Annotated in this window: 51 protein-coding genes and 1 pseudogene (1 of these 52 running past the window's edge); 25 read left to right on the top strand and 27 right to left on the bottom strand. The window is 65.0% G+C overall.

All coding sequences use genetic code 11. The annotated features are described in order from the left end of the window. Positions 1-175, bottom strand: partial view of a hypothetical protein gene (locus BGI01S_RS26655; RefSeq protein WP_042329339.1) — the start only. It extends 194 nt beyond the left edge of the window; the window shows 175 of its 369 coding nt (coding positions 1-175); it begins with the start codon at positions 173-175; its stop codon lies beyond the left edge, outside the window. 327 nt (positions 176-502) lie between these two features. Between BGI01S_RS26655 and BGI01S_RS26650 the strand changes: the two genes are divergently transcribed. Then, positions 503-1,150, top strand: a complete 648-nt coding sequence (locus BGI01S_RS26650; protein WP_042329338.1) for a 2-hydroxychromene-2-carboxylate isomerase — start codon at positions 503-505, stop codon at positions 1,148-1,150. A gap of 22 nt (positions 1,151-1,172) precedes the next feature. Here BGI01S_RS26650 and BGI01S_RS26645 read toward each other — a convergent pair whose 3' ends face one another. Continuing rightward, positions 1,173-1,430 carry a DUF2866 domain-containing protein gene (locus BGI01S_RS26645; RefSeq protein ID WP_042329337.1) on the bottom strand — a complete coding sequence of 86 codons (258 nt, stop codon included), beginning with the start codon at positions 1,428-1,430 and terminating at the stop codon, positions 1,173-1,175. A gap of 257 nt (positions 1,431-1,687) precedes the next feature. Here BGI01S_RS26645 and BGI01S_RS26640 point away from each other — a divergent pair, with 257 nt between their 5' ends. Continuing rightward, the gene (locus tag BGI01S_RS26640; RefSeq protein ID WP_042329336.1) at positions 1,688-2,845 is read left to right on the top strand and encodes a GGDEF domain-containing protein; all 1,158 of its coding nucleotides are present in this window, start codon (positions 1,688-1,690) and stop codon (positions 2,843-2,845) included. Positions 2,846-3,040: 195 nt separating this feature from the next. On the opposite strand, the gene BGI01S_RS26635 is transcribed toward BGI01S_RS26640, so the two are convergent. From BGI01S_RS26635 to BGI01S_RS26625, 3 genes are all read right to left on the bottom strand, one after another. Further along, on the bottom strand, positions 3,041-4,783 hold the full coding sequence (locus BGI01S_RS26635) for a peptidoglycan D,D-transpeptidase FtsI family protein (RefSeq protein ID WP_042329335.1): 1,743 nt from the start codon (positions 4,781-4,783) through the stop codon (positions 3,041-3,043). Between the two features lie 22 nt (positions 4,784-4,805). Continuing rightward, complete coding sequence (locus tag BGI01S_RS26630; RefSeq protein WP_042329416.1) at positions 4,806-5,423, bottom strand: trimeric intracellular cation channel family protein; 618 nt, start codon at positions 5,421-5,423, stop codon at positions 4,806-4,808. 468 nt (positions 5,424-5,891) lie between these two features. Next, the gene (locus tag BGI01S_RS26625) at positions 5,892-7,433 is read right to left on the bottom strand and encodes a methyl-accepting chemotaxis protein (protein WP_042329333.1); all 1,542 of its coding nucleotides are present in this window, start codon (positions 7,431-7,433) and stop codon (positions 5,892-5,894) included. 602 nt (positions 7,434-8,035) lie between these two features. On the opposite strand from BGI01S_RS26625, the gene aepX reads away from it, so the two are divergent. From aepX to BGI01S_RS26610, 3 genes are read left to right on the top strand one after another with little or no spacing between them, the layout of a single operon-like run. After that, complete coding sequence (gene aepX / locus BGI01S_RS26620) at positions 8,036-9,784, top strand: phosphoenolpyruvate mutase (RefSeq protein WP_042329332.1); 1,749 nt, start codon at positions 8,036-8,038, stop codon at positions 9,782-9,784. Further along, positions 9,781-10,944, top strand: coding sequence for a phosphonopyruvate decarboxylase (gene aepY, locus BGI01S_RS26615; protein ID WP_042329331.1), 1,164 nt, complete (start codon positions 9,781-9,783; stop codon positions 10,942-10,944). The genes aepX and aepY overlap by 4 nt, the downstream gene beginning before the upstream one ends. Positions 10,945-10,964: 20 nt before the next feature. Next, positions 10,965-12,032, top strand: a complete 1,068-nt coding sequence (locus tag BGI01S_RS26610) for a 2-aminoethylphosphonate aminotransferase (RefSeq protein WP_042329330.1) — start codon at positions 10,965-10,967, stop codon at positions 12,030-12,032. A gap of 67 nt (positions 12,033-12,099) precedes the next feature. Here BGI01S_RS26610 and BGI01S_RS30685 read toward each other — a convergent pair whose 3' ends face one another. The 8 genes from BGI01S_RS30685 to BGI01S_RS31220 form a co-directional block, all read right to left on the bottom strand. Continuing rightward, a complete protein-coding gene (locus BGI01S_RS30685; protein WP_167335679.1) occupies positions 12,100-12,240 on the bottom strand; it encodes a hypothetical protein in 141 nt (46 codons plus the stop codon). A gap of 123 nt (positions 12,241-12,363) precedes the next feature. Further along, on the bottom strand, positions 12,364-13,068 hold the full coding sequence (locus BGI01S_RS26605) for a PIG-L deacetylase family protein (protein WP_042329329.1): 705 nt from the start codon (positions 13,066-13,068) through the stop codon (positions 12,364-12,366). A gap of 477 nt (positions 13,069-13,545) precedes the next feature. Continuing rightward, positions 13,546-15,078 (bottom strand): UdgX family uracil-DNA binding protein, encoded by a 1,533-nt coding sequence (locus BGI01S_RS26600; protein WP_042329328.1) that lies wholly within the window; start codon positions 15,076-15,078, stop codon positions 13,546-13,548. A gap of 149 nt (positions 15,079-15,227) precedes the next feature. Then, positions 15,228-15,815, bottom strand: a complete 588-nt coding sequence (locus BGI01S_RS26595; protein WP_042329326.1) for a nucleotidyltransferase family protein — start codon at positions 15,813-15,815, stop codon at positions 15,228-15,230. 279 nt (positions 15,816-16,094) lie between these two features. Next, a complete protein-coding gene (locus BGI01S_RS26590) occupies positions 16,095-18,311 on the bottom strand; it encodes a xanthine dehydrogenase family protein molybdopterin-binding subunit (RefSeq protein ID WP_042329324.1) in 2,217 nt (738 codons plus the stop codon). After that, entirely contained in the window at positions 18,308-19,309 is a 1,002-nt protein-coding gene (locus tag BGI01S_RS26585) for an FAD binding domain-containing protein (RefSeq protein WP_042329322.1), read from the bottom strand. Before BGI01S_RS26585 ends, BGI01S_RS26590 begins: the two co-directional genes overlap by 4 nt. 13 nt (positions 19,310-19,322) lie before the next feature. Next, on the bottom strand, positions 19,323-20,063 hold the full coding sequence (locus BGI01S_RS26580) for a 2Fe-2S iron-sulfur cluster-binding protein (protein WP_042329321.1): 741 nt from the start codon (positions 20,061-20,063) through the stop codon (positions 19,323-19,325). Between the two features lie 118 nt (positions 20,064-20,181). Then, the gene (locus tag BGI01S_RS31220; protein WP_255219785.1) at positions 20,182-20,382 is read right to left on the bottom strand and encodes a hypothetical protein; all 201 of its coding nucleotides are present in this window, start codon (positions 20,380-20,382) and stop codon (positions 20,182-20,184) included. Here BGI01S_RS31220 and BGI01S_RS26575 point away from each other — a divergent pair. The 3 genes from BGI01S_RS26575 (at position 20,288) to BGI01S_RS26565 (ending at position 23,567) form a co-directional block, all read left to right on the top strand. Further along, positions 20,288-22,333, top strand: a complete 2,046-nt coding sequence (locus BGI01S_RS26575) for a D-(-)-3-hydroxybutyrate oligomer hydrolase (protein ID WP_255219784.1) — start codon at positions 20,288-20,290, stop codon at positions 22,331-22,333. The genes BGI01S_RS31220 and BGI01S_RS26575 overlap by 95 nt on opposite strands. Before the next feature lie 151 nt (positions 22,334-22,484). Further along, the gene (locus BGI01S_RS26570) at positions 22,485-22,712 is read left to right on the top strand and encodes a hypothetical protein (protein ID WP_042329318.1); all 228 of its coding nucleotides are present in this window, start codon (positions 22,485-22,487) and stop codon (positions 22,710-22,712) included. Positions 22,713-22,757: 45 nt separating this feature from the next. Next, positions 22,758-23,567, top strand: a complete 810-nt coding sequence (locus BGI01S_RS26565) for an exodeoxyribonuclease III (protein ID WP_042329317.1) — start codon at positions 22,758-22,760, stop codon at positions 23,565-23,567. A gap of 88 nt (positions 23,568-23,655) precedes the next feature. Here BGI01S_RS26565 and BGI01S_RS26560 read toward each other — a convergent pair whose 3' ends face one another. The 4 genes from BGI01S_RS26560 to motA all read right to left on the bottom strand — a co-directional run bounded on the left by BGI01S_RS26560 (position 23,656) and on the right by motA (position 26,707). Next, a complete protein-coding gene (locus tag BGI01S_RS26560; RefSeq protein ID WP_042329316.1) occupies positions 23,656-23,931 on the bottom strand; it encodes a CsbD family protein in 276 nt (91 codons plus the stop codon). A 168-nt stretch (positions 23,932-24,099) separates the two neighbouring features. Further along, positions 24,100-24,783: a Pr6Pr family membrane protein gene (locus tag BGI01S_RS26555; RefSeq protein WP_042329315.1), complete on the bottom strand. Its 684-nt coding sequence runs from the start codon at positions 24,781-24,783 to the stop codon at positions 24,100-24,102. A gap of 50 nt (positions 24,784-24,833) precedes the next feature. Continuing rightward, the gene (gene motB, locus BGI01S_RS26550; protein ID WP_042329415.1) at positions 24,834-25,823 is read right to left on the bottom strand and encodes a flagellar motor protein MotB; all 990 of its coding nucleotides are present in this window, start codon (positions 25,821-25,823) and stop codon (positions 24,834-24,836) included. A gap of 14 nt (positions 25,824-25,837) precedes the next feature. Then, positions 25,838-26,707 carry a flagellar motor stator protein MotA gene (gene motA, locus BGI01S_RS26545; RefSeq protein ID WP_042329314.1) on the bottom strand — a complete coding sequence of 290 codons (870 nt, stop codon included), beginning with the start codon at positions 26,705-26,707 and terminating at the stop codon, positions 25,838-25,840. 478 nt (positions 26,708-27,185) lie between these two features. On the opposite strand from motA, the gene BGI01S_RS26540 reads away from it, so the two are divergent. Beyond that, entirely contained in the window at positions 27,186-28,598 is a 1,413-nt protein-coding gene (locus tag BGI01S_RS26540; RefSeq protein ID WP_042329313.1) for a DUF2252 domain-containing protein, read from the top strand. A 47-nt stretch (positions 28,599-28,645) separates the two neighbouring features. Here the strand turns inward: BGI01S_RS26540 and BGI01S_RS26535 are convergent, their stop codons facing one another. Beyond that, positions 28,646-29,506 (bottom strand): polysaccharide deacetylase family protein, encoded by an 861-nt coding sequence (locus BGI01S_RS26535; protein WP_042329312.1) that lies wholly within the window; start codon positions 29,504-29,506, stop codon positions 28,646-28,648. A gap of 207 nt (positions 29,507-29,713) precedes the next feature. Here BGI01S_RS26535 and BGI01S_RS26530 point away from each other — a divergent pair, with 207 nt between their 5' ends. The 7 genes and pseudogenes from BGI01S_RS26530 (at position 29,714) to BGI01S_RS26500 (ending at position 35,334) form a co-directional block, all read left to right on the top strand. Continuing rightward, positions 29,714-30,478, top strand: a complete 765-nt coding sequence (locus tag BGI01S_RS26530) for an SDR family oxidoreductase (RefSeq protein ID WP_042329311.1) — start codon at positions 29,714-29,716, stop codon at positions 30,476-30,478. A gap of 18 nt (positions 30,479-30,496) precedes the next feature. Beyond that, entirely contained in the window at positions 30,497-30,781 is a 285-nt protein-coding gene (locus tag BGI01S_RS26525) for an oxidoreductase-like domain-containing protein (protein ID WP_084585507.1), read from the top strand. Positions 30,782-30,832: 51 nt separating this feature from the next. Next, the gene (locus BGI01S_RS26520; RefSeq protein WP_042329413.1) at positions 30,833-31,702 is read left to right on the top strand and encodes an NAD-dependent protein deacetylase; all 870 of its coding nucleotides are present in this window, start codon (positions 30,833-30,835) and stop codon (positions 31,700-31,702) included. A gap of 62 nt (positions 31,703-31,764) precedes the next feature. After that, positions 31,765-32,369: pseudogene (locus BGI01S_RS26515) on the top strand (pyridoxamine 5'-phosphate oxidase family protein). Between the two features lie 25 nt (positions 32,370-32,394). Then, complete coding sequence (locus tag BGI01S_RS26510; RefSeq protein WP_042329310.1) at positions 32,395-33,027, top strand: DUF938 domain-containing protein; 633 nt, start codon at positions 32,395-32,397, stop codon at positions 33,025-33,027. 305 nt (positions 33,028-33,332) lie between these two features. Next, complete coding sequence (gndA, locus tag BGI01S_RS26505; RefSeq protein WP_042329308.1) at positions 33,333-34,745, top strand: NADP-dependent phosphogluconate dehydrogenase; 1,413 nt, start codon at positions 33,333-33,335, stop codon at positions 34,743-34,745. A gap of 271 nt (positions 34,746-35,016) precedes the next feature. After that, positions 35,017-35,334 (top strand): DUF4148 domain-containing protein, encoded by a 318-nt coding sequence (locus BGI01S_RS26500; protein ID WP_042329306.1) that lies wholly within the window; start codon positions 35,017-35,019, stop codon positions 35,332-35,334. Positions 35,335-35,445: 111 nt separating this feature from the next. Here BGI01S_RS26500 and BGI01S_RS26495 read toward each other — a convergent pair whose 3' ends face one another. Further along, the gene (locus tag BGI01S_RS26495; RefSeq protein WP_042329304.1) at positions 35,446-35,766 is read right to left on the bottom strand and encodes a hypothetical protein; all 321 of its coding nucleotides are present in this window, start codon (positions 35,764-35,766) and stop codon (positions 35,446-35,448) included. A gap of 247 nt (positions 35,767-36,013) precedes the next feature. Between BGI01S_RS26495 and BGI01S_RS26490 the strand changes: the two genes are divergently transcribed. Beyond that, positions 36,014-36,325 carry a cupin domain-containing protein gene (locus tag BGI01S_RS26490; RefSeq protein WP_042329302.1) on the top strand — a complete coding sequence of 104 codons (312 nt, stop codon included), beginning with the start codon at positions 36,014-36,016 and terminating at the stop codon, positions 36,323-36,325. 159 nt (positions 36,326-36,484) lie between these two features. Beyond that, the gene (locus BGI01S_RS26485) at positions 36,485-37,267 is read left to right on the top strand and encodes a peptidoglycan DD-metalloendopeptidase family protein (RefSeq protein WP_042329412.1); all 783 of its coding nucleotides are present in this window, start codon (positions 36,485-36,487) and stop codon (positions 37,265-37,267) included. 147 nt (positions 37,268-37,414) lie between these two features. Here the strand turns inward: BGI01S_RS26485 and BGI01S_RS26480 are convergent, their stop codons facing one another. The 3 genes from BGI01S_RS26480 to BGI01S_RS26470 form a co-directional block, all read right to left on the bottom strand. Beyond that, complete coding sequence (locus BGI01S_RS26480) at positions 37,415-39,220, bottom strand: chloride channel protein (RefSeq protein WP_042329300.1); 1,806 nt, start codon at positions 39,218-39,220, stop codon at positions 37,415-37,417. 2 nt (positions 39,221-39,222) lie between these two features. Next, positions 39,223-39,639: a MarR family winged helix-turn-helix transcriptional regulator gene (locus BGI01S_RS26475; RefSeq protein WP_042329297.1), complete on the bottom strand. Its 417-nt coding sequence runs from the start codon at positions 39,637-39,639 to the stop codon at positions 39,223-39,225. Positions 39,640-39,702: 63 nt separating this feature from the next. After that, complete coding sequence (locus BGI01S_RS26470) at positions 39,703-40,860, bottom strand: HPP family protein (RefSeq protein WP_174447450.1); 1,158 nt, start codon at positions 40,858-40,860, stop codon at positions 39,703-39,705. 377 nt (positions 40,861-41,237) lie between these two features. On the opposite strand from BGI01S_RS26470, the gene BGI01S_RS26465 reads away from it, so the two are divergent. Both BGI01S_RS26465 and ltaE read left to right on the top strand, forming a co-directional pair. Next, positions 41,238-41,729: a universal stress protein gene (locus BGI01S_RS26465; protein WP_042329295.1), complete on the top strand. Its 492-nt coding sequence runs from the start codon at positions 41,238-41,240 to the stop codon at positions 41,727-41,729. A 258-nt stretch (positions 41,730-41,987) separates the two neighbouring features. After that, positions 41,988-42,995 carry a low-specificity L-threonine aldolase gene (ltaE, locus tag BGI01S_RS26460; RefSeq protein ID WP_042329293.1) on the top strand — a complete coding sequence of 336 codons (1,008 nt, stop codon included), beginning with the start codon at positions 41,988-41,990 and terminating at the stop codon, positions 42,993-42,995. A 69-nt stretch (positions 42,996-43,064) separates the two neighbouring features. Here ltaE and BGI01S_RS26455 read toward each other — a convergent pair whose 3' ends face one another. Then, complete coding sequence (locus BGI01S_RS26455; protein ID WP_174447449.1) at positions 43,065-44,432, bottom strand: MFS transporter; 1,368 nt, start codon at positions 44,430-44,432, stop codon at positions 43,065-43,067. Positions 44,433-45,162: 730 nt separating this feature from the next. Here BGI01S_RS26455 and BGI01S_RS26445 point away from each other — a divergent pair. Then, positions 45,163-47,616: a glycogen/starch/alpha-glucan phosphorylase gene (locus tag BGI01S_RS26445; RefSeq protein WP_042329288.1), complete on the top strand. Its 2,454-nt coding sequence runs from the start codon at positions 45,163-45,165 to the stop codon at positions 47,614-47,616. Between the two features lie 89 nt (positions 47,617-47,705). Here BGI01S_RS26445 and BGI01S_RS26440 read toward each other — a convergent pair whose 3' ends face one another. The 3 genes from BGI01S_RS26440 to BGI01S_RS26430 form a co-directional block, all read right to left on the bottom strand. Then, positions 47,706-48,824 (bottom strand): hypothetical protein, encoded by a 1,119-nt coding sequence (locus BGI01S_RS26440; protein ID WP_042329287.1) that lies wholly within the window; start codon positions 48,822-48,824, stop codon positions 47,706-47,708. A gap of 213 nt (positions 48,825-49,037) precedes the next feature. Next, positions 49,038-49,379, bottom strand: a complete 342-nt coding sequence (locus tag BGI01S_RS26435) for a hypothetical protein (protein WP_084585506.1) — start codon at positions 49,377-49,379, stop codon at positions 49,038-49,040. Positions 49,380-49,578: 199 nt separating this feature from the next. After that, positions 49,579-49,965, bottom strand: coding sequence for a DUF6232 family protein (locus tag BGI01S_RS26430; protein WP_042329285.1), 387 nt, complete (start codon positions 49,963-49,965; stop codon positions 49,579-49,581). 236 nt (positions 49,966-50,201) lie between these two features. Here BGI01S_RS26430 and gltS point away from each other — a divergent pair, with 236 nt between their 5' ends. From gltS to BGI01S_RS26410, 4 genes are all read left to right on the top strand, one after another. Beyond that, complete coding sequence (gene gltS / locus BGI01S_RS26425; RefSeq protein WP_042329284.1) at positions 50,202-51,404, top strand: sodium/glutamate symporter; 1,203 nt, start codon at positions 50,202-50,204, stop codon at positions 51,402-51,404. 41 nt (positions 51,405-51,445) lie between these two features. Continuing rightward, positions 51,446-53,167, top strand: coding sequence for a dihydroxy-acid dehydratase (locus BGI01S_RS26420; RefSeq protein ID WP_042329282.1), 1,722 nt, complete (start codon positions 51,446-51,448; stop codon positions 53,165-53,167). Positions 53,168-53,470: 303 nt separating this feature from the next. Continuing rightward, positions 53,471-55,204: an IlvD/Edd family dehydratase gene (locus tag BGI01S_RS26415; protein ID WP_042329281.1), complete on the top strand. Its 1,734-nt coding sequence runs from the start codon at positions 53,471-53,473 to the stop codon at positions 55,202-55,204. A gap of 283 nt (positions 55,205-55,487) precedes the next feature. Beyond that, positions 55,488-56,819, top strand: a complete 1,332-nt coding sequence (locus tag BGI01S_RS26410; protein WP_042329280.1) for an MFS transporter — start codon at positions 55,488-55,490, stop codon at positions 56,817-56,819. A 119-nt stretch (positions 56,820-56,938) separates the two neighbouring features. On the opposite strand, the gene BGI01S_RS30875 is transcribed toward BGI01S_RS26410, so the two are convergent. Continuing rightward, the coding region (locus tag BGI01S_RS30875; RefSeq protein ID WP_217997662.1) for a hypothetical protein at positions 56,939-57,137 on the bottom strand (199 nt) is incomplete at its 5' end.

Below are 57,137 nucleotides of genomic sequence, written 5' to 3'. Positions count from 1 at the left end.
GGTCCGCAGCGCGCGCCTGCTGGACGCCGCTATCGATCAGGTTACGCAATTCCAGCAGCGTGAGTCGCTGCCGCTGGATTTCGAGGATGAGCCGCTGAACGGCCTGTTCGTCGCGCGTGCGCCACCAGTAGCGCAACTCGGCCAGCGTGGGAGGTTCGAAAGGGGGAAGGCGCATTGCTCTGACGAAAAATACTGTATATATGTACAGTATAGCTCGTCTTTTTCATGCAGCCGCCTTGTGTGCGCGGGCCGGGTTTTTTCGCCGGCTGTGCGAGCGGTTTCAGTGAGGCCAGGACAACGTGAGCAGAATGGACGACGAAACGGTGATGATGAACAGACAGGCAGCGGTGAGCAGGTCGTATGGATAGTTCATGGCGGACCTTGAAGCGTGACGTGTAGGGACGGTCCATCATAGGGAGAACCGTTGCACGCGACTGTTAAGCATTGCAAGTCACCATACATCGACAGTGCGCGTTGACCGCGCACGATTCAGGAGGCAAGCATGAATGACGCCGCGTCTTCTCCGGCAAGTTCGTTCACACCGAAGATCGAGTTCTGGTTCGACTTCGGCAGTAACTACAGCTACCTCAGCGTCATGCGCATCGAAGCTCTGGCAGCGGCGCACGGCGTGCGGATCGGTTGGCGTCCGTTCTTGCTGGGCCCCGTGTTTCGCGACCTCGGTTTTGACAACTCGCCATTCGTGCTGCAGAAGGAGAAGGGCGCGTACGTATGGAAGGACATGGAACGGCAATGCCGCAAATACGGCATTGCGCTGACGCGTCCAACCACCTTTCCGCGTGCGGCGCTGCTGGCAATGCGCGTGGCGTTGCTAGGCGCGGATCGCCCATGGATCGCCGCCTACTGTCGCAAGATCATGCAACTGAATTTCGCCGACGATCGTGACATCGGTTCGATCGAAGTGGTGAGCGAAGCGCTCGATGAACTCGGCTTGCCGGCTCGGCAGATCATCGCCGACGCGCAAAGCGACGCCAACAAACTGCGTCTGCGTGAACAGACCGCGGCGGCCGCGGCTAAAGGGATCTTTGGCGCGCCGACGTTTTTCGTCGGCGAAGAAATGTTCTGGGGCAACGACCGGCTGGATGACGCGTTGGAGTACGGCGAATCGCAGCGCGCCGCGCGGCCTGCGTGATGAATGAACGAAGCGCGGCGGGTTATTCGTTGCCTTGCTGGCAGAAGCGGCGGCCGGGAACGTGTGAGACGACGGCCTGAGCGATTTCGAGCGGTGTGCTCTCGGCGGGCACGACGGCGCGGCTCGATTCGGGCGTGTGCTTCATGGTCCATTCGACAAGTCGATACGAACGTCCCCAAGGCGGCTGCAGCGGGTCGGAGACTTTGCAACTGTGGATCTGGCTGACCCAATCGTTGCCGGGCATGGCGCGCAAGTGCTCGAATACTGTCTTTTCAACCATGATTTGACTCCTTCCTTCTTCGCGGGCGGGCAGCCCGTTTTTGGCGCGTCGTCGACACCCTTAAAAAAAGGCCGCCGATAAACTGGCGGCTCAACAGGGGATGGTGGGCGCCATAGTTGCAGGGAAGAATTAAGCGAAACTTAAGAGGCGAGCAGGCCCGCGCCGTGATCCCGCCCTCAAGACCTCGCCGGATCGGCCGTTATTAGAGCGGTTGGGGCCGCCAACCCCGCTTCGCCTTCGCGCTCGCATCCTATAACGTGACGAATCTCGCCCAAACGCCGCTCTCCGACCGGCTTCGCTCGCTAGTCGACACCGTGCAACACAACGAGCGCACGTTGCGCCGCTTCCAGAACGTTGAGTTGCGTTTGATCGGCGCGCAGGATTTCGCGTCGTTTCTCGACACTTTGTTCCGTCATCTGCCGCAGGAGTTCTCGCTGGCGAGCGTGACGCTTTGGCTCGACGATCGCGCGCCGATGCTGCTCGAACTGCTCGAGCCGGTCGCGTTGCGCGCGCTCGATCATCCGGGTCTGAAGACGTCGCGTGAGGGCGGGCTCGCCGCGCAAGGTCTGTGCGACGACGGCCTGCCCTGGCTGGGCAAGCCGTGCGAACTGGACGACTTCGCGCGGCGCGCCTTCTTCGGCGCCGCGCAACCGCCAGCGAGCGCGATCCTGCTGCCGCTCGCCGCGGGCGATACCGTCAGCGGCTGTCTATGCCTTGGCAGCGACGACCCCGCGCGTTTCGGCGACGGCATGGCCACGGATATCCTGGAGCGCTTCGCGAGCATCGTGACCGCGAGTCTTGACAACGTCGCGCATCGCGAGCGGCTCAAGCAACTCGGCATGACCGACTCGCTGACCGGCCTCGCCAATCGCCGTTATTTCGACGAGCGGCTGCGCGAGGAACTGATGCGCGCGGTCCGCTATCGCGTGCCGGTGGCGTGCCTCTTCATCGATATCGACAGTTTCAAACGTATCAACGACACGTACGGTCATCAAACCGGCGACCGCGCGTTGGCGGCGGTGGCGGCGTGTGTGCGTCAGCAGGTGCGGCTGGGCGACACCGTCGCGCGTTATGGCGGCGAAGAGTTTGCCGCGCTGCTGCAAGGCGACCGGGCCGATGCGCTCACCGTCGCCGAGCGCGTGCGGCTCGCGGTCGAGCGGCTGGATTTGCAGGACGATCACGGTCAGCGCATCGCGTTGACCGTGTCGATCGGCGTCGCGGCAAGCAGGGTCGGCGGTACGGCGAGCGACGCCGTTTCGTTCGGCCGCGCGATGTTGGAGGAGGCCGATCGTGCGATGTACCAGGCCAAGCGCAATGGCCGCAATCGCATCGAGGCGTTGGTGAAGACCGGTGGCGATCACGCGGAGCATGGAGTGCTGCCGGTCGGCCAACGGGATTTTCCGCTGATTGATTGACCGTCAAGGCGCAGCGATCAATACCGTACGCTGCGCATCGAGATCACCACGCGAGACCCGCGTGCGGCGATAAAAAAAGCGGTGAAAAAAAGCCCTCACAGCTCATGTCAAGCTTTTCGCGTTGCCGGTTACGCGAGCGCTTAACCGGCAACGCAGAGCGTCGATGCTCAGAACATGCGTGATGCGCCAAGGGCATCAAACTTCGGGCGCTTCAGCCGCATCCGGCGGCACGCCGAGCAATTGCAAGGCGCCGCCGGTCACCTCGCTGAACACCGGCCCCGCCACCGTCCCGCCATAAAACGCCTTGCCGGCCGGATCGTCGATCATCACCGCGACGATCAGCCTGGGGTCGCTCATCGGCGCCATCCCGACGAAAAGCGCCCGGTAGCGGTTCTTCGCGTACGTCGCGCCGACCTGTTTTCGCGCCGTGCCGGTCTTGCCGCCGATCCGGTAGCCGGCCACCGTCGCCGCGCGTCCAGTGCCGCCGACGCCGGTCGCCATTTCCAGCATCGAACGGATTGCGCGGGCGGTCGCCGGTTTGGTCACCGCGAGGTCGGGGTCCGCGGACGGCGCGGCGGCGCTCGCCCCATTGCGCAGCAGACTCACGCGTTGCATCGTGCCGTCGCCCGCATACGCGGTGTAGACCTGCGCGATTTGCAGCAGCGACGCGGAGAGCCCGTAACCGTACGCCATGGTCGCCTGTTCGATCGGGCGCCAGCGTTTGAACGGACGCACCTTGCCGGATGCGACGCCCGGAAAGGTCAGCTCGGGCCGCAGTCCGAGCCCGTATTGCTGGTACTTGGTCCAGATCGTTTCGGCCGGCAGATTCAGCGCGAGCTTGGCGAGCGCGATATTGCTCGACTTCTGCACCGCTTCGGAGACCGTCATCATGCCGTGATTGGACGTGTCGTGAATCACGGCCGGACCGATCTTGTACCAGCCGGGCGCGGTATCGATCACGCTTTGCGGCCGCACCTTGCCCTCGTCGATCGACAGCGCGACGACCACCGGCTTGATCGTCGAACCCGGTTCGAACGTATCGACCACCGCGCGATTGCGCAGTTGCTTGCCGGTCAGACGCGCGCGGTCGTTCGGATCGAAGCTCGGATAATTGGCGAGCGCGAGAATCTCGCCGTTGCGCGCATCGAGCACGACCACGCTGCCGGCTTCGGCGTGATGTTTCGCGATCGCTGCCTTCAGTTGGCCATACGCGAGTTGCTGGATGCGCCGGTCGATCGTCAAATGGATGGTGTCGCCGTTGCGCGCGGGCACCAGCGGCCGCGTCTCGGACACCACGCGGCCGAGCCGGTCGCGGATCACTTCACGCTGGCCGGGCACGCCGAGCAAGCGCTCGTTGGCGGCCAGCTCGACGCCTTCCTGGCCGTTGTCCTCGATATCCGTGAAGCCCACCACGTGCGCCGCCGATTCGCCTTCGGGATAGAAGCGTTTCGAATCGGCGATCTGCGTGACGCCGGCGAGGCCGAGCTTCGAGAGCTTCGCGGCCGTGTCGGCATCCACCTGGCGTTTGAGCAGCACGAAGCTCTTGTCGCCGTTCAGACGGCGGCGCAATTCCGCGAGCGGCAGGTCGAGCAGCTTCGACAGCGGCGCGACGCCGGCTTCCTCGATCTGCCTTGGATTGGCCCAGATTTCGTAGGTCGCGAGACTGACGGCGAGCATCGAGCCATTGCGATCGACGATGCGCCCGCGCGTCGCGTCGAGTTCGATGGTGCGCTGATAGCGCTTTTGCCCCTGATCGACGTAAAAGTCCTGGTTCACCACCTGCACCCAGAACGCACGGCCCGCCAGCGTGGCGAACGCGCCGAATACCAGCAGGACGATGAACTTCGAACGCCACGCCGGCAGGCGCGCGGCCAGCAACGGGTTCTTCGCGGCGGGCGTGTAGGGATCGTGCGACTGCGTTTTTTTCTTCTGGATCATTGCATGCAGGTAATGAACTCGATTAACTTGCGCCGCCCGAATCGGCGGCGGACAACACCTTCAACTGCCAATGGAAGCGCACGGCCAGCATGCGCACCGCGAAGCCGACGACCAGCACCACCACCGACGCCGGTCCCGCCGCGATGCCCCACGCCTGCAGCGCCACGTACAGCGCGCCGGCGCCGAGCGCGATGCTGGCATACAGCTCCTTGCACAACACCAGCGGCATCTGGTTGCACAGCAGGTCGCGCAACATGCCGCCGCACACACCGGTGATCGCGCCGGCCAGTACGACGATCGCGGGGCTCACGTTAAGCGCGGCGGCCACGTCGCAGCCGATCACCGTGAAGGCGATCAGGCCGAGCGCGTCGACCGTGACGAACAGCCGCTGCCAGTTGCGCAACCACTTCGCGCCGGCCGCCGCGACTGCTGCCGCTTCGATTGTAATGAAAACGTAATCTGGATGCGAGATCCATGCAAGTGGATAGTGGCCGAGCAGCACGTCGCGCACGGTGCCACCACCGAGTGCCGTGACCGTGCCGACGAGGCACAGTCCGAAGCGGTCCATGCCGCGACGCATGCCCATCAGCGCGCCGGACATGGCTTCGGCGACGATGGCGAGCAGGTAGAGGGAGTGCAGCAGCATGACGGCGAGCCTCGACGAAGCGGCGCTCGCGAGCGGCTTCGTCGACGAAGGCCACCGCAGGGCGCGTGTTGCAAAACGGCGATTATCGTAAGCGCGCTGTTAGCCTGAAAACGGCTTAAGCCGAATTCGGCGATGCCAAATTCGGCTTAAGCTGGTTGCGCTTTTGCGCGGGTAAGCGTTTGTTGAACGAAAGGACGCGGAGCGCGACTCAAAGAGATGAGCGCGGCGGCGCGCACGCGCATAAAAAAACCGCGCGGACTTGCAAAATCCGCGCGGCTGGTTCGTTCGATTGATGCGTCGACTCCGACGCGGCGTGTTAAAGAGGCGCTCTCCGCCTGTCGAGCGCCTTCTTTTTTGTGCTTCTGATCGTGCCTCGCTACATGCGTGCGACCGGCACGGCGCGAGACTACAGGCGAGCTGCTGACGCGAACACGAACGCAACGCCAACGTCGAAGCCAACCCTCAACCCGGCAACGCGAAGCTCGAAATCGCCTCACGCAGCACGCCCACCTGGTCCTTCAGCGAATGCGCCGCAGCCGCTGCCTGCTCGACCAGCGCCGCGTTCTGCTGCGTGACCTGATCCATTTCGCCGACCGCGCGATTCACCTGTTCGATGCCCGCGCTTTGCTCGCGCGACGCATTGCTGATCTCCTCGAGAATCTCATTCACGCGACGCACCGACTGCACGATCTCGCCCATTGTCGAGCCCGCGTTGGCGACCTGCGACGCGCCGGTTTCGACCGTATTCGTCGAGGTTTCGATCAGCGCCTTGATCTCCTTGGCCGCAGTCGCCGAGCGCTGTGCAAGGCTGCGCACTTCGGCGGCGACCACCGCGAAGCCGCGTCCCTGTTCGCCCGCGCGCGCCGCTTCGACGGCCGCGTTGAGCGCGAGGATATTCGTCTGGAACGCGATACCGTCGATCACGCCGATGATGTCGCCGATCTGCCGCGAGCTGGCGGTGATCTCGCCCATCGTACGCACCACGTCGTCGACCACGCGGCTGCCGCGTGTCGCCACGTCGGCCGCCTGGCCGGCGAGTTGCGCGGCCTGCATCGCGCTGTCCGCGTTCTGCTTCACGTTGACCGTCATCTGGTCCATGTTCGACGCCGTTTCGACGAGCGCCGCGGCCTGTTCCTCGGTGCGCTGCGAGAGGTCCGTATTGCCGGCGGCGATTTCGGTCGCGCCGATGTTGATGTTCTCGGTGCCCAGACGCACGCGCGACACCGTTTCGACGAGACCCGCCTGCATCGTCTGCAACGCATGCAGCAGACTGCCGCTGTCCTGCGTGCCGACCGGCACGCGCGTGGCGAGATTGCCTTGCGCCATCAACTGCGCGTGTTCGACGGCCACTTCGAGATCGCCGCCGAGCGAGCGGCGGATGCTGCGCAACACCAGCAGCATGACGGCCGTGGCGATGGCGCCGAGCGTCACCGTGATCGCGAGCCAGCGCAGCAGGTTCGCGTAGAACGCGCTCTGCACGTCGTCCATGTACATGCCGGTGACGAGATACCAGTCCCACGGCGTGAAGTGCGTCGAGTAGCTGGTCTTCGCGACCGGCGCGTCGCTGCCGGGCTTGGCCCATAGATAGTCGACAAAGCCGCCGCCGTCGTGATTGCCCGCGTTGACGATCGCGACGAACAGATGGTTGCCCGCCGGGTCGGCGAACTGCGCGAGATTCTTGCCGACCAGTTCCTGCTTGAACGGGTGCATCAGCATGACCGGCTGCGAATCGTTGACGGAGATGTAGCCGTCCTTGCCGTAGCGCATCGCCGCCAGCATCGCGAGCGCCTGCTTTTTTGCGTCGCTTTCGGACAGCGTGCGTTGCTGGGCCAACGCGTAGTAATGGGCGACGATGTGGTTGCCCTGGTCGATCAGCGCGGTCAGTTGATCGCGGCGGTCCGAGATCATCGACGCGCGGTTTTGCCACGCGCCGAAGCCGCCGATCAGGATCAGGCCGATCCACAGCACGGCGATCATCGAGGCCAGTTTTTCGTTCAGTGTCATAGCAATGAGAACGGCTTTTGCAAAAGGGTCAGTCGGAGTTGAGTTCGCTTGTGGCGTTCTGGCTTGTCGCTAATGGGTTTACGGCGCAATGGCGTTTGCTGCGCAGGCAGGGGAAACCCGTTGTGTTACGTTGTTATTCGTCTGATTGATCAGCTGTTTGTTTTTTTGGGGCGGAGTTTTCAATGCCGGTCGGCGACGGCTTTAATTCCGGTGTCTATTGCCGGTTTGATTATATTTTTTGACCTGGTTAATGCGGCCGGCAAGCAGATTAAGGCGGTTGGAGCTAATTGGCGCCTGCCAATAAATTCAATATAAAAAGATGGGCCGCTATTGTTTTTCACGCGGTAAAAAGAGTTGACCGGACGCCAACCCCATACCCAGCATGCCGGTGCGTCAAACCTCCACAAAACGCCAAGCAAATCCAAGCGCGTGGCGGCAGCGTCGGAAATGCAAAAAACGACACATTTTTCCACTTAAGCGCAACAGCGGAAAATCCGCATCTTCAAAAGGACAAATAAATAAAAATTCCGCTATAGTCGCCATTTTCCAGTCGCCAGCCGGGCAAAAAAGAGCACCAATAAGCCCGCTATCAGGAGTAGAAAATGAACGCCCGCGAACCTGCCTTCGTCTCCGTATCCCGCAGCGCACGTCTGCGCCAGATGCTCCTCAGCAACGAACTCGAATTCATGATGGAGGCCCATAACGGCCTGTCCGCGCGAATCGTCCGTGAAGCCGGCTTCAAGGCGATCTGGGGCTCGGGCCTCGCGATTTCCGCGCAATTCGGCGTGCGCGACAACAACGAAGCAAGCTGGACGCAGGTCGTCGATACGCTCGAATTCATGGCCGATGCGAGCGATCTGCCGATCCTGCTCGACGGCGACACCGGCTACGGCAACTTCAACAACGTGCGCCGGCTCGTGCGCAAGCTCGAACAACGCGGCATCGCCGGCGTGTGTATCGAAGACAAGCAGTTCCCGAAGACCAACAGCTTCATCAACGGCGAAGCGCAGCCGCTCGCCGACATGGACGAGTTCTGCGGCAAGATCAAAGCCGGCAAGGACTCGCAGTCCGACGAAAATTTCTCGATCGTCGCGCGCGTCGAAGCGCTGATCGCGGGCTGGGGCATGGACGAGGCGCTGCGCCGCGCGGAAGCGTATCGGCAAGCCGGCGCGGACGCGATCCTGATTCACAGCAAGCTGTCGCGCCCCGATGAAATTCTCGAGTTCGCGCGCGAATGGGCCGGCCGCGGTCCGCTCGTGATCGTGCCGACCAAGTACTACAGCACGCCGACCGAGGTGTTCCGTGAAGCGGGCATCAGTACCGTGATCTGGGCGAACCATCTGATCCGCTCGGCGACTTCGGCGATGCAGGCCGTCGCGAAGGAAATTCATTCGAGCCAGACGCTCGTCAACGTCGAAGACAGCATTGCGGCCGTCAACGAAATATTCCGCCTGCAGGACGCCGACGAATACTCGGAAGCCGAAGACCGCTACCTGTCGAGCGGCCGCGCGGCCGGCGCCGCCGTCGTGCTCGCCGCGAGCCGTGGCAAGGGCCTCGAAGCCGTCACCGAAGACCGCCCGAAAGTGATGCTGCCGATCGCGGGCAAGCCTCTGTTGCGCTGGCTCGTCGACGCGTTCAAGAAGCAGGGCGTCAACGACATCACGGTGGTCGGCGGTTATCGCGCCGATGCGATCGAAACGGCGGGCATCAAGCTGGTGGTCAACGAACAGCATGCGCAAACCGGCGAACTCGCGTCGCTCGCGTGCGCGCTCGGCCGGGTCGCGCCAGACAAGTTGAGCGGCGACACCGTGATCTCCTACGGCGACCTGCTGTTCCGCAGCTACATCCTGCGCGATCTGGTGGAAAGCGAAGCGGCGCTCAGCGTGGTGGTCGATTCGTCGCTGACCGATACGGAGAACGCCAGCGTGCGCGATTTCGCGTGGTGCTCGGCCGCCGACGATCGTGGTTTGTTCGGCAACAAGGTCGTGCTGCGCCATGTGTCGAGCGGGCAGAACGCGTCGGCGGAGATTGCCGCGCAAGCACCGCATGGCCGCTGGGTCGGTCTGCTGAACGTGCGCGACGCGGGCCGCGAGCGTCTGCAAGCGGTGATGAGCCAGTTGCAGGCGCGCGCCGATTTCGCGTCGCTCGACATGCCCGCGCTGCTGAACGCGCTGATCGAAGCGGGTGAATCGATCGAGGTGCAATACGTGCACGGTCACTGGCGCGGCGTGAACGACCTCGACGACTTCCGTCGCGCCGGCGACTTCGCGCACGCGCAAGCGCCATTCGCGACGGCGGTCGGCAATCCGGCGAGCAATGCGAAGGACGCCGGGAACGGAGTCGCACAATGATCGAAGCCGCACAGTTTGTCGAAGCGGCGCGCGAACGCGGCTTCGACTGGTACGCGGGAGTGCCGTGTTCGTATCTGACGCCGTTCATCAACTACGTGCTGCAGGACGAGTCGTTGCATTACGTGTCGGCGGCCAACGAGGGCGACGCGGTTGCGTTGATCGCGGGCGTCACGCTCGGCGCGCAGAACGGCCGGCGCGGCATCACGATGATGCAGAACTCGGGGCTCGGCAATGCCGTGAGCCCATTGACTTCGCTCACGTGGACCTTCCGTCTGCCGCAATTGCTGATCGTCACGTGGCGCGGCCAGCCCGGTGTCGCCGACGAACCGCAGCATGCGCTGATGGGCCCCGTCACGCCCGCGATGCTCGACACGATGGAGATTCCCTGGGAGACCTTCCCGACCGAGGTCGACGCGATCGGTCCGGCGCTGGATCGCGCGATTGCGCATATGGATGAAACCGGCCGCCCGTATGCGCTCGTGATGCAGAAGGGCAGCGTGGCGCCGTACGAGTTGAAGGACGGCGGCGCGAGTGCGCGCCGAGCGCCGGTTGCGCCGCGCTCACAGTTCGAGGGCGGCGTGGCGAGCGAGCTGGCTTCGCGTCACGACGCGTTGAAGAAAGTGATCGCGCACACGCCGCTCGAATCGACGGTGGTGCTTGCATCGACCGGTTTTTGCGGACGCGAACTCTACGCGATCGACGACCGGCCCAATCAGTTGTACATGGTTGGCTCGATGGGCTGCGTGACGCCGTTCGCGCTCGGCCTCGCGCTTGCGCGTCCCGATCTGCACGTGGTCGCGCTCGACGGCGACGGCGCCGCGCTGATGCGCATGGGCGCGTTCGCGACGCTCGGCGCATACGGTCCGTCGAACCTCACGCACGTGCTGCTCGACAACGGCGCGCACGACTCGACCGGCGGTCAGGCGACGGTGTCGTCGCAGGTCTCGTTCGCGGGGGTCGCGGCGGCGTGCGGTTATGCGTCGGCCGTGGAAAGCGACGACCCGGCCGTGCTCGATCAGTTGTTCGACGCGCCGCTGCTCGACGGTCCGCGCTTCGTGCGCCTCGCGATTCGCCGTGGCACGCCGGATGGCCTGCCGCGTCCCACCATTACGCCGCCCGATGTGAAGACGCGCCTGATGCGCCACATCGGCGCCGCTTGAAGCAAAGAAAAGGAGCGCTCATGCTGCTGCTCAACCCAGGCCCGGTGACGCTCACCGAACGCGTCCGCAACAGCCTGTTGCAGACCGATCTGTGCCATCGCGAAAGCGAGTTTTTCGACTTGCAGGAAGAAGCCCGTACGCGACTCGTCGATCTGTACGGCCTCGACAAAAACGAATGGCAGGCAGTGCTGATGACCGGCTCGGGCACGGCCGCGGTCGAAAGCATGACCGCCGCGCTGGTGCCGCAAAACGGCAAGCTGCTGGTGATCGAGAACGGCGTGTACGGCGAGCGCATTTCGCAGATCGCCACGCAGTACGGCATCGCGCATGAGTCGCTGAAGCACGACTGGATGCACGCGCCGGATCTCGCGCAGATCGCCGCACGTCTCGACGCGGACCAAGCGTTCACGCATGTCGCGGTGATTCATCACGAAACGACCACCGGCCGTTTGAACGACCTCGCGTCGCTCGGTGCGCTGTGCCGCGCGCGCGGTTTGCGCTTGCTGGTGGACGGCGTGAGCAGCTTCGGCGCCGAGCCGATCGACTTCGCCAATACCAGCCTCGACGCGGTCGCGGCCACCGCCAACAAGTGTCTGCATGGCGTGCCGGGTGCGTCGTTCGTGCTGGTGCGGCGCGCGGCGCTCGCGCAGGCGGCGAGCCGCACGTACTACCTCGATCTCGGACGCCTCGCGCGTTTGCAGGATCAGCGCAACACGCCGTTCACGCCGTCGGTGCATGCGTACTACGCGCTCGTCGAAGCGCTGCGCGAACTCGCGGACGAAGGCGGTTGGCGCGCCCGTCACGCGCGTTATGCCGCGCTAGCTGAACAGGCGCGCGCGGGACTCGCGGAGCGGGGCATCGGCAGCGTGCTGGCGCCGCAGGAGTCATCGGTGGTGTTGCGCGCGTACCGGCTGCCTGATGGCATCGCGTACCCGCAACTGCACGACGCGCTGAAGGCGCGCGGCTTCGTCATCTATGCGGGGCAAGGCGGCTTGTCGGCCGAACTCTTCCGCATCTCGACGATGGGCAATATTCACGCCGCCGATATCGACCGCCTGCTGCAGGGCTTCACCGAACTGACGCGTTGATTCAGGCGCCGCATCGCGCCGCGCCGCGGGCTTTCGCAGCGTGCGGCGCGATGCGGCTACGGTCGGGTCAAACCGGGTCTTTGTCCGGCGGTCCATCGGGCCGCTGCGGCTCCTCGACGTGATGCCCCGGCGATGGCGGCACCAGCGGGTCGGCTTCCGGGTCGCGGTTCGGATCGGCGTTGGGGTCGGGAATCGGACTGGTATGCATGTCGTAGCTCATCACATCACCCTGTAGTTGAAAGCATGCGGTTCGGGCGCTTCGGACGCTGACGCTCGGACCGATGCCGGTAATCCTCTTTCAAGCGTAGGCGTTTCCCGCGCGCCTCGCCGGTCACTTTTTCGCGCGACGGCCCACGCTGAGCTGCCAGTAACGCTCGGTCGCGAAGACGTCCTCGTAATTGCCCGCGCCGAATGCGCGCAACTGGCTGGCGTACGCATTGACCGCCTCGCGTTTGAGTTGCGCGCGGCGCTGCACATCGATCGTATGCGCGGCGCTCGGATGCGCCGGCGTCGCCACGATGCCGCGCTGCGCGAGATCGGCGAGCCGCGCCTGCACGACGCCGGGCGTGCGCCGGTGAATCGCTTCCTCGTAGCCGAACCAGACCAGATGCGACAGCCTCGGCAGGATTTCGCAGCAGGCTTCGAAGACCCGCACGTGATCGTCGTGAAACAGGCCGAGCGGCATCAGCAGCGTGTTCGCGGTGCTGCGATAAATCGTTTCCTCGAGCATCGCCGCCATTTTGCCGATCGACGGCGAGTCGGCGTACTGGCTGTCGCGAAACGGCATCCGCAGCGGAATAGCGTCGAGTACCTCGAGCGCGCGGTTGTCCTCCAGCGTGCGCTCGTGGATCGCTTCATGAGCGCTCGCGAAGCCCGATTTTTGATCCCATTCGGTGTGCATCTGATGCTCGGGCGGCGCGGCGAACACTGTGCAGACCGCGGCGTCGGGGTGCGCGGCGAGCAATGCGCCGCAACTGAAGACGGCATCGTCGAAGTGGGGCGAGACGATGAAAAGGCGTGGGCTGGTTTCGCTCATGGGACGTGTGGGGTTGAGGCGCACAGGCCGGGAGTGATGCGCGAGCCGGACTGTCGAGCCGGGGCCGCGCGGGAAAACGCGGCGTGACATCAGCTTAGGCGGAATCGACGCGGCTTGCGCGGCGGTTGTGGGAACGCAAACGGTGTGCCTGGCGGTGGGGGCCGGTGTGCCTCGCGGCAGCTCCGGAAGGGTTCCCGTAGAGGCTCACCGGTTGGGGCGGCGGGCTACTGATAGGCTCACCGTTTGGTGGGTTAGGCGATATTGCGGTCGGCGGGCGCGACGTGGTTCGCGTCGGCGTAGGCCACGCGCGGTGCTCGTGTGTGCCAGGGGCCGACGTCGCGCGTTCCTGCGGCGGCCTGTTCGCTTCGGCATATCGGCGGTTCCTGCACCGTCCTCCCCACATGCACTTCATTCGCATGATCGACGCTTGCAGCGGGCAGTCTCCTGTTGTGGCCTGGTGCACGCGGTTCTGAAAGATCAACCGCCCTGCGCCGCCAGCGCCGCTGCGCGACTGAACGCCGTCACGATGCCTTCGACGATGTCCTCGCGCAACCGCGCGTCCGCCGTTCTCAGCGCATACGACGGATGCCACGTCGGCACGATCAGGCGTCCGCGATGGGCGATGGTTTGCCCAAGATATTCGGACAGGTTGACGTGCGCGCCGGTTAACGCCTTCAGCGCGGTCGCGCCCAGCGTGACGATCGCGCGAGGCTCGACGCGCGTCAGTTCCTGCTGCAGCCAATGTTCGCAAGCTTCGACTTCGCGCCGCTCGGGCATGCGATGGACGCGCTGCTGATCGAACGTTTCCCACTTGTAGTGTTTGACGGCATAGGTCAGGTACAGCGTCGCGCGTTCGAGGCCGGCGCGCGCGAGCACGGCGTCCAGCAGTTGGCCGGCGGGTCCGGTGAAGGGCTCGCCGTGCTGATTCTCGTATTCGCCCGGCTGCTCGCCGACGGCCATGATCGTCGCGTCGGCCGACCCCACGCCCGCCACGGCCTGCTTCGCATTGCGCCATAGCGCGCAGCGCCGGCAGGTGGCCAACGGGCCCGTCGGCTCGTGCAATGGCGGCGTGAGCGCCGAGTCTTCGACCGGCGCCGTCTCCGGCACGGTGATGACGGCGTCTTGCGCGCCGGCACGACTGCGCTCGCGAGCGAGTTGCGCGGGCAGCGGCGGACCGGCGGGCGGCGTGCGCCAGTAGCGCAACGGCATGGGCGTCGGGCGCGCGTTGAAGACGCTGGCGTAGTAGGCGAGCCAAAGCGCTTCGGTGGGCTCGCTGGTGATGGCTTCGCCGGTCATCGCGTCCGGTGGCAAAGCCGGTGTGGCCTGCTCTCTTTGCGCCGCGGTTTGCTTTGCAGCGGTCTGGTCGATACGCAACAGCATGCCGTTCCAGAATGCCGCGCCGTGCGGCGTGGCCAGCATCCATGTGGAATCGCCCATCGGTTTGGCGAACTTCTCGGCGGCACGCTCCAGCAGATCGTGCCGCGGCTCGTACCAGCCGACGAATTCCGGCAGGCCTATCGAAGGATCGCGGCGTCTGAACAGCGTGAAGTCCAGCAGATCGGCGGTTTCGTGTTCGATCGACTGGACGCGTTGATTGAGTTGCGCGCCGTCGGGGTCGTGCAACTCGATGACGTCGCGCTCACCGTGGGTCCACCGCCACAGGATGCGATAGAGCAGTGCCCAGCGATCCGCCGCGCGATAGCAGGCCGCGGTTTGCAACTGGCCGAGGAGTTCGCGGGGGATGGCGGGGGTGGATGGGGCGGTGGATGATGGGTGGTTTGATGCACCGGTGGCTGTGCTGGCTGCTGAGCCTGCTGAGGCTACTGCGCCCGCTGAACCCACCACATCCTTCAGCCGCGCATCCCGCTCAGCCACCACCGCCCTGTCTTCCGCCTCGTCCCGTTCAACTTCGACCCACTCGACCAGCCCCGGCTCGATGCCTTGACGCAGAAGTGCTCGCGCGGCGCGGCGCCATGCGGCAAAAGTCGGTTCGATCGGAATGCGTTTCATGCGGACGCGCGGTGGGCGCCCGCCGTGAAAAGCGTCCGCCACCGGATAAAAAAATACTGTATGGATATACAGTATGCGCCTAAACGCCCACGAGGATCAAGTCCCGCGCCGCAAGCGCTCCATACGCGCCACGCCTTCGTCGCTCCGCGCTAGACGTTGCGCAAATCCTCCGGCGTATCGACGTCGCGCAGAATCCCCGGGTCGTCGACATCGACCTTCGTCACGCGCTGGGACATCAGCAACGACCTCGCGCCGGTGTCGCCGTCGAGCGCGAGCAGTGCGTCGCGATGTTCGATGCCGAAGCCGACCGGGTGCCCGCGCTGTCCCTGGTAGAACGGGGCGACCAGCGACACGCCGTCGTCGAGCGCGCGCGCGACGGCTTCGATCGTCGTGGTAGCGATGCGTGGCATGTCAGCGAGCGCGACGATCCAACCTTCGGCGTCATCGCTCGCCTCGATCCCGGCGGCGAGGCTCGCGCCCATGCCGCGTTCCGCATCGGGCGCGAACACGACATCGCAACCGGCGTCGTTCAGCAAACGCGCGAGGGCGTCCGACCCCGGCCGCACGACGGCCAGCACGCGCGTGACGACCTGCAGCAGCCGATGCGCGGATTCGTGCGCGACCGGCGTGCCGTCGGGCATCCGCGCGAGCAGCTTGTTGTGCAGACCGTCCGGATCGAAGCGCGAACCGAAGCCGGCGGCGAGCAACACGCCAGTGGCGAGCGAGGCATAGGTCATGGACTGGGCCCCGGTGAAGAGAATGAGGCTGATTGTGCGATGCAACGGGGTCGCAGGCAAGCGGGAATCTCAGCGGCGGGGCGCTTGGCGGCTCAGCGTGCTGCGGCGCGGGCGGTCATCGTGGACGAGGCGACGGCGCGTGCATTCGGCACGCGCCACGGGAGTGCGCCTCGCGAACGCGACCGACGCCCGCAATCGGCGCAGGCGGCCCACGCGTGCAACCACCAGACGCAACCACCAGACGCAACCACCCAGCGACCCGACCTCACCCTCCAAACCTCACGCCACCCCCATCACCTTATCCAGCGTCACCGGCAAATCCCTCACCCGTACCCCCGTCGCGTGATACACCGCGTTTGCAATCGCCGCCGGCACGCCCGTAATCCCGATCTCCCCAATCCCGCGCACGCCGAGCGAGTTGATATATGGATCAGGCTGATCGATGAACGTGATGTCGAGTGCGCCGATATCCGCATTCACCGGCACGTGATACTCCGCGAGATTCGCATTCGTGAAGCGCCCATAACGCGTATCGACTGAACTCTCTTCCTGCAGCGCCGCCCCGACGCCCCACACGATGCCGCCCATCAACTGGCTGCGCGCGGTCTTCTCGTTGAGCACGCGCCCCACGTCGTACACACCGACCACGCGCGGCACGCGGATCGTCCCGAGGTCGGCGTCGACATGCACCTCGACGAACACCGCGCCGAACGAGTGAAACGAGTACTTCTGCTTCTCGTCGCCGGGCTTGACGGTCGAGGTCGCCTCGATCGGCTTGCCGCCCGCGCGCGCGATGATCGCCGCCGCCGGATCGCGTTTGCCCGGCTGCGAGCGGCTCGTCACCCAGCCGTTATCGACGGTGATGTCGTCGAGCGCGATGCCGTGCACCGGCGACGCCGGGTCGGCCAGCGCCAGCGCGATCAACTGGTTGCGCGCCTGGCTGGCCACCTCGCGCACCGCGGGCGACACGCTCGCCGCCGATTGCGAGCCGCCCGACACCGGCGCGCGCGGCAGCGTCGAATCGCCAAGCGCGAAATGGATGTTCTCCGGCGAGAAGCCGAGCGCGTCGGCGGCCACCTGGGTCATCACCGTGTAGGTGCCGGTGCCGAGATCCTGCGTGCCCGACGCGACCATCGCGGTGCCGTCCGGCAGAATCCGCGCGATCGCTGCCGCTTCGCTGCGGTTGGCCGGATAGGTCGCGGTCGCCATACCCATGCCGATCAGCGTGCCGCCGTTGCGCATGGAACGCGGCGCGGCGCTGCGCTTCGACCAGCCGAATTTCTCCGCGCCGATCCGGTAGCACTCGCGCAACGACTTGCCCGACCACGGCTTGTTCTCCTGGGGATCGGCCTCTGCGTAGTTCTTCAAACGCAGCGCGAGCGGGTCCATTTTCAATGCGGCCGCGAGTTCGTCCATCGCCGATTCGAGTGCGAACGAGCCGGTGGTTTCGCCCGGTGCGCGCATGAAGGTCGGCGTGCCGAGATTGAGCGGCACGATCCGATGCGTGGTCACCTGATTGGGCACCGCGTAGAGCATCCGCGTGACCATGCAGCAGGTCTCGGTCCAGTCTTCGATCGTCGACGTGTTGGAGATGCTGTCGTGACGCATCGCCGTCAGCGTGCCGTCGTGTCGTGCGGCAATCGCGAAGCGCTGTTCCGTGCGCGGCCGCGCGCCGACCGGGCCGAACATCTGCGGCCGTTCGAGCACGAGGCGCACCGGCCGCCCGGTCTGCTTCGCGGCCATCGCGCACAGCGACACATGCGACCACGACGAGCCCTTGCAACCAAAGCCGCCGCCGATGAACGGCGAGATCACGCGCACGTCGCCGGGCCCGATGCCGAACACTTTGGCCACCGCCTGCGCCGCGCTGCTCACGCCTTGCGTCGAGTCGTAGAGCGTGAGTTGCGGACCGTCCCAACGCGCCATCGTCGCGTGCGGCTCCATCGGATTGTGATGCTCGATCGGCGTGGTGTAGGTCGCGTTCACATGGACCGGGCCGCTTTGCATGCCGTCTTCGAAGCTGCCGCGTTGCGTATCGGTTTGCCGGCCTTGCGGTTTGTCCGGCGCATGCGCGTTCGGTTTGGCGAGCGCGAAGTCGACGGCGGCGCTGCTCTGCTGATAGACGATGCGCAACTGGCGCGCGGCATCGACGGCGCGTTCGAGCGTGTCGGCGACCACCACCGCGACCGGCTCGTTGCTGTAGTGAACCTGGTTGTCCTGCAGGAGCGACAGCCGCCTGCCCGCCGGCGGCGCCAACGCGGGCCGTCCGCCGTTCGGCAGGCGCGGCGCGTTCTGGTACGTCATCACGAGCAGCACGCCGGGCAGCGCCTGCGCGCGGCTCGCGTCGATGGACGCAATCGTGCCGCTCGCAATCGTGCTGGTGACCAGCACCGCATGCGCGAGACGCGCTTCGGGGAATTCGGCGGCATAGCGTGCTTCGCCGGTGACTTTGAGCAGACCGTCGACGCGGTCGACCGGTTGACCGATCAGATTCATGCGACACCTCCCGCGTGGCCGGCGGCCTGGTTGACTGCACGCACGATCGCGCGTTGCGCGAGCTGCACCTTGAAACGATTGTCGTGCCGCGGACGTGCGTCGCTCAACGCGGCGGCGGCGGCATTCTTCAACGCCGCCTGCGAGAGCGGCTGACCGGCGAGCATCTGTTCGGCGACGCTCGCGCGCCACGGTTTGTGCGCGACGCCGCCGAGCGCGATGCGCGCGCTCGTCACGCGCTCGCCGTCCATCTGCAACGCGGCGGCCACCGACACCAGCGCGAATGCGTAACTGGCGCGGTCACGCACTTTCAGATAGTGGGAGTGCGTGCTGAAGAGCGGCGGCGGCAGATCGACGGCGGTGATCAGTTCACCGGGCTGCAACGTGGTGTCGACGTCGGGCCGGTCGCCGGGAAGACGGTGGAAGTCGGCGAAGGCAATGGTCCGCTCGCCATTGGGACCGCTCACGCGCACGACGGCATCGAGCGCCGCCAGCGCCACGCTCATATCCGACGGATTCACCGCGATACATTGCGGACTCGCGCCGAGGATCGCGTGCGTGCGATTGTGGCCGTCGAGCGCCGCGCAGCCGCTGCCAGGCATGCGCTTGTTGCATTGCGTGAAGGCGGTGTCGTAGAAGTAGCCGCAGCGGGTACGTTGCAGCAGATTGCCGCCGACCGTCGCCATATTGCGCAATTGCGACGACGCGCCCGCGAGCAGTGCTTGCGACAGCAACGGGTATTGCTCGCGCACCAGCGCGTGATTGGCCGCGTCGCTGTTGCGCGCGAGCGCGCCGATGCGCAGGCCGCCATCGGGCAGCGTCGTCAGCGTGTCGAGTCCGTTGATGTGCGTGATGTCGACGAGCCGCACCGGCCGCGCGACACCACCCTTCATCAGATCGAGCAGGTTCGTGCCGCCGCCGATAAACACCGCGCCCGGTTGCTGAACGGCGCGCACCGCGCCGGCGACATCGCCGGCGCGTTCGTAAGAGATCGCATCCATGCTGGTCGCTCCGTCAGGCGTTGTCGGGTCGTGCGGTGTCGATGCCGGAAGCGGCGCTGCTTGCGCCTCGGCCTTCATGTACCGCACGCACCGCGGCCACGATATTCGCGTACGCACCGCAGCGGCAAATGTTGCCGCTCATGCGTTCGCGGATCTCGTCGTCGGAGAGTTGCGCGGGCCGGTGGCGCACATCGGCCGTCACGGTGCTGGCCGTGCCGCTGCGAAATTCGTTCAGCAGGGCCGTCGCGGAACACAACTGCCCCGGTGTACAGTAGCCGCACTGGAACGCATCGTGTTCGATGAACGCGCGCTGCATCGGACTCAACACGCCGTTGGCCGCGAGTCCTTCGACCGTCGTGATGTTCTCGCCTTCGTGCATTACCGCGAGCGTCAGACACGAGTTGATGCGGCGGCCGTCGGCGAGCACCGTGCAGGCGCCGCACTGGCCACGATCACAGCCTTTCTTCGTGCCCATCAGGCCGGCGTATTCGCGCAGCGCATCGAGCAAGGTCACGCGCGGTTCGAGTTGCAGCGTGTAAGCGCGACCGTTGACGGTCAGCGTGACCGGACGCGGCGGCACGCTCGGGTTGATCTGAGCCGGCGGCGCGGCCGGCGTTTGAGTTTGCGCGCGCAGATGCGGGGCCGCGCCGACGGTCGCGGCAGCGGCAGCCGATTGAAGAAAGCGGCGGCGTGCGGGTTGCTGTGGGGTGGCGTCCGGGTCGCCCGGATCCTGACATTCGTTATGCGTGGACATGACGTTCTGTTGACTCCATTGAAAGGTCAATGCAGGCTAGCGATGCGTCGGTATCCGAAGCGTCGCGTTCAAACGAATCAGACGCAGCAATTTCGGTGCCGTTGCAAATACAACGGTATTAGAAAATGACGGAGACAGCAAAGATGACTTCAACGATCAGACTCTGGCCGGCATCGCGCATTGCGTCGCCGATGCGTACCGTGGGCATCGTGATGGCTGCATCAATCGCACTGACAGCGTGCCATGGCGACGACGACAACGCTCCACCTGCACCATCGAGCAACGTGCTGCCAAGCTTCATCAAAAGCGCGGTGACCACGCAGTCCTATGACGGCAACACCGACGATCTGCTTACTGCGGGCCTCGGCAAGACCGGTCTCGCGTTGGCCACCGCGCCGGCCATCGCGAACCCCGCGCAACCCACCGCCGCCGAATTGCGGCGCGTCGCGATCTGGTCGAACTATCGCGCGCTCGTCGACATGAGCGCGAGCGGCGGGTATGGACGCTTCTGGGGACCCAATGTCGATCTGAACGGCAACGACACGCTGGGCGAGGGCAAGATCGCGGGTAAGGAGTACCTTGCGTTCGCCGACGACGGCACCGGCGCGCAGAACGTCAGCATGCTGGTGCAGATTCCGGCGAGCTTCAACGCGGATCAGCCGTGCATCGTCACGGCGACCTCGTCGGGTTCGCGCGGCGTGTACGGCGCGATTTCCGCGGCCGGCGAGTGGGGCCTCAAGCGCGGCTGCGCGGTGGCCTACACCGACAAGGGCAGCGGCAACGGCGCGCACGAACTGTCGACCAATCGCGTCACGCTGATCGACGGCACGTTGCAGGATGCGTCCGCCGCCGGCAAGGCGAGTCTCTTCACGGCGAACCTGAGCGGCGGCGCGCTCGCATCGTTCAACGCGCAGTTCCCCAATCGCTATGCGTTCAAGCACGCGCACTCGCAACAGAATCCGGAGCAGGACTGGGGCAAGAACACGCTACAGGCGATCCAGTTCGCATACTGGGCGCTCAACGATTCATACGGCTCGTTGAACGGCTCGACCCGCACCGTGCGCTATAAGAGCGGCAGCATCACGACGATCGCGGCGTCGGTGAGCAACGGCGGCGGCGCGTCGCTCGCGGCGGCGGAACAGGACACGTCGGGGCTGATCACGGCGGTGGTGGTCGGCGAGCCGCAGATCAACTTGCGGCTTGCCACGCAGGTGTCGGTGGCGCAGGGCGGCGTGCCGGTCGGCGCATTCGGCAAGCCGCTCGCCGACTACATGACGCTCGCGAATATGTTGCAGCCGTGCGCCGCGCTCGCGCCCGCCGCGACCGGCGCGCCGTATCTGACCACGTTGCCGCTCGCAACCACCACGGCGATTCGCACCGCGCGCTGCGCGTCGCTTGCGGCGAGCGGCGTGATCGCGGGAACGGACCTGACGACCCAGGCGGTCAACGCGCTCGCGTTGCTGCATCAGAACGGCTACCAGACCGACTCGGACCTGCTGCAAGCGCCGATGTGGGACTCGCAGGCCGTGCCCGCCGTTGCCTTGACGTATGCGAATGCGTACGCGCGCGCCAGTGTCGCCGACAACCTCTGCAACTTCAGCTTCGGCACCACCAGCGCGGCCGGTGCCGCGGGCGTGACACCGGCGGTGTCGCCGATGCTCACGGTATTCGGCAACGGCAACGGCGTGCCGCCGACCAACGGCATCAATCTCGTCTATAACGCGGGCGCGTCAGGCGCGGTGGATCACCGGTTGGCAACCGCCAACGCGAGCTATGCGGGGGCCGCGTGTCTGCGCGCGCAGTGGACCAACGGCGCGCTGACCGGCAGCGTCGACGCGATCCGCGTGAACGCGAATCTGCATGGCAAGCCCACGATCATCGTGCAAGGCCGCGCGGATGCGCTGGTGCCGATCAATCATGCGTCGCGGCCGTACCTGGGGATGAATCAACTGACCGAGGGCAGCGCGAGCAAGCTGTCGTTTTACGAAGTGACGAACGCGCAGCACTTCGACGCGTTTCTCAGCGTGGCCGGTTTCGATACGCGCTTCGTGCCGCTGCACTACTACAACCTGCAGGCGCTCAATCTGATGTGGAGTCATCTGAAGAGCGGCACGCCGCTGCCGCCGTCGCAGGTGATTCACACGACACCGCGTGGCGGCGAGCCGGGTGCCGCGCCTGCGTTGAGCGCCGCGAATTTGCCGGCGATTGCGGCGAGTCCTGGCGCCAATGCGATCACGGCGGGCGGCGGTGCGGTGAACGTGCCGGATTGAGCGGAGGGAGCGGTGGCGGGCGCGTATGGCTGCTGAACCTGGGCAGGCATGCGCGCCGCTGCGCCCGCGCGTTATGCCGGGCTTTGTTGCCTCCGGCCAGGTACAGCCGATGCTACCGTTGACTGGATGAAGCGCGCTCACAGGAGAGTCCATGCAGTTCGATTACAGGCATTTCCACATCGATTGCCGCGCACGCCATGCGGACGAGGGCGTCTACTACGCGAGAGCGAAAATCACGCGCGTGCCGCAAAAACACGAGCATTTTCAATCGCACGATTCGGGCGACATCGATTCGTTCGCGAACGAAGCCGACGCCATTGCGTGCGCGAGGTCGTGGGCGATCGAATGGTGCGATGGCGCAGCGGAACGAAGCGCGTGACAGGGAGAAGAGGCCCGACCAGAACCGACCCAGGGAGAGCGGACCGTGGCGAAGCTTCGAATTGCGACGTTCAACATCAACGGCATCCGGTCGCGCTTGCCGGCGCTGCTGCAATGGCTGGAGCGCGAAGCGCCCGACATCGTGTGCCTGCAGGAACTCAAGGCGGTGGACAGCGCGTTTCCCGTCGAGCAGTTACGCGATGCGGGTTACGGCGCCATCTGGCAAGGCCAGAGCGCGTGGAACGGCGTGGCGATTCTGTCGAAGGGCGAGGCGCCGCTGGAGAGCCGTAGGGGTTTGCCTGGTTTCGAGGACGACACGCATAGCCGTTATCTGGAAGCGGCAGTCGGCGGCGTGCTGGTCGCCTGTCTCTATCTGCCGAACGGCAATCCGCAGCCGGGGCCCAAGTTCGACTACAAGCTCGCATGGTTCGATCATCTGCTCGCGCATGCGGCGAAGCTCTTCAGGAGCGGTCATCCCGTGGTGCTCGCGGGCGACTTCAACGTCGTGCCCACCGACGAGGATATCTATAACCCCCGTTCGTGGCTGAAGGACGCGCTGTTGCAGCCGGAGAGCCGCGAGCGTTATCGGCGCCTGCTGGCGCAAGGCTGGACCGATGCGCTGCGAACGCATTTCGGCGACGAACGGGTTTACACGTTTTGGGACTACTTCCGCCGTCACTGGGAGACGAACTCGGGCTTGAGGATCGACCACCTGCTGTTGAGCGCCGACCTCGCGCCGCGTTTGCGCGATGCGGGCGTCGACCGCTGGGTGCGCGGCGAACCGCATGCGAGCGATCACGCGCCGACATGGGTGGAACTGGAGATGGGTGCGGGACGGAAAAAGAAGAACGGGTAGTGAGTGACGACGCGTGGTCGCGTGGTAACGCGAACCGGGCGACCCCGGCCAGCGGATCGCCCGTCAACCAACCTGCCACGCTTATCGACTACCGGCGATAGTCGCGACCCGCCGCGCCATGCGACCAGATCGCACCGGCGACAAACCCGGCAAGAGCGACCACCGCAATGGTGGTGAAGGGGCTTTCGGCCGTGGTGTCGCGAACCAGACTGGTCGTGCTCGCGCACAGTTGCTGAGCCTTGCCGCTCAGTTCCTTGGCTTTGCCGGCCAGTTGCGTGCCGGTATCGCCGAGAACATCGCCGACCGCACCCTGAACCTTACCCGCCACTTCCTTGACTGCGCCTTCTGCTGAATTGGTGTCCATACGAATGTGCTCCCGTTGTCATATTTACGTGCGAGCGCGGCGCGTTTGCAACGCCGTCACACACAAGGGTCGCGCAGGCCGCCCCGAGTCGCGAGCAGCTTGCGTCCACCACACAGCGCGCAAAAAGCGCGCCCGCACTGAAAACGAACAGGGAGCGGGACGGAAGCGTCAGCGCCGGCGCCGGAAATTGATGCCGACGAACACCGCCATCAACATCAGAAAGCCGCCGAACAGCAGCGCGGCATTGACCATCACATGCCTGACGCCGAGTTCGTCGACATTGATGAAAGGGTAGGGATAGAAGTCCGACAGACTGCCGCGCCAGAACGTGACGCCGAGATACGTCAACGGATAGATCAGCCACAGCAGACAGTGGCGCAAGCTCACATGAAAACGCGGCACGAACAGCACCCAGTAGAGCGCGGCCAGCATCGGCAGCACACTGTGCAGCGATTCGGTGAGCACCCGCCTGAGCGGCGCGGGCGACCACCAGCCGCGCAACAGCAGGTTATACGCGATCCCGACGAACACCATGTACACAACCACCGCCGTCACGACGGTGGGCTGCCGGAAAAACCGCACAAGCGGCGAGCGATGTTTGCGCAGCGCCACGCACGTGAAACAGATCGCGCAGGCCAGCACGGTCAGATTGGTGAGATAGCTGCTCATGCGGGCCAGGCCGTCGAGCACGGTCAGCCCGCGCGCGAGCGTGCGATCGATCGTGACATTGGCTTGCGCGACGAGTGCGAGCCAACTGATCACGGCGATCGTCGCCGCCAACGTCACCGACGAAACGCTGGGCGTATGCAGCGGCAGCTCGGGTTCGTGCTGCTGGGAAGGGATAGGGCGCATGCGCACGATTTTAACCACACACTTTGCGCCTTGCAGTGGCGCAGAAAAAACTATGACGCGCCGCGCGACTTGCTCACCGGCCGCAAGTGTCCGATCACGTTGGGGATAGCGGAACTCGCGGGCGCATTTTCGTCGAGCGTGGTTCGGCCGCCATCGTGGAAGAACGCCTGCTCCGCGGCCTTGTTCAGTACGAGAATACTGATGCGCCGATTGGTCGGCTCGTCGGCGACGTGGCTGTTGAGCGGCAACACGTCCGCGAGACCGCGCACCTGCAGCAGTTTTTCGCCATGCATTCCGCCCGCCACCAGCGCGCGGCGCGCCGCGTTCGCGCGTTCGGACGACAACTCCCAGTTCGAATAGCCTTCGGGGCCGGCCGTGTACGGCACCGCATCCGTATGGCCCGCAATCGAAATGCGATTCTCGACGTCGTTCAGCGCCGCGCCGATCTGCGTGAGGATCGTCACCGCGTAGGGTTGCAGCTTTGGACTGCCGGAGGCGAACATCGGCCGGTTCTGCGAATCGACGATCTCGATACGCAGTCCTTCGTTCGTGATCGAGATGCGGATCTGATCCTTGAATGCCTTCAACGCGGGACTCTGCTCGATCAGCGCGGTGAGCTTCGCCTTCAACTGCTGCAAACGCTCCGCGTCCGCGGGCGTGACGGCGGGCGTCGCGGCACGCGGCGGCGTCGGTTCGGCCTGGCTCCTCGTGCCGACGCCGGGCCGCGTATCGGAGATGTCGCGGCCGCCGCCTTGCACGACGCTCGGTCGCGCGGCGGCCGTGCCCTCGTTGCCGCCGAGCAGGCTCGACAGCGGCGTGTTGAAGTAATCCTCGATGCCCTGCTTGTCGTATTTTGATGTCGAGCCGAGCAGCCACATCAACAGGAAGAACGCCATCATCGCGGTGACGAAATCGGCGTACGCGATTTTCCATGCGCCGCCGTGATGGCCGCCATGATCGTCGCCTTTCTTCGAGCGGCGCACGATCATGGGTGCGGGCGGCGTCTCGTCCTGTGACGCGCGCGATCTTCTTTCGCTCATCATGCCGCTCCGCGTCAGGCCGACTTCGGCATTCTGGTGGCGCGCACGGCGTCGTCGAGTTCCTGGAAGCTCGGACGGTCGGCGGTGAAGAGCACCTTGCGACCGAACTCGACGGCGATCGGCGGCGCGTAGCCGGACAGCGACGCGAGCAGCACGGCCTTCACGCACTGATACGGTTTGGCTTCGGCGCGGCCCTTGGCGTTGAGCAGATCCGCCACCGGGCCGATGAAGCCGTACGCGAGCAGAATGCCAAGGAAGGTGCCGACCAGCGCGCCGGCGATCATCTCGCCGAGCACGGCGGGCGGCGCGCCGACCGAACCCATCGTGTGCACCACGCCCATCACCGCCGCGACGATGCCGAACGCGGGCAGGCCGTCGGCCATCTTCTGGATCGCGTTGGCGGCAACCGACGCTTCCGCGTGGTGCGTCGCGAGTTCCTCGTCCATCAGGTCCTGCACTTCCAGCACGTTGACATTGCCGCCCGACATCATGCGCAAGTAGTCGACGATGAAATCGAGCAGATGGTGATCCTTCAGAACGTGCGAGTACTTCTGGAAAATCACGCTTTCCTCGGGTGCGGCGACGTCGGACTCGAGCGACATCATCCCTTCCTTGCGCGCCTTCTGCAGCAACTCGTAGAGTAGCGCGATCAGTTCGAGATATTTTTCCTTCGTGTAGCCGCCGCTCTTGAAGCACGACGGAATCGCCTTGAGGGTTTTCTTCAACGTCGAAGTCGGATTGCTGACGACGAACGCGCCGATCGCCGCACCGAAAATACACAGTAGTTCGAACGGCTGAACGAGGGCCGGCAAATGGCCCCCCACACCGATGAAGCTCCCGATCACGGAAGCGATGACTACGACCCAGCCGATTGCGACAAACATACTCTCTCCCGTTTTTCTTGCGCGACGCGCGTCCGTTCAGAACGTGCCCTATTTCAAGGGCTATTCGTGCGTCATAAAAGTTCTGTATGAATGGGTAAACGGCTGGATTCGCGGTAGCTGAAGTGCAGGGATCGATCAAACATAAGAAATTCACCAGATAGTTAGTTTGGTGAGTGCGCCCCGGTAATTTTGCCCGCCCGTTGTGTGATCGATGCAGCCATCACGGTGACCCCGATCGTCGCCCACGGCGGGTAGTAACCCGAATCGAATGCGGTGGTCCATGCGGGAAATGGCGAGGGCAACATTTTTACCGATCGCCTGTCGTGAGCCGTTATGATCGCGATGCGAAGTTCGGCGCGATGTCCGCGCAGGACACCGATCGACGACGCCTCGCGTCCCTTGATGTTCCGCTTTGCCGTGCCAGTAAAAAGCAGTCTCTGGAATCGCCAGTCAAGACTCGCCAGAAACGGAGAAGAGCATGAAAGCCAGCACCATCGCCGAACGGGAGGCCCGTGGCCGTGCCGCCCGTGAACATTCGAAGCGTTCGAGCCATCGCGCGGTAGGCGAACTGCATCGCAACCCGATTGAACTGCTGAAGCAAAGCAGCGAGGGCCGGGTCGAGAATCTCGTGCCTCTGCGCTATGGGCGCATGGCTGCGTCACCGTTCACGTTTTTTCGCGGCACCGCGATCCTGCAGGCTCACGATCTCAGCAAGGTTCACGACAGCGGCCTGACCATGCCGATCTGCGGCGACGGCCACCTGATGAACTTCGGCGGCTTCGCGACGCCCGAGCGGCAACTCGTGTTCGATCTGAACGACTTCGACGAAGTGTCGGTCGGTCCATTCGAATGGGATCTGAAGCGCCTGACCGCGAGCCTCGTGGTGGCCGCGCGCCATATGCGCCTGAGTCGCGGCACCGCTGAAAGCCTGGTGATGACGGCGGTGCGCGAGTATCGGGATCGCATGGCGCAGTACGCGCAATGCGGTGCGCTCGAACTCTGGTACGACCGCATCACGTTCGACCGCATGGCCGAAACCGCGCTGACGCCCGAGCGCCGGCGTACCGTGCGGCGCGGCATGGAGAAGGCGGCGAGCCGGACGCACGAGAGCCTGCTGGAAAAAATGGCCGTGCACGACGGCGAGCACTGGACCATTCGCGATGCACCGCCGGCGCTCTTTCACGTGCTCGGCGCGAACACGCTGTTCACGCCGGAAGAAACCGAGATGTACCGCGGCGCCAACTGGCGCAAGCTGCTCGAACGCATGTGGGGCGAGTACCTGAAGACGATGTCGCATGATCGGCGTGAACTGCTCGATCATTTCACCGTGCAGGACATCGTGTTCAAAGTGGTGGGCGTCGGCAGCGTCGGCACGCGTTGCATGGTGGTGCTGCTGGTCGATCACATGGGCAAGCCGCTGTTCGTGCAACTCAAGGAAGCGCGGCCGTCGGTGATCGCGCGCTTTCACAAGTCGCCGCCGTTCGCGCACGAAGGCGAACGTGTCGTGCAGGGGCAGCGCATGCTGCAGGCCACGAGCGACATCTTCCTCGGCTGGGCGACGGGTCCGCTTGGGCGGCAGTTCTATTTTCGCCAACTGCGCGACATGAAGCTGTCCGCGAACATCGAGCTGTTCGACAACGATCTGCTGGACGGCTATGCGCGGCTATGCGGCTGGATCATGGCGCGCGCGCATGCGAAGGCGAGCGGCCAGGCGATCGAGGTCAGCGCGTATATCGGCCGCGGCGATCAGTTTGCGGAAGCGCTGACCGGCTATGCGACCAGCTACGCGGACCAGGTCGAACGCGATTATGAAGTGTTCCTGAAGGCTTGCAGGAGTGGGGAACTGCACGCGCGGACGGATGAGGATATGGCGGCGGACTTTCGGGTGTGAGGGGGCGTGGGCGGCGGATCGCGATTCGTGATCGACGCCCGCTTGCATCACGAATCGATCCGCGCTTCCCGCAACGTAACGAAGCGCAACTGCCGCTGACGAGCCGCTTCGATCACACGCGGCAGCACCGCGAGAATCAGCGGCTCGCCGTCGACCGTGAGCGCGGCATTGCCGTCGTGCAACAGCAGAATGTCGCGCGCCGCGAGGCCGTCGAGCAACCGTCGCTCGACTACATCAGGATCGCGCTCGCGCGTGTCGTAGCCGCGCCGCGTCCATGCCGCAAGCCGCAAGTCGAGCTTGCGCAGCACCGGTTCGAGAAAGATATTGCGCAGGCCTGCGGGCGCACGGAAGAACATCGGCCGCTCGCCGCTCACCTGTTCGAGCGTACGTTGCGCGGCGTCGATCTCACGCGTGAGCGCGCCCGGCAAGGTCACCGAAAACGTGTGCACGTGGACCTGCGAATGATTTTCGAGCGCATGGCCTCGCGCGACGATCTCGCGGGCGAGCGCCGGATAGCGCTGCACGTTCGCCCCGATGCAGAAGAAGGTGGCGCGCACGTGGAGTGCGTCGAGCAGATCGAGCACTTGCGGCGTGACGAGCGGGTCGGGGCCGTCGTCGATGGTCAGCGCGATCGCGTCCGCGTTGCGCGCACCGGCGGGCAGGCGCGTCCAGTTCGGACCCAGCAGCGAAGTGCGCGGCAGCAATCCGGTCACCGTGAAAATGGCGTGGTTCACGAAGATCGCGGCCAGCCACCAGGGCCACGCGGCGGGCGCGAGCAGCCAGCCGGCCAGCACGGCGACGTGCCATGCAGCGGTGGCGATGAGCATCGCGGGATAGCCGGTTTGCGGCCAGCGGCGCGGCGGCGCGGACTGGGCGCCATGCGGCGTCGTTGTGGAGAATAGGTTCATCAAAGCGTGCTTCCTGTCTGCCTTCTTCCGTCCGGGAAGGCCGTGAATCCCGCGCGTCACGCGCAGCCGCGAAAGATACCATTGATGCGCGTGTCGGCGGGTGAGCGGTCAGGAATGGTTGCAAATGAAAGGGGTGTGAAAGACGGGCGCGGTGCGCGTTGAGGTGTTGGTGGTGGTATGGTCGCGGGCAGACATAGGGAGACGAACATGACCGAAGCAGCAACGAAAAAAGTCGCGCTGATCACTGGCGCAGGCAGCGGAATCGGACGCGCTTGCGCGCTCAAACTGCTGGAACACAGCTATAGCGTGGTACTGGCCGGGCGTCGCCAGGCAGCGCTCGACGCCGTTGCACAGGAAGCGCAACACCTGAGCGGCGACGCGCTGGCCGTCGCGTGCGACGTGACCGATGCCGCCAGCGTCGCCGCGCTGTTCGACACGATCCGCGAGCGGCACGGCCGTCTCGACGTGCTGTTCAACAACGCGGGCCGCAACGGCTCGCCCGTCGATATCGATCAACTCGATATCGACGAATGGCGCTCCGTGGTCGACACAAATCTCACCGGCGTGTTCCTGTGCACGCGGGCGGCCTTCGGCCTGATGAAAACGCAGAGCCCGCGCGGCGGCCGCATTATCAACAACGGTTCGATTTCCGCGCATGCGCCGCGGCCGAACAGCATCGCTTACACAGCCACCAAGCACGCTATCACTGGCCTCACGAAAGCGGTATCGCTCGACGGCCGGCCATACGACATCGTGTGCGGGCAGATCGACATCGGCAATGCCGAAACGGAAATGGCCGCGCGGATGGCGCGCGGCGTGCGGCAAGCCAACGGCGAAATCGCGATCGAACCGCTGATGGACGTGCGGCACGTCGCCGATGCCGTGCTGCACATGGCCGGATTGCCGCTGTCGGCGAACGTGCAGTTCATGACCATCATGGCGAGCAAGATGCCGTTCGTCGGCCGGGGCTGAGCGGCGCATGACCGCCGCATGAGCGGCAGCGCGCCGCGGGTGATCAACTTATACTGGGCGCTTCCTGCTCTTACGAAACGCGTTTTTGCCGTGCCCCGAGCCACATCCAGCGACGACCCGCAGCCGCAACCGCCCGTGCAGCCCGATCTCGACGACTGTTGTCATAGCGGCTGCAATCCCTGCGTTTTCGATCTCTACGACGCGGCGCTCGAGCGCTATCGGAGCGCGCTTGCCGAATGGCAGGAGCGGCAGGCACGGCACGCGGCGCCCACGCGGCAGAACAGGCCGCGCGCGCGTCGTTGAACCGCGCGCGGGTTTCACGTCCAGCCCCAGTCCTTCACCGTGCTCTCCGTCATGACCGATCTTCAGTCCGCGCCTCTCGAACCTTTGCATGAATCGCACACGCTGGATGACCTGCATCGCTTCGTGCAGCGTTATCCGCGTCTATTCGTGCTGACCGGCGCGGGCATCAGCACCGACTCGGGCATCCCCGGCTATCGTGACGACAACGGCGCATGGAAGCGCTCGCCGCCGATCACGTTGCAGGAGTTTCTCGGCACGCTCGCGATGCGTCAGCGCTATTGGGCGCGCAGCATGGTCGGCTGGCCGGTGGTCGCGCACGCGCAGCCGAACGCCGCGCATACCGCGCTGGCCCGGCTCGAGACGGCCGGCCATGTGCCGACGCTGGTGACGCAGAACGTCGACGGCTTGCATCAGCGCGCCGGCAGCCGCGCGGTGATCGAGCTGCACGGCGGCATCGACGGCGTGACGTGTCTCGACTGCGGGACGCAGCACGCGCGCGCGTCGATCCAGCAGACCCTGGAAGCGCACAATCCCGCGTTGCTCGATGTGACCGCCGAAACCGCCGCCGATGGCGATGCGCATCTCGAGTGGCACGATCTGGGCGGCTTTCGCATTCCCGCCTGTCCGAATTGCGGCGGCCTGCTGAAGCCCGCGGTGGTGTTCTTCGGCGAAAGCGTGCCGAAGGAGCGGGTCGAAGCGGCCTCGGACGCGCTCGACGCGGCGGACGCGGTACTGGTGGTCGGCTCGTCGCTGATGGTCTATTCCGGCTACCGTTTCTGCGTGTGGGCGCAGCAAAAGGGCAAGCCGATCGCCGCGATCAACCTGGGGCGCACGCGCGCCGATCCGTTGTTGTCGTTGAAGATAGCGGCGCCGTGCGCGGATACGCTGAGCGCGCTCGCCGGACGCCTGGTGCTGGACTGAGGGGCGTGCGCGCACAGCCCCGTGGCTCGACCAATACACCCGCAGCGAAAAAAGGAACCGCGATGTTGACCACGATCGAACAGCTCGAAGCCCTCTACGGTCAGCCGCACGAGCGCGCGCTGCGCAAGGAAATCGCGCACGTCAACGAAGACTATCGTGCGTTCATCGAGGTCGCGCCGTTCGTCGTGCTGGCCACCGCCGGCCCGGACGGACTCGACTGCTCGCCGCGCGGCGACGCGCCCGGTTTCGTGCGGGTCGTCGACGAACGGACGCTCGCGTTGCCCGACCGGATCGGCAACAATCGCCTCGACAGTCTGCGCAACATCATCGCCGAGCCGCGTCTCGCGCTGCTGTTCATCATTCCCGGCGTCGGCGAAACGTTGCGCGTGAATGGCCGCGGACGGATTCCGCCGACCCCGAATGGCTGGACAGTTTCGCCGTCGAAGGTAAACTGCCGCGCACCGTGGTGCTGATCGACGTCGACTCGGTGTACTTTCATTGCTCGAAAGCGCTGGCGCGTTCGAAACTGTGGGATCCGGCGCGGCACGTCGAACGTTCGCGGCTGCCGAGCGCGGGCGAGATTCATCGGCGGCTGAACGGCGCGGACTTCGACGCCGCCGCCTACGACCGTGAACTCGCCGAGCGCGTGCGCACGACCCTGTACTGACCCATAAGCCACACCCAGGCTAACCATGACTGAATCCCATCCGGCGTTGCGGCAACGTTCGCCTTCCGCGGAGCGCAATCGCGAGCCGATTCTCGCCGTGCTGCGCGATACGTTGCCGGCCACCGGCCGCGTGCTCGAAATCGCGAGCGGCACCGGCCAGCACGCGATGTACTTCGCCGCCGCGCTGCCGGGACTCGACTGGCAGCCGAGCGACGCCGATGCCGACGCGCGCGCGTCGATTGCCGCCTGGATCGCTCACGAGGGCCTGGCGAACGTGCGCGCGCCGCTCGTTCTCGACGTGCATCAGCCGGATTGGGGCGTGGACTCGCTCGACGCGGTGGTCTGTATCAACATGATTCACATCTCGCCGTGGAGCGCGGCCGAGGCGCTGTTCGCGGGCGCGAGCCGCCGTCTCGTCGATGGCGGTGTACTGTATCTGTACGGTCCGTACAAACGCGGCGGCACGCAGACGGCGCCGAGCAACGACGCGTTCGATCAGCAGTTGCGCAGCCGCGACCCCGAGTGGGGCGTGCGCGATATGGAGGCGGTGGTCGAACTGGGCGCGTCGGTCGGATTGGTATGCGACGAGCCGATCGCGATGCCGGCCAACAATTTCAGCCTGGTGTTCAGGAAACGATCGGGCACGGTGCGGGTCTGATGAACGCAGTTTGACAAACGCGGACCGGCTTGCTTCGTGAGTCGCCGCGAAGTCGCGGCGCGCATGAAGCGGTTCATGAAACGGCTCGTGAGGCGGTTCGTGAAACAGCTTTGGAAGCAGCGCATGGGGCGACGCACGATGTGCTTCACGAAGTGGCGCCGGTCCGCCCGCATGCAGTAGACCGCGCCGCCCGTTGCCCGCCAACGAGCGGCAAGCGCGCATTTCTTTTATCCTTTCACCCTCGATGTCCCGCCGACCTTTTTCTGGCGCGACGTCACGACATTTTTGGACTCTGGAGAATTCACATGGGCAAACAGGCAATCGGCGTGGTGGGGCTGGCGGTCATGGGCCGCAATCTGGCGCTCAACATCGAGAGCCGCGGCCACGCGGTGTCGGTGTACAACCGTAGCCGCGAGAAAACCGACGAACTCATCGCCGAATATCCGGACAAGAAGCTGGTGCCGGCTTTCACGCTGGAAGACTTCGTGGAGTCGCTGGAAAAGCCGCGCCGCATTCTGCTGATGGTCAAGGCGGGCGAGGGCACCGACGCCACCATCGCGTCGCTCAAGCCGCTGCTCGATAAGGGCGACATTCTGATCGACGGCGGCAATACCCATTTCACCGACACCATCCGCCGCAATCAGGAACTGGCCAAGGCCGGTCTGCATTTCATCGGCACGGGCGTGTCGGGCGGCGAGGAAGGCGCGTTGAAAGGCCCGTCGATCATGCCGGGCGGCCAGCGCGAAGCCTACGACCTCGTTGCCCCGATCCTCACCGAAATCGCCGCCAAGGCGCCGGACGGCGAGCCGTGCGTCGCGTACATGGGACCGGACGGCGCGGGCCACTTCGTGAAGATGGTGCACAACGGTATCGAATACGGCGACATGCAACTGATCGCCGAAAGTTATGCGGTGCTCAAGCAGGTCGTCGGTTTGTCGAACGAAGAGCTGGGCAAGGTCTACACCGAGTGGAACCAGGGCGAGCTCGACAGCTACCTGATCGAAATCACGTCGAAGATCTTCGGCAAGAAGGACGAGGAAACCGGCAAGGATCTGGTCGACGTGATTCTCGACCGCGCCGCGCAAAAGGGCACCGGCAAGTGGACCAGCCAGAACGCGCTCGACCTCGGCGCGCCGCTGCCGCTGATTACGGAAGCCGTGTTCGCGCGCGTGCTGTCGTCGCTGAAGGATCAGCGGGTGGCCGCAAGCAAGGTGCTCGAAGGGCCGCAGGCCAAGCCGCTCGAAGGCGGCAAGCGCGAGGAGTTCATCGAAGCGGTGCGCCGCGCGCTGTACTTCAGCAAGGTGATTTCGTACGCGCAGGGCTTCGCGCAATTGCGCGCGGCGTCGGAAGAGTACAAGTGGGATCTGGACTTTGGCACGATCGCGAAGATTTTCCGCGCCGGCTGTATCATCCGCGCCCGCTTCCTGCAAAAGATCACGGACGCCTATACGAAGGACAAGGCGATCGCGAACCTGCTGCTCGATCCGTACTTCCGGGACATCGCGAAGAACTACCAGTCGGCGTTGCGCGAGGTGGTGGTGGCCGCGATCAATGCGGGCGTGCCGGTGCCGGCGTTTGCGTCGGCGGTGGCGTACTTCGACGCTTACCGCTCGGAACGCCTGCCGGCGAACCTGGTGCAGGCGCAGCGCGACTTCTTCGGCGCGCATACGTTCGAGCGTACCGACAAGCCGGGCAGCTTCCACGCGAACTGGAGCTGAGCGTTTGGACCGCGACCTGCCGCGTCTTTCGTGGAAAGGCGCGGCGGGCGGCGGTGTCGTGTGATGTGAAATCGGCGGCAGGGGATTATTGTTTAAATCTGCGATTCGTCTCGCATAACGGGGGTCTCTAGGACCTACTGTTGCAAAAGCAGAAACAGAGTTTCGTCATTTTAGGTGTTTACCCTTAACGACGACCCTCTTAAACTTGTTCTTAAGCGCTACGGGAAAACAGCCCAAAGTGCGCTACAAAACAAGTTATGGAGGTTTAATCATGAAGACCCTGATCTCTGCAGTTGTCGTCGCCGCCGCTCTGGTTGCTCCGGTCGCATCGTTTGCTCAATCGAATCAGCCGGTTACGCGCGCTCAAGTGCGCGCTGAACTGGTCCAGCTCGAAAAGGCCGGCTACGATCCCGTCAGCGACCATTTCGCTTACCCGGCGAACATCCAGGCGGCGCAAGCCCGCGTCGATGCGCAAAACGGCACCGCTCAAGCTGCGAACAGCGGCTACGGCGCTCCGATTGCCGGCAGCTCGCAAGCCGGCCGTCCGGTGAGCAACACCGACCGTAACTCGGTCTACTTCGGCAACTAAGTTGAGTCGAAGCTGATGAAGGCGCCGCCCGATCGACAGGACGGCGAGCAATAAAAAACGCCATCCGGTTTGCCGGATGGCGTTTTGTCGTTTACGGCGCTAGTGCGTGCGCTAATGCAAAGTGCGAGGCCGCCGGCCGATTTCATCGAAGAGCGCGCGGCTCGGTTCGAGTGCGAGCAGCCAGGATTCGTCGTAACCGCTCAGATTGTCGAGCGCCTCGCGCAGCCGCTCGATCGCCACAGCGGGAATTTCGACGCTGGCCTCGACACCGCTCGACAGCCCCGCGATGCTGGCCAGTTGCACCAGGGCGTCGGCGGCTTCGGCCACATCGGCGGCGAAAACGAGGTGCGTGTTCAGCAACTCGACCAGACCGGGCGACGCCGCAACGTCGTCGACGTTGAGTTGCACGGCCAGAAAGGTGGCTTTGTTCATCCTCAACTCCTCGCAGGGTCCAACGTTGTCGTGAGGTGCGTTCCGCGCAGCTTGACTGAGTATAGGCGAGGCCTCGAAGGTTTCAATAATCACACGAATCGGCCGCGCGGCCGTGTTCCGGCAGGCACACGCGCCGTCAGAACCTATAATGGGGCCAGCCGGAAGCCCGCTGCACCTGCCTGTGCGGTCTCGGCAGACGCAACCCAAAAGCGCCCGGCGGCCCCGTTTTCCAAACTGCCCTTCGACCATGAAGATCATTCGCAGCAAGAGCTTTACCGCGACGCGTCCGTGGGGTGCGCTCGACATTGCCAACATGGGCGGCATCACGACGCGTCTGCACTGGACCGATCAGCCGTACAAATGGCATGTCAACGACGGCGAGGAAGTGTTCGCCGTGCTCGATGGTCGCGTCGAGATGCGCTATCGCGAGAACGGCGTCGAGCAGACGGCGATTCTGGAAACGGGTGATGTGTTTTACGCGTCGGTAGGCACCGAGCATGTCGCTCATCCTATCGGCGCGGCGCGCGTGCTGGTGGTCGAAGCACAGGGCAGCGTCTGAAGAAACCTGAGCGGCTTTGAGGCCATGCCCACACCGGCGCTCGCGCGCATAGCCGCATAATGGAAAGCCATCGCCGCGCCAGCCGCGATGCGCGGGCGGCACGGCAAATGCTTGGGCATCGATTTGAATCCGATTGAAACTGGTGTCGAGGAAAATCACATGACAAGACAATGGCAATTGGCGGGGACGCGCTGGCTGGCAGTGGCCGCGCTCGGCACGATGTTCAGCGGCTGTACGACGATGCCGTGGGAGAGCACGCCGTTCTACAGCAGCGCGCCGTCCACCCCAACCACCCTCAGCACGGTCCCGGTTCCCGCCGGTTTCTACCGGGTCAACGCGGGCGATACGATCGGCGGCATCGCGTCCGCGTACGGCCGCAAGCCGCAGGAAATCGCCGCGTGGAATGGCCTCGCGGTCAACTCGCCGGTCACGCCGGGCCAGGTGCTGCGCGTATCTCCGCCGATGACCTCTGGCAGCGTGGTGACGCCGCCGGTCGGCGTGACGCCGAACGCGCCCGGCGCCGCCACGCCCGGCGTGCCGGGTGCGCCCGGCACAGCCGCCGGTCCGCAGCAAGGCGTGCTGCAATGGCCGTTGCGCGGCCCGGTGCTGAAAGCGTTCGCACAAGGCAAGTCGAACGGCATCGTGATCGGTGGGCGTCCGGGCGATCCGGTCAAGGCAGCCGCGACCGGCCGCGTCGTCTACGCCGGCTCCGGTATCGAGGCTTATGGTCCGCTCATCATCATCAAACACGACGACTCGCTGATCACCGCATACGGTCAGAACAGCACGCTGCTCGTCAAGGAAGGCGACGCGGTCGCGCAAGGGCAGACCATCGGCGAGGTCGGGGTGGATAGCCGCGGTGTCGCGTCGATCCAGTTCGAAGTCCGCTACAACGGCCAACCGGTCGACCCGCTCACCTGGTTGCCGAAGACGGGCGGGTAAATTCGCATCGCCGGCTTGCGCGCACTGAGGAGTGACGCGCAAGTTGGCTTGAACAGTGACGGTCAGCGGAGCCCGTAACCGCCGCGTGAAGATACAGGGCTCCCGTCGCTGACAGCGAAACCGTATCGACGATCCTCAAGCGCCGTTTCAGCCCGCTTTGCGAACCGGCGCAAAACGCCGCTTGCCGAGCAACGGCGTCAACCGACGGAAACGCTCCCGCTTGTGCTCTTCGTCGAAGTGGCTGAGCGAGGGCTTGACCAGATCGCTGCGCGACACGATGCCGATGAGGCGCATGCTCTTACGGTCGGCCACCACCGGCAAGCGTTCGAGATTGTGCACGGCCAATCGCGTCGCGACGAGCCGGCAGGTTTCCGACGGCAACGCAAAGGCCGGGGCCGTTTCGCCGAACACGTCGGCGAGTTTCATCGCACGCCTCGCTCCGACTTCGCCGTCTTTGCCACAGAAGCGGTCCAGCAACGCCCGCTCGACCACACCCATCACCATGCCGTCGCGAACGACCGGATACGCGCGGCGTACCTGATCGACACCGAAAAACGTCCGCAGCGCGTCGCCGACCGTGATGCCGGCATCGATCGATTCGACCGCCGCCGTCATCACCTCGTCGACGTAGTGACGCTCCAGCGGATCGACGCCGTACTCGCGATAGATGTGATAACCGCGGCGCGCGATCTTCTCGGTCATGATCGACCGACGCATCACCACCGTCGAAAAGCCGTGCGCGATCAGCGTCGCCGTCAGAAGCGGCAGCAGCGCGTTGCTGTCATGCGTGAGACCGAACGCGAACACGATCGCGGTCAACGGCGCACCAAGCGTCGCGCCGAGCGTGGCGGCCATGCAGACGAGCGGCCACAGCGCCGGCTGGTTACCCGGCAGCCAGTGCGACAGCACCGCGCCGAGCCCGGCGCCGAGCATCAGCAGCGGCGCGAGCACACCGCCCGAGGTGCCGGAGCCGAGCGCGACCACCCACATCACGGCCTTCACGGCCAGCAGCGCGAGTGCGATCTGCAACGCGATGTGCTGATGCAGCAGATCGCCGATCACGTCGTAACCGACGCCGAGCGCACGCGGTTCGAACCATCCGCCGATGCCGACCACGAGCCCGCCGAGCGCGGGCCACCACATCCAGTGGATGGGCAGTTTGCCGAACAGGTCCTCGGTCTTGTAGAGCGCCGCGGAAAGGCCGGAAGCCAGCGCGCCCGACAACAGTCCGGCAATCACGCAGGACAACAGTGACCAGCCATCGGGAGCGGCGGTTTCGAGCGGGAACAGCGGGCCGGTGCCGAAAAAGAGCGCGCGCGCGAAACCGGCGACCGCGCAGGCCACCGCCACCGGCAGGAAGCTGCGCGGCCGCCATTCGAACAGCAGCAGTTCGACCGCGAGCAGCACGGCGGCCACGGGCGTGCCGAAGACCGCGGTCATGCCGGCCGCGGCGCCCGCCACCAGCAGCGTCTTGCGTTCCGCCGACGTGACCTTCACGCACTGCGCGATCAGCGAGCCGAGCGCGCCGCCCGTCATGATGATCGGACCTTCCGCGCCGAACGGTCCGCCGCTGCCGATCACGATGCCCGACGACAGCGGTTTGAGCACCGCCACCTTCGGCGACATCCTGCTCTTGCCGAACAGGATCGCTTCGATCGCCTCGGGAATGCCGTGCCCGCGGATTTTCTCGGACCCATAGCGCGCCATCAGCCCGACGATCAGACCGCCGATCACCGGCACGCCGATGACCCACAAGCCAAGCGTGTTTTCCGCAGGCGAGCGTTCGGCGAACGACAGCGTGCCGAAGAAGAACAGATTGGTGAACAGATGAATCAGGTTCAGCAGCACGAAGGCGGCAAGCGTGCTGACCACGCCGATGCACGCAGCCAGGGCAAATATGCCGGGCAGTCGTGCGTTGGCCGAGAAGTCGCGCTTATGGGAATCCATGCTCATGATCAGTCGAGGTCGATCTGTGGAATCTGGAAAGCGCCTTCGAGCGATTTCAGTTCGGCGCGGTGCAATTCCGCGAGTCGCGCCAGCACGCGTTCGCCGGCTTTTTCAAGGTGCACTTCCACCTGGCGGCGATCGGTTTCGCTGATCTGGCGACGCACCAGGTTGAGCGCCTCGCAGCGCGACACCAGCGCGACGACGCCGTGATGCTGGGACTGCAGCCGCTCCGCGAGTTCGCCGACGGTCGCCCAGTCGCGCTCCGGATAGCCCTTGATATGCAGCAGTAACAGATACTGCAGCGGCGTGATGCCCTCGCCTTGAGCGGCCTGTTCCGAGAATCGCTCGAAGCGCCGCATCTGATAGCGAAACTCCGACAACTGCTCGAAGTCGGGCTTGGTCAGTCCACGAGTCCGGACTTTCATGTTGGGCCTGTCAATGCGAGGAAAACCGTAAATATATCACATAGTGATGTATTTAGCGTGCCGCTACGCGCTCTGTTGAGCCTTGAGCATGGTCTGCCGGTAGAGCCCGGAAATCAGGTCCACCTGCGTGATCATTCCGATCAGGTGCCCGCTGGCATCGAGCACCGGAATATGGTGGTGGCCGTGGTTGGCGAACATTGGCACGAGGTCGGTGATCGGCGCGTTGGCGTCGATGGTGCAGAGCTCGGTGCTCATCACGTTGCCGACGCTCGGCGGGCGCCGGGCATCGCCACGCAGCCAGCCGTCGATCTGCGCGGTGAGCGGCGCGAACTTGCTGAATACGCGTTTATCGACGAGATCGGCGCGCGTCACGATGCCGATCAACTGGCGGTCGGCGTCGATCACGGGGAGCGCTTTCACGTTGTGGCGTTTCAACAGGCCCCACGCGGTCGTCGCGCGAGTGGTCGCGGACACCGTCACCACCTGGCGGGACATGATGTCTTCACAACTCAGTTCGTTGAAGCTGCGCGAGAACGCCTGCAGTTGCGTCTCGCGCAGCAGCGATTCGAGATCGTCGGGATCGATGTCCAGCATTTCGCCGCGGCGCTGCAGAACGGCGTCGAGATCCGCGCGCGTGAAGCTGCCGCGCGATGCATCGTCGGCGGGAGCGCTGCGATTCTGCCGTCCCGCGTGCGGGTAGCGGTGGCCGGTGGCCGCGTGATAGGCGAGCGCCGCGGCCAGCAACGCGGCCGACTGGATCGCAATCGGTTCCAGCACGAACCGGTAGCCGAGCGCATGGATCGCCGGGCCGCCGAGCACGGCGGTCAATGCAACGGCGCCCGAAGGCGGGTGCACGCAGCGCAGCGCGAACATCCCGCAGATCGACAGCGCGACCGCCAGCGCGGCCGCGAGAGTCGGGTCCGCGATGAGGTGGGCGCAGGTCACGCCGATCGTCGCCGACACGAGATTGCCGCCGACGATCGACCACGGTTGCGCAAGCGGGCTCGCAGGCACGGCGAACAGCAGCACGGCGGAGGCGCCCATGGGCGCGACCAGCAGCGGAATGTTGGCGGCCGGCCCCAGCAGCAGATACATCGAGCCGCCCGTGAACGCGATGCCGAGCAGCGCGCCCAGGCACGAGCGAGCGCGCTCCTGCCATTTCACGGCGACCGGTGCGGGAATGAAGCTGGAAAGCCAGCGAAGGGCAGTGGAACGAAACAAGATTCGGACGGGAGAAGTAGTTGACGATGCGGGGACCGACGTTACCGGGCAACCTCCGGCGACGCGAAGACACTGTGGTCATGATTATATTTCATTGTGATATAAACGCGGAATTGGACCCATGCTGGACCGACGGCCATGTCGTTTCGTCCTGCCGATCGATTCGCGCGCTCACGACTCCGGCGGCCGCAGCCGCGCGGCCCGTATATCACAAAGTGACATACAATGAATTGACGATGTACCGCCCCGGCGGCCATGCAACCGTCGTCATCGAGCGTGGCGCATCGGTTCTCGCCTCTGTCGTTCGGAAGCGGGTTGCCGCGTTGTCTCGCGTTGTCGTCAACGCAAAGCAAAGCACAAGTGCAGGGAGAAACGACATGCCGACTTTCCACCGCATTCTTCTCTGTTACGACGGAACCCGCGAAGGGCAGCACGCGTTGAAGGACGGCGCCTGTCTCGCGCAGGAGCTGCACGCGCAAGTGCACGTGCTCTCCGTCCTCAATCATTCCGCCTGGATGCAAGGGGCCGACATTACCTCCTCGGTTTCCATCGAGTTCATCACCGAGTCGGCTAGAGGTCTGCTCGACGAAGGGCTGCAGAAGCTCGCCGCGCGCGGACTCACGGCGACCGGGCATTTCGCCGTGGGCGATCCGCTGGATCAGATTCCGCTGCTTGCCAACGAACTGAACGTCGATCTGATCGTCGTCGGGCACCGTCATTCGAGCCGGCTCGCGCGTTGGTGGGGCGGCAGGAGCGACGGCCTGCTGCTCGACCGGGTCAGTTGCAGCGTGCTCATCACGATGGGACCGGAGAGCGTCGCGGATTCGACGGTCGCCGGTGAAGCGACGCGTCCGGCCGAGCATCTTTAACGCAGCGTCGACCGCAATCGTTCGGCTTTGCTGCATCGCATCCCGGGTCAGCGGGCGCGATATCCATGTCCAACAGGCCGCCGCGATCCACCCACCGCACCTCCCAAACCTCCGGTGCTGCGCTGCACCAGTGACAAAACAAAAAGCAAAACGCAAAATGCACGGCTGAACCGCCACGCCGCGCTCTCCGTCGATGCATGGACGGGCGCGCCGACCGGCCGTCATAGGCTGTCATTCATGGACGCACAGGGACACACAATGATCGATTTGCGCAGCGATACCGTAACCCGCCCGACTCCGCCGATGCTCGCGGCCATGTCCGCCGCCGAAGTCGGCGACGACGTCTGGGGCGACGACCCCACCGTGCTGCGTCTGCAAGCCACGGTCGCCGAACGCACCGGCAAGGAAGCCGGCCTGTTCTTCCCGAGCGGCACGCAAAGCAATCTCGCGGCATTGATGGCGCACTGCGCGCGCGGCGACGAATACATCGTCGGCCAGTTGGCGCACACGTACAAATACGAAGGCGGCGGCGCGGCAGTGCTCGGCAGCATCCAGCCGCAGCCGTTGGAGAACGCCGCCGACGGCTCGATCCCGCTGGAGAAAATCGCCGCCGCGATCAAGCCCATCGACAACCACTTCGCGCGCACGCGACTGCTGGCGCTGGAAAACACCATCGGCGGCAAGGTGCTGCCGGCCGGTTATGTCGCCGAGGCGGTGCAGCTCGCGCGGCAGCGCGGTCTCTCCGCCCACCTTGACGGCGCGCGCGTCTACAACGCGGCCGTCGCGTCGGGCAAGCCGGTCGCGGCCCTGTGCGAGCCGTTCGATTCCGTGTCGATCTGTTTTTCGAAGGGGCTGGGCGCGCCGGTCGGCTCGGTGCTCGTCGGCAGCCAGGCGCTGATCGACGTGGCGCACCGCTGGCGCAAGGTGCTGGGCGGCGGCATGCGTCAGGCCGGCGTGCTGGCGGCGGCGTGTCTGTACGCGCTGGATCACAACGTCGAGCGCCTCGCCGACGACCATGCGAACGCCGCTCATCTCGCCGCGGGTCTGGAGGCGATCGAACAGGTGAAGGTGCAGTCGGTCGCGACGAACATGGTGTTCGCGCAGTTTCCGCAGCAGCATTGCGCGCCGCTCGAAACGTGGCTCAAGGAGCGCGGCATCCTCACGCAGATGCTGTACGCGTCGCGCTTCGTCACGCATAAGGACGTGTCGCGCGCGGACATCGATACGTTCCTCGCCGCCGTGAAGGAGTATTTCGCGGCGCGTTGAACGGTGCGCTTTTAAGCGGGCAAAAAAGAAGCGGGCGTGCTGTCTCTCACGACGGTACGCCCGCTTCTTTCATTTGGCCGACGCCTTCACGTGCGCACCCGCACGATGCGACGGCGCCAACAATCGCAATCCGCTCGCGAGGCTCGCCGCGCCGGCGAAGAACGCGCCGGTGCCGAGCGCGAGCGTCGGACCATGCCGGCCGGCAATCCCGAAGCTCAACGCGACCAGCGCCGCGCCGGTGGTCTGCCCGAGCAGCCGCGCGGTCGCGACAATGCCGCTTGCCCCGCCGCTGCGCTCCGGCGGCGCGCTCGCCATCAACGCCTTCAGATTCGGCGACTGGAAGAAGCCGAAGCCCGCGCCGCAAATCGCCATCCGGATGCCGATGTCGAGCACATGCGGATGCACCGGCAATAGCGCGAGCGAGGCCATCCCCGCCGACATCACCGCAAGCCCGATCGCGCCGAGCAGGCCTGGCGGATAGCGATCCGACAGACTGCCCGCGAGCGGCGCGGCCAATGCGACGACCACCGGCCACGGCGTCATCAGAAAGCCGGTTTCGACCTGACTGCGATGCAGGACGTCCTCGAAATAAAACGGCAGCGACACGAACGCGAGCCCTTGCGCGGCGAACGAGCACACGGCCGTCACCGCCGACAACGCGAACACCGGCCGCTTGAACAGGTCGACGGGCAGCATCGGCGCAGGGTGGCCCGCTTCACGGCGAATCAGCAGCAGCCCGAACAGCACGGCGATCGCCGCCGCGCTCAGCACGAGTTGCGCCGACGCGCGCTGGGCCGCCTCGCCGAGCGCGAAGATCAGCGCGGCGAAGGTGATCACGTTGAGCACTGCCGCGACCGGATCGAAATTGTGCTTGCCTCGCTCGGTGTGCGGCAGAGCCGGCAACGCAAAGCCCAACGCGAGCAGACCGAGCGGCACGTTGACCGCGAACAGCCACGGCCACGAAGCCACCGACAGGATCAGCGAAGCCACCGTCGGTCCCACCGCGAACGACACGCCGACGATCAGCGCGTTGGTGCCGAGTCCGCGTCCGAGCCGATGCGGCGGATACAGGAAGCGGATCAACGCGGTGTTCACGCTCATGATCGCGCTCGCGCCGAGGCCTTGCAGCACGCGCGCGCCGGCGAGCAGCGGCAGCGTCGACGCCATCGAGCACGCGAGCGACGCCAGCGTGAACAGCGCAATGCCGCCGATATAAATCCGCCGGTGTCCGACGATATCGCCGAGCGCCGCGAGCGGCAGCAACGTCGCGACCATCGCGAGCTGATACGCGTTGATGATCCACACCGACGCCGCGGGCGCTGCATGCAGGTCTGCTGCGATGGCGGGCAGGGCGGTGTTGGCGATCGCGGTGTCGAGGGTGGCGAGGGCGACCGCGAGCATGATCGCGGCCATCGCGCGACGGTTGGCGGCGGACATCGGACCGTCGGCGGGGAAGGAATGGGCGGCGGCGGAGCTGGGCTTATCGGACAACGCGGGGCTCGTCGGGTTGTGCATGCCGAGGCGGCGGCCGGTCGGACAACGCGGCGCGGGCGGCAGGGTTGCGTGGAATGAGGCGCGCGTCGTCTGGTCCAGCGGTCGAGGCGGTGCGCGCGGCGAAATGTAGCGATTGTTGCAGAGACGTGAGAATCCTGCTGGCGGCCGGGCAGAGTGACCGCTCCGATTGCGACGCCATAAGGCAACTAACTGTCAGCCCCGGCCCGCCTCTTCGAATCGGCGCGCGCAGCGCCGTTATCACATGCCATTCGCATAACAGTCCTGCAGACGACACAGCCCGATTCGAGCACGAAGCAAAGTGATCCACGGCGATTCATTTGCACGTCATGTGGCAAAAAAATAATGGTGGCGCGTCCGTCGAACGCTTCGCGCCGTTCGCGGCGCTTGCCTGTTTTTGCCGCCCGATGCACGCGCGCAGTGCCGCGCCCACCTGCGTCTTGCACCGCATACGTGCGCATGGCGCCAGCATGGGCGCGTGCCGGCCCGCGATGGCGGGCATGGCATGTGCGTGAACATCCGCTCGCGCTCGCCGGTGTTCGGCGGCCGTAAAATGTCCTACTCTGTTTCTTAAACCGCCTTGACCGGCACGCGCCTCCCGTCCGTCAAAATCTGCGGTCCGCGCATGCCGCGTCGCTTTTACCCGGAGGCTTCGATGACAGCCGTCGATCTGGAATTCGACCAGCTCAACAGTACCGTCGACGCGCTACGGCGCTCAATTTCCAACCGCATGATGTACGGCGTCGGCAAGGATGCCGTCACCGCGCATCCACATGACTGGCTGCATGCCGCAGCCCTCGCCGTGCGTGACCGGCTGGTCGCGCGCTGGATGAAAACCACGCGCCTGCAATACGAACAGGACGTGAAGCGCGTCTATTACCTGTCGATGGAATTCCTGATCGGCCGGACCTTTACGAATGCGTTACTCGCGCTCGGCATCCACGATCAGATGAAGGAAGCGCTCGCGAGTCTCGGCGTCGATATGGAAGCGCTGATCAACATCGAGCCCGACGCCGCGCTCGGCAACGGCGGCCTCGGCCGCCTCGCCGCATGCTTTCTCGATTCGATGGCCACGCTCGGCATTCCGGGCTTCGGCTACGGCATCCGTTACGAGTACGGGATGTTCCGTCAGGAAATCGTCAACGGCGAGCAGGTCGAAGCGCCGGACTACTGGCTGCGCGCGGGCAATCCGTGGGAGTTTCCGCGGCCCGAGATCAAGTACATGGTGCACTTCGGCGGCCGCACGGTGCAGCGTGGCGAGCAGGTCGAATGGATCGACACCGAGCATGTGAACGCGACCGCGTACGACACCGTGATTCCGGGCTACGCGACCGACGCCACCAACACGCTGCGGCTCTGGTCGGCGCGCGCCACCGAGGAACTCGATCTCGGCGCGTTCAACCGCGGCGACTATCGCAACGCGGTCGACACGAAGAACATGTCGGAGAACGTGTCGCGCCTGCTGTATCCCGACGACTCGACGCCGGCCGGCCGCGAACTGCGGCTGCGCCAGGAATACTTCTTCGTGTCGGCGACGATGCAGGATCTGATTCGCCGCTATCAGCGCACGCACAGCACGTTCGGGCGCTTCGCCGAAAAGGTCGCGGTGCATCTGAACGACACGCACCCGGTGCTGGCGATTCCCGAGCTGATGCGTCTACTGGTCGACGTTCATCATCTGCCATGGGACAAAGCATGGAAACACGTCACGCAGATATTCTCGTACACGAATCACACGTTGATGCCCGAAGCGCTCGAAACGTGGGACGTCGAGATGCTCGCGCGTCTGTTGCCGCGGCATCTCGAGATCATCTTCGAGATCAACGCGCAGTTTCTGAAGCACGTGAGCGAGCAGTCGGGTCATGACGCCGAGATGATCCGCGGCATTTCGCTGGTCGACGAATACGGGCAGCGGCGCGTGCGCATGGCGTATCTGGCGATCGTCGCGAGCCATAAGGTGAACGGCGTGTCGAAGCTGCATTCGCAACTGATGACGCGCGATATCTTCGCCGACTTCGCGCGCATCTATCCGGACCGCTTCACCAACGTGACCAACGGCATCACGCCGCGCCGCTGGCTCGCGCAGGCGAGCCCGTCGCTGTCTTCGCTGATCGATCAGCGCATCGGCAAGCACTGGCGCAGCAATCTGTTCGAGCTGGAGCAGTTGCGTAATCTGCGCACCGACAGCGCCTTCATCGACGCGTTCCGCGACGCGAAGCGGCAGAGCAAAGCGCGGCTCGTGCAGCGGCTCGCGCAGCACACCAAACTGCGCTTCGATCCGGACGCGCTGTTCGATCTGCAGGTCAAGCGCATTCACGAATACAAGCGGCAACTGCTGAACGTGTTGCACGTGATCGTGCGCTACAACCAGATTCGCGCGAACCCCGAACGCGACTGGGTGCCGCGTGTCGTGATGTTCGCGGGCAAGGCCGCATCCGCGTACCGGATGGCGAAGACGGTCATCAAGCTGATCGGCGACGTCAGCGAAAAGGTGAATCACGATCCGCTGATCGGCGACCGCCTGAAGGTGGTATTCGTGCCGAACTACGGCGTGAGCGTGGCCGAGCTGATCATTCCGGCGGCCGATCTGTCGGAGCAGATTTCGATGGCGGGCACCGAAGCGTCGGGCACCGGCAACATGAAGCTCGCGCTGAACGGCGCGTTGACGATCGGCACGATGGACGGCGCGAACATCGAGATCTGCGACGCGGTGGGGCGCGAGAACATCTTCATCTTCGGCCATACCGCCGACGAAGTGGACGACCTGCGCGCGAGCGGCTATCGGCCCCGGCAGATCTACGAAGAGAACGCGGAATTGCGCATGGCGCTCGACCAGATCCGCAGCGGTTTCTTTTCGCCGGACGATCCGCTGCGTTTCTCGGATATCTTCCACACGCTGGTCGATTGGGGCGATCACTACATGGTGCTGGCCGACTTCGCCGCGTTCGCGAAAGCGCAGGAAGAGGTGGACGCGCGTTTCATCGACAAGCGCGCGTGGGCCGAAAGCACCATCGAGAACGTCGCGGGCATGGGTCAGTTTTCGTCGGATCGTACGATCGGCGAATACGCGCGCAATATCTGGCGCGTGAATCCGCTCGACATGGAGTGAGCGCGGCGCGCTGCGGGCCACGTGCAAACGACAAGGCCGTGCGGTTCATGATTCGAACCGCACGGCCTTTTTTCATCGCGAACGAAACCTTATGGCGCGAAGCTCTCGCTCGTGTTCGCCGCGCGCAGGCCCAACTGGCCGCGCGGGAAGTCGAACAGCACGTCGATGTTCTGCATCGCCATCAGACCGACGACGATGCGGTTCGCGTCCGGCTTCGCCTTGACGATCGTGACCTGCGCATTCTCGTAGCGGTGCGTCCATGAACCCACGCCGATCGCCGCGTCATAGTTGCCCTGATTGAGCACCTTGCCGACCTCGTCGTCGCCGGTCCAGTCCGGCGTCTTGTCCGTTTCGATGCGGATCATTCCGGAACTGCCGGTGGCGAACACCAGCGGCGCGCAGAAGGTCATCTTGTCGGCGACGCGCACGCAGCCCTTGGGCCAGTGCGTCGCGCCGTCTTTCGATGCGGCCATCGGCAGCATCGTGTAGTCCTTCGTGAGCGCGTTCGACGGACTCAGCAGCAGAAACGGTCTCGCAAAGTTGGCGCGCACCACGTAGCGCTGCCCGATGCTGGCCGGCAATGCGCGCAGCGGCTGCGTGCAGCAACTGTCGCCCGGCAGGTCCGCGCCGACGCCGGCAATGCCGGAGAAGGCCCAGCCGAACTCGCCGGTGTAGCCGTCCATGGCAACGCAGCGTTTCGCATTCGGCTGGCAGCGCACGGTGTCGACCGCCTGGCTCGCGAGCGGCACCGGCTTCGTGCCGGCCACGCTGAACGGCAACGTCACGGTCGCCCCAAGCACCTCCGCTCCGTTCGCAAACGACAACGACGTCACGTCGCCGGCGCGCGCGTAGTTCGAATTCGGCAGCGCCGACTTCAGGACCCGCATGCCTTGCGTGCCGGTGTCCAACGCGACGTACAGCGACTTGCCGTCGAGCTGGACCGGCAGGCCGAGCCGCGCGTGACCTTCGTCGGTGCGCTCCACGTGCAGCGGAATCAGCAGGCCGTCGTTGCCGTCGTTGATCAGCGTGGCGCTGGCGGCGGGCGGCGTGGGAATCGGGAAGGAGGCGGCGCAGCCGGCGAGACCGACGGCCGCGAGTAGGGCCGTGCAGGCGAGACGTTGCTGAACGCTGGGCAAAATCGCATGGAGGCGAACGTGCCGACAGGCACGAAGAAGCCGGCGCGCGGCAAGAGGAGACGATAGGGGCATGGAACGCGCTTCACTAAAGGCGCGGTCCCTCTGCGACGCAGTGCGGCGCAATGCATCCCGGGCACTCGCACGATCCTGCTCGCGTCATTCGCAAGAGGGCGCACATGAGCTCACGCAAGCGGCACATCCGAGGGACACGCATCAACGGAAGCGCGACTCTACATCGCTCGCCAGGGCGAGTTGCAAAGATGTGTCAAGGTTTGCCTGGCAGCTTCAATCCGCACGCGGCGCGCGGACCATCGACGCATGTGCGCGCCCGAGTGTCGCGCGTTCGAGCGCGACGGTCAGCAGGCCGATCACCTCGTCGAGGCTGCGCGAAATCACTTCGATGCGGATCACGATGCACTCGCGCAACCGGTCGACGGTGACGACATAAAGACGCAGATCTTCGCCAAGCGCGGCATGCAATGCACGCCGCGCAAGCGCGGACGACGTGCCGGGCACGGTCACGTCGATGACGACGAGCGGGACCATCGAATGGGTAGTGGAGCGACGGCCGACGCGCGAGACGCGCGGCACGGAGATTTCAGACGTTGCGACGGACGTGAGCATCATGATTGCGCCGCTTCACGGAGGCGGCGCGTGTTGTCGATACCTGCCCGACTTTAATCCTGTGCGTCTTAACGGCCCGCAAAAGCTGCGGCGCTGCGAATCAAATTCGTGTTAACACGAAAGAGCGACGAAAGAGCGACGAAAGAGCGACGAAAGAGCGACGAAAGAGCGGACGAATGCGCTCGCAGCAGGTACAGGGTAATCAGGCCTTCTGCACGGCGGCGGCTTTTGCTTCGTCGACCGCTGCGCTCACGCGTTCGACGAACTCGCGCTCGGTACTCATGAGCGCTTCGCGTTCGCCGTCGGCGGTTCTCACTATCAGGCGATGCGTGACGTCCTGCGTGGCCCACGTCAGCCAGCCGACGACGGCCAGCATCACGCCGCACACGAGGGCCGCCGGCGAGCTGAAAATCGCGCCGGCAATCGCGAGGATCACGCCGAGCACCGAAATCGTCACCGGCAAGACCTTGTTCTTCGGGACGGTGACGACCTGCACGCCGACGATATCGCGCAGCGGAAAAACCTGTCCGGCGGCCGAGAGTGCGTTACGCGTGACCGACACGCCGCGATCGTTGAAAGGGGTTTCCATCGAATTCAATGCGAGGTTGATGAAGGGCGCAGCGTAGCAGACTTCAACGTGCGCGGTGATAAGACATGGTGTCCGGATTGTAGCGGGTCATGGAAATTGCCACTTCGAGCCGACGGATTGGCTAAGATGAAGCATGCTTGCCGACGTCGTCGTCACTCGTAAAGAACAGAAAATAAACCCGCCAGCCTGCCCGGACCGGCGGACCAGCATGCTTGCGCTTGCGGCCGGAGGTAGTCATGAATATCGGCGTATTCGGAACTCTGGTCGCGACCTCGCTCGTCCTGCTGCTTGGCGAGAAGCTGATCCAGTGGATCGCGGTACTGCGCACCTACTCGATTCCAGCGCCGGTGGCCGGCGGCCTCATCGTGGCGGTCGGCGTGCTGCTGATCCGCGTGACGGCGCATGTCGAAGTGCGCTTCGAGCCCATGCTGCAAGTTCCACTCATGCTCACGTTCTTCGCGACCATCGGTCTGAACGCGCAACTGTCCAGTCTGAAGGCGGGCGGTCCGGTGCTGATCCGTTTTCTCGCGCTGGTCAGCGGACTGCTGATCTTGCAGAACGTGGTCGGCGTGCTGCTCGCGTTCGCGCTCGGCGTCGATCCGCTCTATGGACTTCTCGGCGGCTCGGTCACGATGTCGGGCGGTCATGGCACGGGCGCGGCGTGGAGCCAGGTGTTCACGGAGCACCACGGGTTGGCCATGGCGACCGAAATCGCGATCGGTTGCGCGACGTTCGGACTGGTCATGGGCGGCGTGCTCGGCGGTCCGATCGCCCGTTTCCTGATGCGCAAAATCGGCGACGATGAAAGGCGCCGCATCGAGTCCCGCGACGACGAGACGCTGGTCTTCGAAGAGCCCAAAGCCCAGCAGCCCACCACGCCCGCGGCGATCATCACCACGCTCGCGTTGATCTCCGTTTGCCTGACCGTCGGCGAGATGGCGGCGGACTGGCTGGGCGGCACCGCGTTCGAATTGCCCACGTTCGTGTGCGTGCTGTTCGTTGGCGTGATCCTCAACAACGCGTTGTCGCTTGTGCGCGTACAACTCGATCAGCATGCGGTTGCGCTCGTCGGCAATGTCAGTCTCGCGCTGTTCCTGGCGATGGCGTTGATGCGGCTCGATCTATGGGAACTCGCCGCGCTCGCCGTGCCGGTCATCACGATTCTCGTGGCGCAGACGCTGCTCATGGCGCTGTATGCGGTGTTCATCACATTCCGGGTGATGGGGCGCAACTACGACGCCGTCGTTCTGAGCGCCGCGCATTGCGGCCTCGGCCTCGGGGCGACGCCCACCGCGATCGCCAACATGCAGGCGATCACCAGCCGCTTCGGCCATTCCCATATCGCGTTCCTGATCGTGCCGATGACCGGCGCGTTTTTCATGGACATCGTCAACGCGATCGTTATCAAGCTGTTTCTCGCGCTGCCGCTGTTTCACTGAGGCGATTGCGGCGGCCCGGCACGCAAGGAGGGTGATTCCCCATGAGCGATGGACACGACAGGAAGCAGGGCGGCGCACCGGTCGGCTTCGCGAAAGGCCTGACCAACTACGGCGACCGCGAATTCAGCGTCTATCTGCGCCGCACCTTCGCGAGTTCGATGGGTTACAGCCGCGAGATGCTGGAGCGGCCGATCGTCGGCATCGCGCATTCGGCGAGCGGTTTCAACAACTGCCACCGCCATTTCCCGGAGATGATCGACGCGGTCAAGCGTGGCGTGCTGGCCGCGGGCGGCCTGCCGATCGAATTTCCGACCATCTCGCTCGGCGAAACGTTTCTTGCGCCGACCAGCCTGAAATTCCGCAACCTGATGTCGATGGACGTCGAGGAAATGACGCGCGCGCAGCCGATGGACTCGGTCGTGCTGCTCGGCGGCTGCGACAAAACCGTGCCGGCGCAGTTGATGGGCGCGGCCTCGGCCGACATTCCCGCCGTGCAACTGGTCGCGGGTCCAATGTCCACGAGCCGTCATCGCGGCGAACGCCTTGGCGCGTGTACCGATTGCCGCCGCTTCTGGGCCAGGTTCCGCGCCGGCGACATCGACGCGCACGAGATCGATACGGTGGAACGCCGGCTCGCGTCGACCGCGGGAACCTGCGCGGTGATGGGCACGGCGAGCACCATGGCGATCATCGCCGAAACGCTCGGCATGATGCCGGCCAACAGCGCCGCTTGCCCGGCCGTCGACGCGGACCGTCTGCGTATCGCCGAAGAGACCGGGCGCGTCGCGTTCAACCTCGTGGCTCGTCCGATCCGGCCCAGCGAGATCATCACCGCGGCCTCGGTCGAGAACGCGCTGCGCGTGCTGCTCGCAATCGGCGGCTCGACCAATGCGGTGATTCATCTGACCGCGATTGCAGGGCGGCTCGGCGTGAAAGTCGATCTGCACCGGCTGAACCAGTTGAGCGATACGACGCCGGTGCTGGTCAACCTGAAGCCGACCGGCGAGCACTACATGGAAGATCTGTACGCGGCGGGCGGCGTGCCGGCGATCCTGCGGGAACTCAAGCCGTTGCTGCATCTCGACTGCCGCACGGTGACCGGCGAAACGCTCGGCGAGCGGCTGCACGAGGTGAGCTGGGTCGATCACGAGGTGGTGCGGCCCTGTTCCGAGCCGGTCCGCGGGACGGGCGGACTTGTCGCGCTGTTCGGCAATCTCGCGCCGCGCGGCGCGATCCTCAAGCGCTCGGCGGCCGACCCCGCCTTGTTCGAAAAGGAGGGGCGCGCGGTCGTGTTCGAGTCGCTGGAGGACCTGGCGAACCGCATCGACAGCGACGAACTCGACGTCAACGCCGACGACTTTCTCGTGCTGCAGAACGCCGGCCCGACCAGCAGTTCGGCCATGCCCGAAGCCGGCTATCTGCCGATTCCGGCGAAGCTCGCGCGCGCCGGCGTGAAGGATATGGTGCGCATGTCCGATGCGCGGATGAGCGGCACCGCGTACGGGACGATCGTGCTCCATATCACGCCCGACGCGGCGTCCGGCGGCCCGCTCGGGCTCGTGCGCAACGGCGATCGCATCCGCCTGAGCGTGGCGCTGCGCTCGCTCGAACTGCTCGTGCCGGACGAGGAACTGCAACAGCGCCGTGCTGCGCGTCCCGCGCAAGCGGACGGGGCGGCGCTGGCCACGCGCGGCTACGCGAAGCTCTATCAGCGAGAGATTCTGCAAGCCGACGAAGGATGCGATTTCCAGTTTCTCAAGTAGCGCACCCGCCTCGGTCCTGAGCGCAGCGACGCTGCGGGGCCGCCTGCGCGCGAGCGATACCAAAACCGATATCAATACCGCCAAAAATTTAATTGGAAAGATATCAACCCGCTCCGTACACTTCAGCAGTCCCATAAATTGAGCGACAGCCTTCGTGACCCGCATTCCTGAGCTTTGCGATGCCCGCGACGGCGCGGAACGCGCTGTCGCCATCGGCTTAATCGTCTTATCGCCGGTCGCGCCGCGCCGGTTCGGTCACACATGCCGGTGGTGTGCCCCGGCACGTGCATCAAGGAAATAGGCATGTCGGAAAACAAGCGGAAACTGCGTTCGGCTGAATGGTTCGGCACAGCCGACAAGAACGGCTTCATGTATCGAAGCTGGATGAAGAACCAGGGCATCCCCGATCACGAATTCGACGGCCGGCCAGTCATCGGCATCTGCAATACGTGGTCGGAACTCACGCCGTGCAACGCGCACTTTCGCAAGATCGCCGAGCACGTGAAGCGCGGCGTCTATGAAGCCGGCGGTTTTCCGGTCGAGTTTCCGGTGTTTTCGAATGGCGAGTCGAATCTGCGTCCGACCGCGATGCTCACGCGCAATCTCGCGGCGATGGATGTCGAGGAAGCGATCCGCGGCAATCCGATCGACGCGGTCGTGCTGCTGACCGGTTGCGACAAGACCACGCCCGCGCTGCTGATGGGCGCGGCGAGCTGCGATGTGCCGGCGATCGTCGTCACCGGCGGCCCGATGCTGAACGGCAAACTCGACGGCAAGAACATCGGCTCGGGCACGGCGGTGTGGCAACTGCACGAATCGCTGAAGGCGGGCGAGATCAACCTGCATCAGTTCCTGTCGGCCGAGGCCGGCATGTCGCGCTCGGCGGGCACCTGCAACACGATGGGCACGGCCTCGACGATGGCCTGCATGGCCGAAGCGCTCGGCACGTCGCTGCCGCACAACGCGGCGATTCCGGCCGTCGATTCGCGCCGCTACGTGCTCGCCCATATGTCAGGAATCCGTATCGTTCAGATGGCGCATGAAGACCTCAAACTGTCGAAGATCCTGACGCGCGAGGCCTTCATGAACGCGATCCGCACCAACGCCGCGATCGGCGGATCGACCAATGCGGTGATTCACCTGAAGGCGATTGCCGGGCGCATGGGCGTCGATCTCGAACTCGACGACTGGGTGCGCATCGGCCGTGATACGCCTACGATCGTCGACCTGATGCCATCGGGCCGCTTCCTGATGGAAGAGTTTTATTACGCGGGCGGTCTGCCCGCGGTGCTGCGCCGGCTTGGTGAAGCCGACCTGTTGCCGCATCCGGGTGCGCTGACTGTCAACGGCAAGTCGCTGTGGGACAACGTGAAGGACGCGCCCAACACCAACGACGAAGTCATCCGACCGCTCGACAATCCGCTCGTCGCCGATGGCGGCATCCGCGTGCTGCGCGGCAATCTCGCGCCGCGCGGCGCGGTGCTCAAGCCGTCGGCGGCCACGCCCGGACTGCTCAAGCATCGCGGACGCGCGGTGGTGTTCGAAAACCTGGAGCACTACAAGGAACGCATCGTCGACGAAGACCTGGATGTCGACGCCGACTCCGTGCTGGTGCTGAAGAACTGCGGCCCGAAGGGTTATCCGGGCATGGCCGAAGTGGGCAACATGGGACTGCCGCCGAAGCTGCTGCGCCAGGGCGTGAAGGACATGGTGCGGATTTCGGACGCGCGCATGAGCGGCACCGCGTACGGCACCGTGGTCTTGCACGTGACGCCGGAAGCGGCGGCGGGGGGCCCGCTGGCGGCCGTGCAGGACGGCGACTGGATCGAACTCGATTGCGATGCCGGCACGCTGCACCTGGACATCAGCGAGGCGGAACTGGAACGCCGCATGGCCGCACACGTGCCGCCGAAGGCGCCGGACGGTGGCGGCTACCAGCGCCTCTACGTCGACCATGTGCTGCAGGCCGACGAGGGGTGCGACCTCGACTTCCTCGTTGGTTGCCGTGGCGCTGCGGTGCCGCGCCACTCGCACTGATAGCGCCCGCGTCACGCCCCTTTTTTTTCGACGACGCACGTCGACATGCGTGGCCCGTGTTACCGCCAGAGGCGGTGACACGCGGCCCGATCAGCACCTCGAAATACAACGCTCCATAAGCGGCATGCGCGGATCGCGTTCAGCGATGCAGCGGCCGCGCCGTGCTCGCGCTGTTGCTGCACGCGGACAAGAACATCGACGCGGAGACGTAGACGGACGCCGCACACGCCGCGGTCGTGCATTTCCCGAACACAACGCCAATTACAACGATGGAGACAGTGCCATGAGCACCAAGCCGACCAGCGCGCGGCAGGTTGCCGCGCCTTCGCATGTGGAGCATGGCGACGAGCAACGCATCGTCGAGATGTTGACGCGCAGACTGATTCCGTTTCTCGCGTTGATTTACGTGGTCGCGTATATCGACCGCTCGGTAGTCGGCTTCGCAAAGCTGCACATGAACGCGGCGATCGGTCTGAGCGACGCGGCTTATGGCCTTGGCGCGGGCCTGTTCTTCATCGGCTACTTTCTATGCGAAGTGCCGAGCAATCTCGCACTGGAACGTTTCGGCGCGCGCGTGTGGTTCGCGCGCATCCTGTTCACGTGGGGCGTCATCACGATGGCGATGTCGCTTGTCGAAGGGCCGCGCAGCTTCTACGCGCTGCGCTTCCTGCTCGGCGCCGCCGAGGCCGGCCTGTACCCCGGCATTCTGTACTTCCTGACCAAATGGTTTCCGATGCGGCATCGCGCGCGCATCATCGGGCTACTTGTGCTGGCGCAGCCGATCGCCGGCATCGTGACCGGACCGATTGCGGGCATGGTGCTCTCGACGCATGGCGCGTTCGGCCTGTCGAACTGGCAGATGCTATTCGTTCTCAGCGGACTGCCCGCCGTGCTGCTGTGTCTGCCGACGCTGCGTCTGCTGCCCGAGTCGCCCGGGCGCGCGCAGTGGCTTGCACCTGCCGATCGCGCGTGGATCGAACTCGAGCTCGCGACCGATCACGCGTCCTACGCGCTCGAATCGCATCGCAATCCACTCGCGGCACTGAAGGACAAGCGCGTGCTGCTGCTGGCGCTGCTGTTTCTGCCGTTCCCGCTGAGCATCTACGGCTTGTCGTTGTGGCTGCCGACGATCATCAAGGCCTTCGGCGTGAGCGATTCGACCACGGGCCTGCTGTCGGCGGTGCCGTATCTGTTTGCGGTGGTGGGCCTCTACCTGGTGCCGCGTCATTCGGACCGTAAGGGCGAGCGCTACTGGCACATCGTCATTGTGTCCGCGCTAGCCGCGGTGACAATGGCGGCCAGCGCGTGGGCGCAAGCGCCGCTGCTGCAATTCGTCTTCATCTGCCTGACGGCGTTTTCGTTGTACTCGATTCAGGCGGTGGTGTGGGCGCTGCCGGGCCAGTTCCTGACCGGCGCGAGCGCGGCGGTCGGCATCGCGACGATCAACTCGCTCGCCAATCTCGGCGGCTACCTCGGACCGTATGGCATCGGGCTGATCAAGGACGCGACCGGCAGCCTCGCCGCCGGGCTGTACTTTCTCGCGGCGACGCTGCTGTTTGCGGTCGTGATGGCGTTCGTCGTGCGCTCGGCGCTGCATGCGCCGCGTGCTTCATAAGAAACAGAAAGACAGAAGAGCCCGCTTCGTCGATCGCCGACACCCGCGTGTCCCGCGTGCGGTCCCTACATTGCAGTTCGGTACCGGCTCGCCGGTGCCCCGACAAGAAATCTCCCGCTTCATGGCGACGTTGCCTGGCAGAACGATGTACGCAGTGGCGGGTTGCGCGGCTGGGCACTGAACGGTGGTTTGCGTCTGAGCTTCGATGAACCGCCGCGGCCAACCGCATCCTCCCTTATCGCCCCGCACCAGCCGCTGCGGTCGTGCGGCAATAGGAGCGAGTGGAGTCGATCGTTCGACAGCGCCGGCCAGATCATC

Origin of the sequence: Paraburkholderia ginsengisoli NBRC 100965 (genome assembly GCF_000739735.1) — a bacterium.
Classification (GTDB): Bacteria; Pseudomonadota; Gammaproteobacteria; order Burkholderiales; family Burkholderiaceae; genus Paraburkholderia; species Paraburkholderia ginsengisoli.
The sequence above is the reverse complement of the archived record's forward strand: the minus strand, read 5'-3'. Positions and strand labels throughout refer to the sequence as shown.

Bases quoted from the DNA above. Each gene is read 5' to 3' on its own strand.
- BGI01S_RS26650 (WP_042329338.1), top strand. From the start codon at position 503: ATGAATGACGCCGCGTCTTCTCCGGCAAGTTCGTTCACACCGAAGATC.
- BGI01S_RS26645 (WP_042329337.1), bottom strand. From the start codon at position 1,430: ATGGTTGAAAAGACAGTATTCGAGCACTTGCGCGCCATGCCCGGCAAC.
- BGI01S_RS26635 (WP_042329335.1), bottom strand. From the start codon at position 4,783: ATGATCCAGAAGAAAAAAACGCAGTCGCACGATCCCTACACGCCCGCC.
- BGI01S_RS26625 (WP_042329333.1), bottom strand. From the start codon at position 7,433: ATGACACTGAACGAAAAACTGGCCTCGATGATCGCCGTGCTGTGGATC.
- aepX (WP_042329332.1), top strand. From the start codon at position 8,036: ATGAACGCCCGCGAACCTGCCTTCGTCTCCGTATCCCGCAGCGCACGT.
- aepY (WP_042329331.1), top strand. From the start codon at position 9,781: ATGATCGAAGCCGCACAGTTTGTCGAAGCGGCGCGCGAACGCGGCTTC.
- BGI01S_RS26610 (WP_042329330.1), top strand. From the start codon at position 10,965: ATGCTGCTGCTCAACCCAGGCCCGGTGACGCTCACCGAACGCGTCCGC.
- BGI01S_RS30685 (WP_167335679.1), bottom strand. From the start codon at position 12,240: ATGCATACCAGTCCGATTCCCGACCCCAACGCCGATCCGAACCGCGAC.
- BGI01S_RS26605 (WP_042329329.1), bottom strand. From the start codon at position 13,068: ATGAGCGAAACCAGCCCACGCCTTTTCATCGTCTCGCCCCACTTCGAC.
- BGI01S_RS26600 (WP_042329328.1), bottom strand. From the start codon at position 15,078: ATGAAACGCATTCCGATCGAACCGACTTTTGCCGCATGGCGCCGCGCC.
- BGI01S_RS26595 (WP_042329326.1), bottom strand. From the start codon at position 15,815: ATGACCTATGCCTCGCTCGCCACTGGCGTGTTGCTCGCCGCCGGCTTC.
- BGI01S_RS26590 (WP_042329324.1), bottom strand. From the start codon at position 18,311: ATGAATCTGATCGGTCAACCGGTCGACCGCGTCGACGGTCTGCTCAAA.
- BGI01S_RS26585 (WP_042329322.1), bottom strand. From the start codon at position 19,309: ATGGATGCGATCTCTTACGAACGCGCCGGCGATGTCGCCGGCGCGGTG.
- BGI01S_RS26580 (WP_042329321.1), bottom strand. From the start codon at position 20,063: ATGTCCACGCATAACGAATGTCAGGATCCGGGCGACCCGGACGCCACC.
- BGI01S_RS26570 (WP_042329318.1), top strand. From the start codon at position 22,485: ATGCAGTTCGATTACAGGCATTTCCACATCGATTGCCGCGCACGCCAT.
- BGI01S_RS26560 (WP_042329316.1), bottom strand. From the start codon at position 23,931: ATGGACACCAATTCAGCAGAAGGCGCAGTCAAGGAAGTGGCGGGTAAG.
- BGI01S_RS26555 (WP_042329315.1), bottom strand. From the start codon at position 24,783: ATGCGCCCTATCCCTTCCCAGCAGCACGAACCCGAGCTGCCGCTGCAT.
- motB (WP_042329415.1), bottom strand. From the start codon at position 25,823: ATGAGCGAAAGAAGATCGCGCGCGTCACAGGACGAGACGCCGCCCGCA.
- motA (WP_042329314.1), bottom strand. From the start codon at position 26,707: ATGTTTGTCGCAATCGGCTGGGTCGTAGTCATCGCTTCCGTGATCGGG.
- BGI01S_RS26540 (WP_042329313.1), top strand. From the start codon at position 27,186: ATGAAAGCCAGCACCATCGCCGAACGGGAGGCCCGTGGCCGTGCCGCC.
- BGI01S_RS26535 (WP_042329312.1), bottom strand. From the start codon at position 29,506: ATGAACCTATTCTCCACAACGACGCCGCATGGCGCCCAGTCCGCGCCG.
- BGI01S_RS26530 (WP_042329311.1), top strand. From the start codon at position 29,714: ATGACCGAAGCAGCAACGAAAAAAGTCGCGCTGATCACTGGCGCAGGC.
- BGI01S_RS26525 (WP_084585507.1), top strand. From the start codon at position 30,497: ATGAGCGGCAGCGCGCCGCGGGTGATCAACTTATACTGGGCGCTTCCT.
- BGI01S_RS26520 (WP_042329413.1), top strand. From the start codon at position 30,833: ATGACCGATCTTCAGTCCGCGCCTCTCGAACCTTTGCATGAATCGCAC.
- BGI01S_RS26510 (WP_042329310.1), top strand. From the start codon at position 32,395: ATGACTGAATCCCATCCGGCGTTGCGGCAACGTTCGCCTTCCGCGGAG.
- gndA (WP_042329308.1), top strand. From the start codon at position 33,333: ATGGGCAAACAGGCAATCGGCGTGGTGGGGCTGGCGGTCATGGGCCGC.
- BGI01S_RS26500 (WP_042329306.1), top strand. From the start codon at position 35,017: ATGAAGACCCTGATCTCTGCAGTTGTCGTCGCCGCCGCTCTGGTTGCT.
- BGI01S_RS26495 (WP_042329304.1), bottom strand. From the start codon at position 35,766: ATGAACAAAGCCACCTTTCTGGCCGTGCAACTCAACGTCGACGACGTT.
- BGI01S_RS26490 (WP_042329302.1), top strand. From the start codon at position 36,014: ATGAAGATCATTCGCAGCAAGAGCTTTACCGCGACGCGTCCGTGGGGT.
- BGI01S_RS26485 (WP_042329412.1), top strand. From the start codon at position 36,485: ATGACAAGACAATGGCAATTGGCGGGGACGCGCTGGCTGGCAGTGGCC.
- BGI01S_RS26480 (WP_042329300.1), bottom strand. From the start codon at position 39,220: ATGAGCATGGATTCCCATAAGCGCGACTTCTCGGCCAACGCACGACTG.
- BGI01S_RS26475 (WP_042329297.1), bottom strand. From the start codon at position 39,639: ATGAAAGTCCGGACTCGTGGACTGACCAAGCCCGACTTCGAGCAGTTG.
- BGI01S_RS26465 (WP_042329295.1), top strand. From the start codon at position 41,238: ATGCCGACTTTCCACCGCATTCTTCTCTGTTACGACGGAACCCGCGAA.
- ltaE (WP_042329293.1), top strand. From the start codon at position 41,988: ATGATCGATTTGCGCAGCGATACCGTAACCCGCCCGACTCCGCCGATG.
- BGI01S_RS26455 (WP_174447449.1), bottom strand. From the start codon at position 44,432: ATGTCCGCCGCCAACCGTCGCGCGATGGCCGCGATCATGCTCGCGGTC.
- BGI01S_RS26445 (WP_042329288.1), top strand. From the start codon at position 45,163: ATGACAGCCGTCGATCTGGAATTCGACCAGCTCAACAGTACCGTCGAC.
- BGI01S_RS26440 (WP_042329287.1), bottom strand. From the start codon at position 48,824: ATGCCCCTATCGTCTCCTCTTGCCGCGCGCCGGCTTCTTCGTGCCTGT.
- BGI01S_RS26435 (WP_084585506.1), bottom strand. From the start codon at position 49,379: ATGATGCTCACGTCCGTCGCAACGTCTGAAATCTCCGTGCCGCGCGTC.
- BGI01S_RS26430 (WP_042329285.1), bottom strand. From the start codon at position 49,965: ATGGAAACCCCTTTCAACGATCGCGGCGTGTCGGTCACGCGTAACGCA.
- gltS (WP_042329284.1), top strand. From the start codon at position 50,202: ATGAATATCGGCGTATTCGGAACTCTGGTCGCGACCTCGCTCGTCCTG.
- BGI01S_RS26420 (WP_042329282.1), top strand. From the start codon at position 51,446: ATGAGCGATGGACACGACAGGAAGCAGGGCGGCGCACCGGTCGGCTTC.
- BGI01S_RS26415 (WP_042329281.1), top strand. From the start codon at position 53,471: ATGTCGGAAAACAAGCGGAAACTGCGTTCGGCTGAATGGTTCGGCACA.
- BGI01S_RS26410 (WP_042329280.1), top strand. From the start codon at position 55,488: ATGAGCACCAAGCCGACCAGCGCGCGGCAGGTTGCCGCGCCTTCGCAT.